General features: G+C 69.8%; 54 protein-coding genes, 5 tRNA genes and 2 pseudogenes (2 of these 61 cut by a window edge). 43 read left to right on the forward strand and 18 right to left on the reverse strand.

Annotated elements, in window-relative coordinates:
- Positions 1–756, forward strand: partial view of a DNA topoisomerase IV subunit A gene (parC, locus tag HNQ70_RS01255; protein ID WP_183963504.1) — the 3' portion only. 1,590 nt of this gene lie to the left of the window's left edge; 756 of the gene's 2,346 nt are visible here — the last part of the coding sequence; the start codon falls outside the window, past its left edge; its stop codon occupies positions 754–756.
- Positions 757–796: 40 nt separating this feature from the next.
- The gene (locus tag HNQ70_RS01260) at positions 797–1,891 is read left to right on the forward strand and encodes an enoyl-CoA hydratase/isomerase family protein (RefSeq protein ID WP_183963506.1); all 1,095 of its coding nucleotides are present in this window, start codon (positions 797–799) and stop codon (positions 1,889–1,891) included.
- Between the two features lie 27 nt (positions 1,892–1,918).
- Here HNQ70_RS01260 and HNQ70_RS01265 read toward each other — a convergent pair whose 3' ends face one another.
- Positions 1,919–3,184, reverse strand: a complete 1,266-nt coding sequence (locus tag HNQ70_RS01265) for an MFS transporter (protein WP_183963508.1) — start codon at positions 3,182–3,184, stop codon at positions 1,919–1,921.
- 178 nt (positions 3,185–3,362) lie between these two features.
- On the opposite strand from HNQ70_RS01265, the gene htpG reads away from it, so the two are divergent.
- Genes htpG through HNQ70_RS01280 form a run of 3 tightly spaced genes read left to right on the forward strand, consistent with a single transcriptional unit; the run spans position 3,363 to position 6,651 of the window.
- On the forward strand, positions 3,363–5,288 hold the full coding sequence (gene htpG / locus HNQ70_RS01270; protein ID WP_183963510.1) for a molecular chaperone HtpG: 1,926 nt from the start codon (positions 3,363–3,365) through the stop codon (positions 5,286–5,288).
- Between the two features lie 13 nt (positions 5,289–5,301).
- Complete coding sequence (locus HNQ70_RS01275; protein WP_425504323.1) at positions 5,302–5,877, forward strand: DNA-deoxyinosine glycosylase; 576 nt, start codon at positions 5,302–5,304, stop codon at positions 5,875–5,877.
- Positions 5,878–6,651: a spermine/spermidine synthase domain-containing protein gene (locus tag HNQ70_RS01280; protein ID WP_183963514.1), complete on the forward strand. Its 774-nt coding sequence runs from the start codon at positions 5,878–5,880 to the stop codon at positions 6,649–6,651.
- A 39-nt stretch (positions 6,652–6,690) separates the two neighbouring features.
- Here the strand turns inward: HNQ70_RS01280 and HNQ70_RS01285 are convergent, their stop codons facing one another.
- The 3 genes from HNQ70_RS01285 to HNQ70_RS01295 are packed head-to-tail and all read right to left on the reverse strand — an operon-like array spanning position 6,691 to position 9,354.
- Complete coding sequence (locus HNQ70_RS01285) at positions 6,691–7,866, reverse strand: vWA domain-containing protein (protein WP_183963516.1); 1,176 nt, start codon at positions 7,864–7,866, stop codon at positions 6,691–6,693.
- Between the two features lie 11 nt (positions 7,867–7,877).
- Positions 7,878–8,492: a GNAT family N-acetyltransferase gene (locus HNQ70_RS01290; RefSeq protein WP_183963517.1), complete on the reverse strand. Its 615-nt coding sequence runs from the start codon at positions 8,490–8,492 to the stop codon at positions 7,878–7,880.
- A gap of 19 nt (positions 8,493–8,511) precedes the next feature.
- Positions 8,512–9,354, reverse strand: a complete 843-nt coding sequence (locus HNQ70_RS01295) for an AAA family ATPase (RefSeq protein WP_183963520.1) — start codon at positions 9,352–9,354, stop codon at positions 8,512–8,514.
- A gap of 230 nt (positions 9,355–9,584) precedes the next feature.
- On the opposite strand from HNQ70_RS01295, the gene HNQ70_RS01300 reads away from it, so the two are divergent.
- The 3 genes from HNQ70_RS01300 (at position 9,585) to rraA (ending at position 10,886) form a co-directional block, all read left to right on the forward strand.
- Complete coding sequence (locus HNQ70_RS01300) at positions 9,585–9,896, forward strand: c-type cytochrome (RefSeq protein WP_183963521.1); 312 nt, start codon at positions 9,585–9,587, stop codon at positions 9,894–9,896.
- Positions 9,897–9,898: 2 nt separating this feature from the next.
- The gene (locus HNQ70_RS01305) at positions 9,899–10,246 is read left to right on the forward strand and encodes a c-type cytochrome (protein ID WP_183963522.1); all 348 of its coding nucleotides are present in this window, start codon (positions 9,899–9,901) and stop codon (positions 10,244–10,246) included.
- Positions 10,247–10,388: 142 nt separating this feature from the next.
- Positions 10,389–10,886, forward strand: coding sequence for a ribonuclease E activity regulator RraA (gene rraA, locus HNQ70_RS01310; protein WP_183963523.1), 498 nt, complete (start codon positions 10,389–10,391; stop codon positions 10,884–10,886).
- Between the two features lie 70 nt (positions 10,887–10,956).
- Here rraA and moeA read toward each other — a convergent pair whose 3' ends face one another.
- The 5 genes from moeA to HNQ70_RS01335 all read right to left on the reverse strand — a co-directional run bounded on the left by moeA (position 10,957) and on the right by HNQ70_RS01335 (position 18,284).
- Positions 10,957–12,228 (reverse strand): molybdopterin molybdotransferase MoeA, encoded by a 1,272-nt coding sequence (gene moeA, locus HNQ70_RS01315; protein ID WP_183963524.1) that lies wholly within the window; start codon positions 12,226–12,228, stop codon positions 10,957–10,959.
- A complete protein-coding gene (gene mobA, locus HNQ70_RS01320) occupies positions 12,225–12,836 on the reverse strand; it encodes a molybdenum cofactor guanylyltransferase MobA (protein WP_183963525.1) in 612 nt (203 codons plus the stop codon). The genes moeA and mobA overlap by 4 nt, the downstream gene beginning before the upstream one ends.
- Positions 12,837–13,718, reverse strand: a complete 882-nt coding sequence (locus HNQ70_RS01325) for a formate dehydrogenase accessory sulfurtransferase FdhD (protein ID WP_183963526.1) — start codon at positions 13,716–13,718, stop codon at positions 12,837–12,839.
- Positions 13,719–13,752: 34 nt separating this feature from the next.
- Positions 13,753–14,856: a GTP 3',8-cyclase MoaA gene (moaA, locus tag HNQ70_RS01330; protein WP_183963527.1), complete on the reverse strand. Its 1,104-nt coding sequence runs from the start codon at positions 14,854–14,856 to the stop codon at positions 13,753–13,755.
- A gap of 158 nt (positions 14,857–15,014) precedes the next feature.
- The gene (locus HNQ70_RS01335; RefSeq protein ID WP_183963529.1) at positions 15,015–18,284 is read right to left on the reverse strand and encodes an Rne/Rng family ribonuclease; all 3,270 of its coding nucleotides are present in this window, start codon (positions 18,282–18,284) and stop codon (positions 15,015–15,017) included.
- Between the two features lie 571 nt (positions 18,285–18,855).
- Here HNQ70_RS01335 and HNQ70_RS01340 point away from each other — a divergent pair.
- Genes HNQ70_RS01340 through HNQ70_RS01355 form a run of 4 tightly spaced genes read left to right on the forward strand, consistent with a single transcriptional unit; the run spans position 18,856 to position 21,969 of the window.
- Positions 18,856–19,827, forward strand: coding sequence for an RluA family pseudouridine synthase (locus HNQ70_RS01340; protein WP_246434529.1), 972 nt, complete (start codon positions 18,856–18,858; stop codon positions 19,825–19,827).
- Positions 19,824–20,564, forward strand: coding sequence for an HAD-IA family hydrolase (locus tag HNQ70_RS01345; RefSeq protein WP_183963533.1), 741 nt, complete (start codon positions 19,824–19,826; stop codon positions 20,562–20,564). The genes HNQ70_RS01340 and HNQ70_RS01345 overlap by 4 nt, the downstream gene beginning before the upstream one ends.
- Positions 20,561–20,983, forward strand: coding sequence for a Rieske (2Fe-2S) protein (locus HNQ70_RS01350; RefSeq protein ID WP_183963535.1), 423 nt, complete (start codon positions 20,561–20,563; stop codon positions 20,981–20,983). Before HNQ70_RS01345 ends, HNQ70_RS01350 begins: the two co-directional genes overlap by 4 nt.
- Positions 20,983–21,969, forward strand: coding sequence for a S49 family peptidase (locus HNQ70_RS01355; RefSeq protein WP_246434530.1), 987 nt, complete (start codon positions 20,983–20,985; stop codon positions 21,967–21,969). Before HNQ70_RS01350 ends, HNQ70_RS01355 begins: the two co-directional genes overlap by 1 nt.
- Before the next feature lie 117 nt (positions 21,970–22,086).
- On the opposite strand, the pseudogene HNQ70_RS01360 reads toward HNQ70_RS01355, so the two are convergent.
- Together HNQ70_RS01360 and HNQ70_RS01365 are read right to left on the reverse strand one after the other, a co-directional pair.
- A pseudogene (locus HNQ70_RS01360) lies at positions 22,087–22,785 on the reverse strand (SAM-dependent methyltransferase); the annotation flags it as partial.
- Positions 22,786–22,838: 53 nt separating this feature from the next.
- Positions 22,839–23,465, reverse strand: a complete 627-nt coding sequence (locus HNQ70_RS01365; RefSeq protein WP_246434534.1) for a Maf family protein — start codon at positions 23,463–23,465, stop codon at positions 22,839–22,841.
- Positions 23,466–23,539: 74 nt separating this feature from the next.
- Between HNQ70_RS01365 and HNQ70_RS01370 the strand changes: the two genes are divergently transcribed.
- The 26 genes and pseudogenes from HNQ70_RS01370 (at position 23,540) to HNQ70_RS01495 (ending at position 44,310) form a co-directional block, all read left to right on the forward strand.
- Positions 23,540–24,130, forward strand: a complete 591-nt coding sequence (locus HNQ70_RS01370) for a YceD family protein (RefSeq protein ID WP_183963541.1) — start codon at positions 23,540–23,542, stop codon at positions 24,128–24,130.
- Between the two features lie 80 nt (positions 24,131–24,210).
- Positions 24,211–24,393, forward strand: coding sequence for a 50S ribosomal protein L32 (gene rpmF / locus HNQ70_RS01375; RefSeq protein ID WP_183963543.1), 183 nt, complete (start codon positions 24,211–24,213; stop codon positions 24,391–24,393).
- A 48-nt stretch (positions 24,394–24,441) separates the two neighbouring features.
- Positions 24,442–25,515 carry a phosphate acyltransferase PlsX gene (gene plsX / locus HNQ70_RS01380; RefSeq protein ID WP_183963545.1) on the forward strand — a complete coding sequence of 358 codons (1,074 nt, stop codon included), beginning with the start codon at positions 24,442–24,444 and terminating at the stop codon, positions 25,513–25,515.
- Between the two features lie 34 nt (positions 25,516–25,549).
- Positions 25,550–26,527 carry a beta-ketoacyl-ACP synthase III gene (locus HNQ70_RS01385; RefSeq protein ID WP_183963547.1) on the forward strand — a complete coding sequence of 326 codons (978 nt, stop codon included), beginning with the start codon at positions 25,550–25,552 and terminating at the stop codon, positions 26,525–26,527.
- 24 nt (positions 26,528–26,551) lie between these two features.
- The gene (fabD, locus tag HNQ70_RS01390; RefSeq protein ID WP_183963549.1) at positions 26,552–27,493 is read left to right on the forward strand and encodes an ACP S-malonyltransferase; all 942 of its coding nucleotides are present in this window, start codon (positions 26,552–26,554) and stop codon (positions 27,491–27,493) included.
- Positions 27,490–28,263, forward strand: a complete 774-nt coding sequence (gene fabG, locus HNQ70_RS01395) for a 3-oxoacyl-ACP reductase FabG (RefSeq protein WP_183963551.1) — start codon at positions 27,490–27,492, stop codon at positions 28,261–28,263. The genes fabD and fabG overlap by 4 nt, the downstream gene beginning before the upstream one ends.
- A gap of 182 nt (positions 28,264–28,445) precedes the next feature.
- On the forward strand, positions 28,446–28,685 hold the full coding sequence (gene acpP / locus HNQ70_RS01400; protein ID WP_183963553.1) for an acyl carrier protein: 240 nt from the start codon (positions 28,446–28,448) through the stop codon (positions 28,683–28,685).
- 31 nt (positions 28,686–28,716) lie between these two features.
- Entirely contained in the window at positions 28,717–29,949 is a 1,233-nt protein-coding gene (fabF, locus tag HNQ70_RS01405; RefSeq protein ID WP_183963555.1) for a beta-ketoacyl-ACP synthase II, read from the forward strand.
- A gap of 29 nt (positions 29,950–29,978) precedes the next feature.
- Positions 29,979–30,425 carry a protein YgfX gene (locus HNQ70_RS01410; protein WP_183963557.1) on the forward strand — a complete coding sequence of 149 codons (447 nt, stop codon included), beginning with the start codon at positions 29,979–29,981 and terminating at the stop codon, positions 30,423–30,425.
- A gap of 152 nt (positions 30,426–30,577) precedes the next feature.
- Positions 30,578–32,017: a DegQ family serine endoprotease gene (locus HNQ70_RS01415; protein ID WP_183963559.1), complete on the forward strand. Its 1,440-nt coding sequence runs from the start codon at positions 30,578–30,580 to the stop codon at positions 32,015–32,017.
- Between the two features lie 152 nt (positions 32,018–32,169).
- Positions 32,170–33,963: a translation elongation factor 4 gene (gene lepA / locus HNQ70_RS01420; protein WP_183963561.1), complete on the forward strand. Its 1,794-nt coding sequence runs from the start codon at positions 32,170–32,172 to the stop codon at positions 33,961–33,963.
- Positions 33,964–34,039: 76 nt separating this feature from the next.
- Positions 34,040–34,933 carry a signal peptidase I gene (gene lepB, locus HNQ70_RS01425; protein ID WP_183963563.1) on the forward strand — a complete coding sequence of 298 codons (894 nt, stop codon included), beginning with the start codon at positions 34,040–34,042 and terminating at the stop codon, positions 34,931–34,933.
- A complete protein-coding gene (locus HNQ70_RS01430) occupies positions 34,933–35,304 on the forward strand; it encodes a DUF4845 domain-containing protein (protein ID WP_183963565.1) in 372 nt (123 codons plus the stop codon). Before lepB ends, HNQ70_RS01430 begins: the two co-directional genes overlap by 1 nt.
- 7 nt (positions 35,305–35,311) lie before the next feature.
- Positions 35,312–36,040, forward strand: a pseudogene (gene rnc, locus HNQ70_RS01435) (ribonuclease III); the annotation flags it as partial.
- A 212-nt stretch (positions 36,041–36,252) separates the two neighbouring features.
- Positions 36,253–37,164: a GTPase Era gene (gene era, locus HNQ70_RS01440; RefSeq protein ID WP_183963569.1), complete on the forward strand. Its 912-nt coding sequence runs from the start codon at positions 36,253–36,255 to the stop codon at positions 37,162–37,164.
- Between the two features lie 18 nt (positions 37,165–37,182).
- Positions 37,183–37,896 (forward strand): DNA repair protein RecO, encoded by a 714-nt coding sequence (gene recO / locus HNQ70_RS01445; protein ID WP_183963571.1) that lies wholly within the window; start codon positions 37,183–37,185, stop codon positions 37,894–37,896.
- Positions 37,893–38,657, forward strand: a complete 765-nt coding sequence (locus tag HNQ70_RS01450; RefSeq protein WP_183963574.1) for a pyridoxine 5'-phosphate synthase — start codon at positions 37,893–37,895, stop codon at positions 38,655–38,657. The genes recO and HNQ70_RS01450 overlap by 4 nt, the downstream gene beginning before the upstream one ends.
- Positions 38,658–38,674: 17 nt before the next feature.
- A complete protein-coding gene (acpS, locus tag HNQ70_RS01455) occupies positions 38,675–39,097 on the forward strand; it encodes a holo-ACP synthase (RefSeq protein ID WP_183964264.1) in 423 nt (140 codons plus the stop codon).
- Positions 39,094–40,047 carry a beta-N-acetylhexosaminidase gene (gene nagZ, locus HNQ70_RS01460; protein ID WP_221302588.1) on the forward strand — a complete coding sequence of 318 codons (954 nt, stop codon included), beginning with the start codon at positions 39,094–39,096 and terminating at the stop codon, positions 40,045–40,047. The genes acpS and nagZ overlap by 4 nt, the downstream gene beginning before the upstream one ends.
- A gap of 64 nt (positions 40,048–40,111) precedes the next feature.
- Positions 40,112–42,133: an excinuclease ABC subunit UvrC gene (gene uvrC, locus HNQ70_RS01465; RefSeq protein WP_343060581.1), complete on the forward strand. Its 2,022-nt coding sequence runs from the start codon at positions 40,112–40,114 to the stop codon at positions 42,131–42,133.
- 51 nt (positions 42,134–42,184) lie between these two features.
- A complete protein-coding gene (gene pgsA / locus HNQ70_RS01470; RefSeq protein WP_183963578.1) occupies positions 42,185–42,742 on the forward strand; it encodes a CDP-diacylglycerol--glycerol-3-phosphate 3-phosphatidyltransferase in 558 nt (185 codons plus the stop codon).
- Positions 42,743–42,829: 87 nt separating this feature from the next.
- Positions 42,830–42,905: transfer RNA gene (locus HNQ70_RS01475), tRNA-Gly, on the forward strand.
- 125 nt (positions 42,906–43,030) lie between these two features.
- A tRNA-Cys gene (locus HNQ70_RS01480) sits at positions 43,031–43,104 on the forward strand.
- Between the two features lie 15 nt (positions 43,105–43,119).
- Entirely contained in the window at positions 43,120–43,995 is an 876-nt protein-coding gene (locus tag HNQ70_RS01485; protein ID WP_183963580.1) for a peptidoglycan DD-metalloendopeptidase family protein, read from the forward strand.
- A gap of 99 nt (positions 43,996–44,094) precedes the next feature.
- A tRNA-Gly gene (locus tag HNQ70_RS01490) sits at positions 44,095–44,170 on the forward strand.
- A 66-nt stretch (positions 44,171–44,236) separates the two neighbouring features.
- Positions 44,237–44,310: transfer RNA gene (locus tag HNQ70_RS01495), tRNA-Cys, on the forward strand.
- A gap of 121 nt (positions 44,311–44,431) precedes the next feature.
- Here the strand turns inward: HNQ70_RS01495 and HNQ70_RS01500 are convergent.
- The gene (locus HNQ70_RS01500) at positions 44,432–44,995 is read right to left on the reverse strand and encodes a DUF2062 domain-containing protein (protein ID WP_221302589.1); all 564 of its coding nucleotides are present in this window, start codon (positions 44,993–44,995) and stop codon (positions 44,432–44,434) included.
- A 150-nt stretch (positions 44,996–45,145) separates the two neighbouring features.
- Between HNQ70_RS01500 and HNQ70_RS01505 the strand changes: the two genes are divergently transcribed.
- Genes HNQ70_RS01505 through HNQ70_RS01520 form a run of 4 tightly spaced genes read left to right on the forward strand, consistent with a single transcriptional unit; the run spans position 45,146 to position 49,054 of the window.
- Positions 45,146–46,693, forward strand: coding sequence for a long-chain-fatty-acid--CoA ligase (locus tag HNQ70_RS01505; protein ID WP_183963584.1), 1,548 nt, complete (start codon positions 45,146–45,148; stop codon positions 46,691–46,693).
- Between the two features lie 46 nt (positions 46,694–46,739).
- Positions 46,740–47,615, forward strand: coding sequence for an enoyl-CoA hydratase-related protein (locus HNQ70_RS01510; RefSeq protein WP_246434537.1), 876 nt, complete (start codon positions 46,740–46,742; stop codon positions 47,613–47,615).
- Positions 47,616–47,643: 28 nt separating this feature from the next.
- Positions 47,644–48,648, forward strand: a complete 1,005-nt coding sequence (locus HNQ70_RS01515) for a phosphotransferase family protein (RefSeq protein WP_183963588.1) — start codon at positions 47,644–47,646, stop codon at positions 48,646–48,648.
- Positions 48,649–48,652: 4 nt separating this feature from the next.
- Positions 48,653–49,054: a DUF6285 domain-containing protein gene (locus HNQ70_RS01520; protein WP_246434539.1), complete on the forward strand. Its 402-nt coding sequence runs from the start codon at positions 48,653–48,655 to the stop codon at positions 49,052–49,054.
- Positions 49,055–49,419: 365 nt separating this feature from the next.
- On the opposite strand, the gene HNQ70_RS01525 is transcribed toward HNQ70_RS01520, so the two are convergent.
- Together HNQ70_RS01525 and HNQ70_RS01530 are read right to left on the reverse strand one after the other, a co-directional pair.
- Complete coding sequence (locus tag HNQ70_RS01525; protein WP_183963591.1) at positions 49,420–50,328, reverse strand: recombination-associated protein RdgC; 909 nt, start codon at positions 50,326–50,328, stop codon at positions 49,420–49,422.
- Positions 50,329–50,519: 191 nt separating this feature from the next.
- Entirely contained in the window at positions 50,520–51,476 is a 957-nt protein-coding gene (locus tag HNQ70_RS01530; protein WP_343060582.1) for a cyclase family protein, read from the reverse strand.
- Positions 51,477–51,691: 215 nt separating this feature from the next.
- Here HNQ70_RS01530 and HNQ70_RS01535 point away from each other — a divergent pair.
- Positions 51,692–51,779, forward strand: a tRNA-Leu gene (locus HNQ70_RS01535).
- Between the two features lie 82 nt (positions 51,780–51,861).
- Here the strand turns inward: HNQ70_RS01535 and HNQ70_RS01540 are convergent.
- From HNQ70_RS01540 to HNQ70_RS01555, 4 genes are all read right to left on the reverse strand, one after another.
- Positions 51,862–52,260: a hypothetical protein gene (locus HNQ70_RS01540; protein ID WP_183963595.1), complete on the reverse strand. Its 399-nt coding sequence runs from the start codon at positions 52,258–52,260 to the stop codon at positions 51,862–51,864.
- A 908-nt stretch (positions 52,261–53,168) separates the two neighbouring features.
- Positions 53,169–53,417 carry a hypothetical protein gene (locus tag HNQ70_RS01545; RefSeq protein WP_183963596.1) on the reverse strand — a complete coding sequence of 83 codons (249 nt, stop codon included), beginning with the start codon at positions 53,415–53,417 and terminating at the stop codon, positions 53,169–53,171.
- Between the two features lie 379 nt (positions 53,418–53,796).
- Positions 53,797–54,903: a phage major capsid protein gene (locus tag HNQ70_RS01550; protein ID WP_183963597.1), complete on the reverse strand. Its 1,107-nt coding sequence runs from the start codon at positions 54,901–54,903 to the stop codon at positions 53,797–53,799.
- A gap of 21 nt (positions 54,904–54,924) precedes the next feature.
- Positions 54,925–55,172: the 3' portion of a hypothetical protein gene (locus HNQ70_RS01555; RefSeq protein ID WP_183963598.1), read on the reverse strand. 277 nt of this gene lie beyond the right edge of the window; 248 of the gene's 525 nt are visible here — the last part of the coding sequence; its start codon lies off the right edge, out of view; its stop codon occupies positions 54,925–54,927.

Below are 55,172 nucleotides of genomic sequence, written 5' to 3' on the forward strand. Positions count from 1 at the left end.
ATCGCCGAGGAGCCGGTGACGGTGATCGTCTCCGAGCGCGGCTGGGTGCGGGCGCGCCAGGGGCATGGCCACGATCCCGCGCAGTTCTCGTTCAAGGCCGGCGATGCGCTCTACGGCGCCTTCGAGGTGCTCACCACCGACCAGCTGTTCGCGGTGGCGGGCAACGGCCGCGTCTATTCGGTGCCGGTGTCGCTGCTGCCCTCGGCGCGCGGCGACGGCGCACCGATCACCACTTTCGTCGAACTCGAGCCCGGCACGCGGGCCGAGCACCTGTTCGCTGCACCGGCGGACCGCGGCGTGCTGCTGGCGACGAAGCGGGGCAACGGCCTGGTCTGCCAGGCCGCGGATCTGATCGGCCGCAACCGCCAGGGCAAGAGCTTCCTCACGCTGGAGGAGGGCGACGAGCCGCTGCGGCCGGCGCTGTTCGCTGGGGCTGCGGGACAGGTGCTGTGCGTGTCCGCCAACGGCCGCGCGCTGGTGTTCCCGGCGAGCGAAGTGAAGGCGCTGCGCAATGGCGGCCGCGGCGTGACGCTGATGGCGCTGGAGCCGGACGAGACGCTGTGCCAGGCGATCGTGTTCGGCGAGGGCGGCGCGATCGTCGAGGGCATGGGCCGAGGCGGCAAGGCGCTGCGCCGCGAGATGTCGGCGCGCGAGTTGGCGGGCTACGCGGCCGCGCGTGCGCGCAAAGGAAAGCTGATCGAACCGAGGGTCCGTGAGGCGCGGCTGTCGCTGCCGCCGCGCGCATCCGGCAACTGACACGAAGCGCGACGCACGCGAAGCGACAGGAGGACTGGGAATGAACGATGAATCGCCCGTGCTGTTCGAGGAACGCGAGGCGGCCGGCGGCCGTCGCGTCGGCTTCGCCACGCTGAACCGGCCGCGCCAGCTGAACGCGCTTAACCTGCAGATGTGCCAGCTGATGCTGGAGCGCCTGCGCCGCTGGGCCTCGGACGAGTCGATCGCCGCAGTGGTGCTCGACGGCGCGGGCGACAAGGGCTTTTCGGCCGGCGGCGATGTCGCCGAAGTGATCCGGCAGGTGCGCGCCGGCGGCCCGCAGCGCTTCGTCTATGGCGACGCCTTCTTCGAGGTCGAGTACCAGCTCGACCTGCTGATCCACACCTTTCCGAAGCCGGTCCTGTCCTATTCGCACGGCGTATGCATGGGCGGCGGGGTCGGCCTCACCGTGGGCGCGAGCCACCGCGTGGTCTCTGACAACTCCCGGATCGCCATGCCCGAGATCACCATCGGCCTGTTCCCGGACGTGGGCGGCGGCTGGTTCCTGAACCGGGTGCCGGGCGGCGCCGGCAGCCTGATGGCGCTGACCGGGCTGACCCTCAACGAGGCCGACGCGCTGTTCGCGGGGCTGTCCGACTACTTCGTTCCGCTCGAGGCACGCGCCGAGCTCTACGAGAAGCTGCTGCGCACCGCGTGGACCGGCGACCCCGGCAGCGACCGGGAGGCGCTGAGCCGGCTGCTGCTGTCCGAGCACCGGCGCTTCAGGGCCGGACTGCCGGTGTCATTGCTGCTTATGTACCAGGACGCGATCCGTTTCATCGCGATGCAGCCGTCGGTGATCGCGATGCGCGACGCGCTGCTGGCGGCCGCAGCGGAGGACGAATGGTTCGGCGCGCCCGCGCAGAACCTCGCCAAGGGCTCGCCGACCGCTGCGCACGTCACCTGGGAGTACCTGCGGCGCACGCGCCGGATGTCGCTGGCCGAGGTGCTCGCGCTGGACCTGACGCTGGCCCGGCAGTACCAGCGCCACCCGGACTTCCCGGAGGGCGTGCGGGCGCTGCTGATCGACAAGGACCGCGCGCCGAAGTGGTCACCGGCCAGCTTCGAAGGTGTCAACCGGGAGCTGGTGGCGGGCCACTTCAGCTGGCCGGGCTGAGCTGCGTGGGGCCTGGCCCCGTCTGCATCACCAGGGACGCCTGGCCAGCAGGAAGGCCAGCGAACCGCTGGCGGCGACCAGGGCGAGCAGCGTGAAACCGGTCCGGTAGTCGCCGGTCAGGTCGGCCATACCGCCGGCGACCATCGGGCCCGCCACCTGGCCGATTGCGATGAAGATCGCCGAGATGCCAAGGATCATGCCGATCGAACGGCGCCCGAAGTAGTCCGCGCGCAGCGCCTGCATGAACGGTCCGCGCAGGCCCCAGGCCACGCCGTGCAGCAGTGCGAAGGCGACCAGCCACGCGGAGCCTTTCGCGTAGGTCAGCATCAGCAGGCCGCCCGCGTGCATCAGCATGCAGGCAGCCGAGATCCAGCGCTTGTCGAAGCGGTCGCCGATCGCCCAGCCCAGCATCACCCCGCCGGCCTGCGCCACGGTCATCAGCGTCACGAACAGCGAGGCCTGCGCGAGCGAATAGCCCAGACCCACGTTCATGTGCGCGATCGCGTGCACGTTCACCGCGCTCACCACCAGCAGCGCGAAGCCGTGGCCGATGGTGAGCAGCCAGAAGGCTGCGGTGCGCATCGCCTCGCGGGCGGTGAACTCGCGGGCGACGCCCGCAGCCGTGTGCGCCGCTGCGCCGGCCTGCGTCCTGGCTGCGCGGCCTGCCGCGCAGGCTGCGTCGGGCCGGGGCTGCGGCACCGGCAGTCCGTCGATCGTCTCGCCGACGTCCTCGGGGCGGCGCCGGAAGACCTTCGCCAGCGGCCAGCCGATCGCCACCGACAGCACCGCCGAGGCAAGAGCGGTGGTGCGCCAGCCGAAGGTCTGCATCGTCCAGGCGACCGCAGGCACGAACACGCCGCCCAGCGCCAGGCCCAGGCTCATCGTCGACAGCGCCCTGGCGCGCTTCTTCTCGAACCACTGCACCACGGCCACCGTCAGCGGGAAGTAGCCGCACAGGCTCGAGCCGATCGCGATCGTGAACACCGCTGCGTAGAAGCCGGTCAGCGAGTCGATGCTGGCGAGCAGGACGAAACCAGCGCCGAACACCAGGATGCCCGCCCGGATCATGTGCTGGGCGCCAAACCGGTCGACGATCCAGCCGAGCGCGGGGCCCAGCACCGCGGCTTCGACCGACTGGAGCGCCGCGCCCGCCGACAGTGCGGTCTTGCTCCAGCCGAACTCGCGTTCGAAGGTGGCCACGTAGGCGCCGAACGCATGGTGCAGCAAGGCCGCCTGCAGGAACTGCAGACCCAGCGCCGCGCCGACCATCTTCCAGCCGTAGAAGATCTTCATTGGCGGCGAGCTTACGTCCCCGGCGCGGCGGCGGCGGCTGCGGTCTTCCGAAATCGCCCTTGGGGCAGGGCTTGAAATCCCCGCGCCGTGCCCCAAGCTGTGGCCGATGCGAGCCGGCGCTGCGTACCCGGAGCTGCCCGCCGCGCGCGCCACGAACCGAACAAGGATGAGGACACAGATGGGTGCAATGAAGGAAACACTGGGATTCCAGACCGAGGTCAGCCAGCTGCTGCAGCTGATGATCCACTCGCTCTACAGCAATCGCGAGATCTTCCTGCGCGAGCTGGTCTCCAACGCATCGGACGCCTGCGACAAGCTGCGCTTCGAGGCGATCGACCAACCCGGGCTCTTCGAGGGCGATGCCGAGCTGGGCATCCGCATCGAGGTGGACCAGGCCGCGCGCACGATCACCATCTCCGACAACGGCATCGGGATGTCGCGCGACGAGGTGATCGCCAACCTGGGCACCATCGCTCGATCCGGCACCCGCGAGTTCTTCAGCAAGCTCTCCGGCGACCAGGCCAGGGACGCTCAGCTGATCGGCCAGTTCGGCGTGGGCTTCTACTCTTCCTTCATCGTGGCCGACCGGGTCACGGTGCTCACCCGCCGCGCTGGCGCGCCCGCCGCCGAGGGGGTGCGCTGGGAGTCCGAAGGCACTGGCGAATTCACCGTGGAGCAGCTGGAGCGTCCGGCCCGCGGTACCGAGGTCATCCTGCACCTGCGCCCGGCGGCCGAGGGCGAGGACGCAGCGTCGGCCGACGATCTGCTGTCGGCGTGGCGGCTGAAGTCCATCGTGCGCCGCTACTCCGACCACATCTCGCTGCCGATCCTGATGCGCAAGGAGCAGTGGAACCAGGAGAAGGGCGAGCAGGAGACGCTCGACGAGTGGGAGACGGTGAATCAGGCGAGCGCGCTGTGGGCGCGGCCGAAGTCCGAGATCACCGAGGAGCAGTACGCCGCCTTCTACCAGCACATCGCCCATGACGGCGGCGAGCCGCTGGCGTACACGCACAACCGCGTCGAAGGCCGCAGCGAGTACACGCAGCTGCTGTTCGTCCCGTCGAAGGCGCCCTTCGACCTCTACGACCGCCAGCATCGCCACGGCATCAAGCTCTATGTGCGCCGCGTGTTCATCATGGACGACGCCGAACAGCTGCTGCCGTCCTACCTGCGCTTCGTGCGCGGCGTGGTCGACTCCGCGGACCTGCCGCTGAACGTATCGCGCGAGATCCTCCAGGAGAGCCGCGACGTCAAGGCGATCCGCGAGGGCTGCACGCGCCGGGTGCTCGGCATGCTCGAGGACCTCGCCGAGAACCAGGCTGACAAGTACGCCACCTTCTGGAAGGAGTTCGGCCAGGTGCTCAAGGAGGGCCTCGGCGAGGACATGGGCAATGCCGAGCGCATCTCGAAGCTGCTGCGCTTCGCCTCCAGCGCCTCCGACGACGATGCGCAGTCGGTGTCGCTGGCCGACTACGCGGCGCGGATGAAGGAGGGGCAGGCCGCGATCTACTACGTGACCGGCGACACTCCGGCCGCGGCGCGCAACAGCCCGCATCTCGAGGTGTTCCGCAAGAAGGGCGTGGAAGTGCTGCTGCTGACCGACCGCGTCGACGAGTGGATGCTGTCCTTCCTGCACGAGTTCGACGGCAAGCCGCTGGTGTCGGTGGCGCGCGGCGGGCTGGACCTCGGCGCCCTCGAGGACGAGGCCGAGAAGGAGGAGGCCGCCCGGGTGGCCGACGAATTCAAGGACCTCGTGGAGCGGGTCAGGGGCGCGCTCGGCGACCGGGTCAAGGAGGTGCGCATCACCAGCCGGCTGACCGACTCGCCGGCCTGCCTGGTCTCGGACGAGGGCGACATCAGCGGCCATCTGGAGCGGATGCTGCGCCAGGCCGGCCACAAGGCGCCGGACCGCCGCCCCATCCTGGAGGTGAATCCCAGGCACCCGCTGGTGGCCCGCCTGCGGACCGAGGAGACGCGCTTCGACGACTGGTCGCAGCTGCTGTTCGACCAGGCCCTGCTGGCCGAGGGCGGACAGCTGCAGGATGCGCCGGGCTTCGTGCGCCGGCTCAACGCGATGCTGCTCGCGATGTCCTCCGGGGCCTGAGGCCCCGGCGCGGGTGCGACCGATTCCTGGGCAGGCTCCGCGGCCGGAGGTGGGCGGCGCTGCGCTGCGCGGCTTCGGCCCGGTGCTCGACTCGGGCTGCGAGCTGCTGGTGCTGGGCAGCTTCCCGAGCGAGGCCTCGCTGGCGGCCGGCCACTACTACGCGCATCCGCGCAACCAGTTCTGGCCAATCCTCGGCGAGGTGCTCGGCGAGCCGCTCTCCGGGCTGCCATTCGAAGAGCGCTACCGCAGGGTGCTGGCACACCGCGTGGGCATCTGGGACGTGCTGGGCGCCTGCCGCCGGCAGGGCAGCCTGGACGCCGACATCCGCGATGCCGCTGCCAACGACTTCGAGCTGCTCGCGCGTCTTGCGCCGGGGCTCGTTCGGGTGCTGTTCAACGGCCGCACCGCGGGCCGCTTCGAGCCGGCGTTTCGGCGCCAGGGCTACGAAACCGCCGTGCTCCCGTCCACCAGCCCGGCCTTCGCCGGCATGCGCTTCGAGGACAAGCTGCGCGCATGGCGCACCGCGCTGGAAGGCCCGGCGCAGGTTCCATGCGAGGATGCGCGCTTTCCGACCTTCCCGGAGTCCTGAATGAGCACCCGTTGTCGTGCGATTGCCGAGGCCCTTCCCATCACGCTGTCCGAGGCCGACGGTGCGCGCTACCTGCACTTCGGCACTGAGTGGATCCAGGGGGCGATGGACGTGCGCCGCCCGGACCGGCTGCTGCTGGCCTATGTCGAGCAGATGATGGCCTGGCTGGTGTTCCTCGAGCCGCCTGCGCGCATCTTGCAGCTGGGGCTGGGCGCGGGGTCGCTGACGCGCTTCTGCCTGCGGCACTGCCCGGACTCCGAGATCACCGTGGTCGACAACAGCGTCGAAGTGATCGAGACCGCGCACCAGTGGTTCGCGCTGCCGCGCACGCATCCGCGCCTGAAGGTGGTCTGCCGAGATGCGCAGGACTTCCTCGAGCCCGCGGCCCGGCGTGGCCGCTACGGAGTCGTCCAGGTCGACGTCTACGACATGCACGCGCGCGGCCCGGCGATCGAGTCGGCGGACTTCTACCGGCTGTGCGCCGAGGCGCTGTCGGATCCGGGGATCGCGGTATTCAACCTGTTCGGCGAGCATGCGTCGACCGAGCGCAACCTGCGCAGGATCCGCCGGGTGTTCGGCGACCGGGTGCTGGCGATGCCGGTCAGCGAAGCCGGCAACCTGGTGGTGCTCGGCTTCAAGGGGCCGCCGCTGGCGGTGGAATGGAAGGCGGTGGAGCGGCGCGCTGCGCGCCTGCGCAGCCGCCTGCGCCTGCCGGCGCCGCACTGGGTGGAAGCGCTGCGCCGCGACCGCGCGGCGCCGATGCTGGAGGTCTGAAGCTGGAGGTCTGGAGCGCGCACTGCCCGCGCCGACGCGCTATTTCGCGAGCTCGCGCATCGCCCGCTCCAGCCCCTGCAGGGTGACCGGGTACATGCGGTTCTGCAGCACCTGCTTGATCACCGAGACCGACTGCCGATACTCCCAGACGCCTTCCGGCTCAGGGTTGAGCCAGGCGAACTTCGGGAAGCGCTCGACCAGGCGGCGCAGCCAGATCGCGCCCGCCTCCTCGTTGTTGTACTCCACCGAACCGCCGGGCTGCAGGATCTCGTAGGGACTCATGGTCGCGTCGCCCACGAAGATCAGCCGGTAGTCGGCGTTGTACTTGCGGATGATGTCCCAGGTGGCGAAGCGCTCGGCGTGGCGGCGCCGGTTGTTCTTCCACAGGTGGTCGTAGACGCAGTTGTGGAAGTAGTAGAACTCCAGGTGCTTGAACTCGGTCTTGGCCGCCGAGAAGAACTCCTCGACCATCTTGATGTGGTCGTCCATCGTGCCGCCGACGTCGAGCAGCATCAGCACCTTGATCGTGTTGTGCCGTTCCGGGCGCATCTTGATGTCGAGGTAGCCCGCGTTGCGCGCGGTGTTCTCGATGGTGGAGTCGAGGTCCAGCTCGTCCTCGGCGCCTTCGCGCGCGAACTTGCGCAACCTGCGCAGCGCCACCTTGATGTTGCGGGTGCCGAGCTCGACCTGATCGTCGTAATCGCGGTAGGCGCGCTGCTCCCAGACCTTGACCGCAGTGCGGTTGCCCGACGAGGGGCCGCCGATGCGCACCCCTTCCGGATTGAAGCCGCCGTTGCCGAAGGGCGAAGTGCCGTTGGTGCCGATCCACTTGTTGCCGCCCTCGTGGCGCTTCTTCTGCTCCTCGAGCAGCTCCTTGAGCCGCTCCATCAGCTTCTCGAGCCCGCCCATGGCCTCGATCGCCGCCTTCTCCTCGGCAGTGAACTCGCGCTGCGTCAGCCGCTTGAGCCAGTCCATCGGAACGTCGAAGGCGTCGGTGGGCAGCTCGATGACGCCCTTGAAGTAGAGGCCGAAGGCCTTGTCGAACTTGTCGAAATTGCGCTCGTCCTTGACCAGCGCAGCACGCGACAGGAAGTAGAACTCGTCGATCGACGGGCCGATCACGTGCTGCTTCATCGCCTCGAGCAGCATCAGGTATTCCTTGATGGATACCGAAAGCTTCGAGTTGCGCAGGTGGAGGAAGAAATCGATCAGCATGTTGGGTCTCCTCAGGCCGCGGCGCCCTGGGCGCTTCGCGGCCGGCGCAGTTGCCATTCGAGGTTGGTGCGCACCGCGGGCCACTCGGCCGCGATGACGCTGTAGACGGCGGTGTCGCGCAGCGAGCCGTCGGCCATCCGCGCGTGACTGCGCAGGATGCCGTCGAGCTTGGCGCCGAGCCGCTCGATGGCCTGGCGGCTGCGCCGGTTCATGAAGTGGGTCCGGAACTCCACCGCGATGCAGTCGAGCCGCTCGAACGCGTGCTGCAGCAGCATCAGCTTGCAGTTGGTGTTGAGCGGGGTGCGCTGCACGCTGGCGGCATACCAGGTGGAGCCGATCTCGACGCGGCGATGGGTCGAATCAACGTTCATGTAGGTGCTCATGCCGACGAGGCGTCCGCTGGCGTTGTCACGCACAGAGAAGGGCAGCATGCTCCCCGCGCGTTGCAGGCCGAGCCTGCGCTCGATCTCGTCGCCCATGGCCTGCGGCCGGGGAACGTGCGTGAACCAGAGGGTCCAGAGCTCGCCGTCGGCGACTGCCGAGGCCAGCTCCGCCTCGTGCGCAGGCGACAGCGGCTCGAGCGTCGCATGCGCTCCGCGGAGCGTGACGGGCTCGAGCCAGCTCATGTCGCCACCGGGCCCGGGGTCAGCGGTTGTGCCGCGCCATGAAGATGAGCCGCTCGAACAGATGCACGTCCTGCTCGTTCTTGAGCAGCGCGCCGTGCAGCGGCGGGATCACCTGCTTGGCGTCCTGGGAGCGCAGCGCCTCGGGCGGGATGTCCTCGGCCATCAGCAGCTTGAGCCAATCGAGCAGCTCGGACGTGGACGGCTTCTTCTTCAGGCCCGGCATTTCGCGGATCTGGTAAAAGGCGTCCATCGCTTCCTTGAGCAGCTGCTGCTTGAGCTTCGGGTAGTGGACGTCGACGATCTGCTGCATCGTGTCCCGGTCCGGGAACTTGATGTAGTGGAAGAAGCAGCGGCGCAGGAATGCGTCGGGCAGTTCCTTCTCGTTGTTCGAGGTGATGATCACGACGGGGCGGTGCCGCGCGCGCACCATCTGGTGCGTCTCGTAGACGTAGAACTCCATCCGGTCGAGTTCGCGAAGCAGGTCGTTCGGGAACTCGATGTCGGCCTTGTCGATCTCGTCGATCAGCAGCACGTGCGGCTGCTCGGCATCGAAGGCCTGCCAGAGCACGCCCTTGACGATGTAGTTGTGGATGTCCTTGACGCGCTCCTCGCCGAGCTGCGAGTCGCGCAGGCGCGAGACCGCGTCGTATTCGTACAGGCCCTGCTGCGCCTTGGTCGTGGACTTGATGTGCCACTGCAGCAGCGGCATGCCCAGGCCCTTGGCGACCTCCTCGGCCAGCATGGTCTTGCCGGTGCCGGGCTCGCCCTTGATGAGCAGCGGACGCTGCAGGGTCATCGCGGCGTTGACCGCGAGCTTGAGGTCGTCGGTTGCGACGTAACTGGAGGTGCCTTCGAAGCGCATGTCGGATGGACCAGGGTTGGATTGCCGGGGAGCACGGGCCTTGGCGCCGTGTCTTGGTGTCGAAGCAGTATAAGGGAACGGAACGCGGGCCGTGCGCGAGTGGACGTCCATTTCCTGGCTCAAGTAGAATCGGCGTTTCTCATCAAAAACAAGCACTTCGCGCCAGTCTTCGCGGATGTCGGTCGACCGGCGGAGCGGGGGACGCAGCGATGCATCATTGCCAGGTGGATATGTTCAAGAGAACGCTTCTGGCCGCGCTCGTCGCGGCCTCGCCCCTGATGGCCGCGGCCCAGGGCAACGCGGAGGCCGCGAAGACCAAGATCGCGATGTGCGTGGGCTGCCACGAGATCGCCGGCTACAAGGCGTCCTTCCCCAGCGTCTATTCGGTGCCGCGCATCGCCGGCCAGTCGGCCAGGTACATCGAGAGCGCGCTCCAGGCCTACCGCAAGGGCGACCGTAGCCATCCCACCATGCGTGGCATCGCCGCCGGCCTGTCCGACCAGGACATCGCCGATCTCGCCGCCTACTACGGAGCCCAGTGAACATGGCCATTTCCCCGAGCATCCGTCTGCTGGGCGCGGCCGCGCTGGCCGCTGCACTGCTGCCTGCGCATGCGCTTGCCGCCGATATCGCCAAGGGCCGCGAGAAGGCCGATCAGGTCTGCGCAGCCTGTCACGGCAAGGACGGCAACACCCCGATCGACCCCACCTATCCCAGGCTCGCCGGCCAGTCCGCCGACTACCTGTTCCAGTCGCTGGTCGACTACAAGAACGAGTCGCGCAAGAACGCCATCATGGGCGGGCAGGCCAAGTCGCTGACGCGCGCCGAGATGGCCGATCTCGCCGCGTTCTACGCAAGCCTTCCGGGCCAGCTGAAGTACAAGCCGAAGTGAGCCGGGCCCGCCGCGCGCGGGCTGCATCGCTGAGCCACGGCCGGTCCTCGCGACCGGCCGTTTCAATTGGAGCGCCCATCGTCCATGGCCCGGCGTTCCGCTTTCGCTATCATCGCCGCTTCGATCAATCCGGAGCGCCCCCATGCAAGCCACCACCGATCTCTGCGACGCCAACGAGAACCTGCTCGCCGACGGAAGCCTGCGCGTGCTGGCGCCGCTGTTCCAGTCCTGGGGCGCGAAGCCTGCGTTCGCCGGGCCGGTGAGTACGCTGCGCTGCTTCGAGGACAACAGCCTGGTTCGCACCGCGCTCGAGGAGCCGGGCGAGGGCCGGGTGCTGGTGGTCGATGGAGGCGGCAGCCTGCGCTGCGCACTGCTGGGCGGCAACCTTGCGCAGCTCGCCGACCGCAACGGCTGGGCGGGCGTGATCGTCAACGGCTGCGTGCGCGATGCCGACGAGATCGATGCCTGCGCGATCGGCATCCGTGCGCTCGCCGCCCACCCGCGCAAGAGCGACAAGCGCGGCATCGGCCAGCGCGACGTGGTGGTGGAGTTCGCCGGCAGCCGGATCGCCCCCGGCCACTGGTGCTATGCCGACCGCGACGGCGTGCTGGTCGCGGATCGGCCGCTGGCGCAGTCCTGAACCGGGCGCCTGCCGGGCGCCGCCGCGGGCTCGGCACGCGCCTGGCTGCGCATGCAGCAGCCGACGGACTTCAGCACAGCCCGTCGAAGGCCAGGCAGTCCACCGTTTCGCCAGGGGCCACGTCGCCGCGGTCGTGCTCGAGCACCACGATGCAGTTGGCTTCCGACATCGAGCGCAGCACGCCCGAGCCCTGGCTGCCGGTGAGGCGCACCTCCATGCCGCCGCCTGGTGCCGCGCAGAGGATGCCGCGCTGGTACTCGGTGCGTCCGGGCCGCTTGCGGATTCCGTCGGGCGCGATGGCGCGCACCGTCGGCAGCCGGAGCGGCGCCGCGCCCATCATCCGCAGCAGCGCGTCGCGCGCGAAGAAGTAGAAGCTGATCATCACCGCCACCGGATTGCCGGGCAGGCCGAAGTAGGCGGCGTTGCCAATGCGTCCGAAGGCCAGCGGGCGGCCGGGGCGCATCGCGATCTTCCAGAAGGCGACGTCGCCAAGGCGGCCCAGCACCTCGCGGGTGAAGTCGGCCTCGCCGACCGATACCCCGCCCGAGGAGACGATGGCGTCGGCGCTCGCGCTCGCGATGCGCATCGCATCTTCCAGCGCCTGCGGATCGTCACGGACCACGCCCAGGTCGATCGGGTCGACGCCGAGCCGGGTGAGCATGGCGTGGATCGTGTAGCGGTTGCTGTCGTAGACGTGGCCGGGCGGCAGCGCTTCGCCGATCGAGCGAAGCTCGTCGCCGGTGGAGAAGAAGGCGACCCGCAGGCGGCGCCTGACCGGCGCCTCTGCCACGCCGAGCGACGCGAGCACGCCGAGGTCTGCCGGCGACAGCCGCCGGCCCTGCAGCAGGGCGGGGCGGCCGGCGGCGTGATCCTCGCCGCGCAGCCGCCGGTGCTGGCCGGGTCGCTGGCCGGCGGGCACCGTCAGGCGGCCGTCCTGCGCGAGCGCGTGTTCCTGCGCGAGCACGGTGTCGCAGCCCTCCGGCATCACTGCCCCGGTCATGATTCTTATCGCCTCGCCCCTGCCCACCGCGCCGCCGAACGGGCGGCCGGCGAAGGCGCTGCCGACGATCCGCAGCACGGTCCGGTCGCCGTCGGCCAGGTCGGCGGAACGGAAGGCGAATCCGTCCATCGCCGAATTGTCGTCTGCCGGCACGTCGATCGGAGAAAGCAGGTCGGTGGCGAGCACGCGGTCCAGCGCGCAGCGCAGCGGCACCCGCTCGATCGCCTCGACGGGCGAGACGAAGCGCTCGATCGCGCTGCGGGCCGAGGCGACCGGCAGCGCGTCGGGGTCGTAGTCGGAGAGGCAGCCGATCGCTGCGGCCAGCGTCGAGTCCTGGGTCATTGCGGCTCGAAGGCCCGGAGGTCGTCGGGCGTGTTGATGTTGCGGAACGCGTCCTCGTCGGGGAACTCCACCTCGACGTGCGGCAGCCTGCCGTACCAGGCATCGATCCGGCGCCGCCCGGTCTCCAGGAAGGTCTCGAGGTGGGCGAGCACGCTCCGATCGACCATCAGGAACACCGGGTGCGTACGGGCGGGCGTGCGGGCCACCGCCACTGGCGAGCCGGTGGCGTCCATCGCCCCGGCCAGGCGCGCGACCAGGTCGTTCGGCAGGAAGGGCGAGTCGCAGGGAACGGTGACCACGCGGGGCGTGGCTGCGGCGCGCAGCCCCGCGTGCAGCCCGGCAAGCGGGCCGGCGTGGTCCGGGAGCAGGTCGGTGAGCACCGGATGGCCGAAGGCCCGCCAGCACTCCAGGTTGGCGTTCGCGCTGACCAGCACGGCGTCCACCTGCGGGCGCATGCGCTCCAGGACATGCGCGGCCATCGGCCGGCCGCGGAAGGGCTGGAGCCCCTTGTCGACGCCCTGGCCGTCAGCGCTCATCCGGCGCCCGAGGCCTCCGGCAAGCAGCAGGCCGGTGACGGCGCCACCGGAGGGAACGAGAAGTGTGACCATTCAGGCGAACGCGCTGGTGGCCGGCGCGCCCAGGAAGCGCGCGGCGCCGGTGAACAGCAGGTAGTGCTTCCCCTGGCAGCGGCCGACCATGGTGATGCCCACCCGCTGAGCGATCTCGAAGCCCATCTGCGTGAGCCCGGAGCGCGACAGCAGGAAGGGGATGCCCATCTGCGCGCACTTGATAACCATCTCGGAGGTGAGCCGGCCGGTGGTGTAGAAGATCTTGTCGTGTCCGCCGGCGCCCTCGAGCCACATCCGCCCGGCGATCGCGTCGACCGCGTTGTGGCGCCCGACGTCCTCGACGAAGGCGAGGATCTCGCCGCGCGAATCGCCCGCGTTGGAGCAGAGGGCGCAGCCATGCACCGCGCCCGCGACCTTGTAGATCGACTCATGCCGGCGCACGCGGTCCATCACCGTGTAGAGTACCTCCTGCGTCAGCCGGGCCTGGGTGGGCAGGCGGATGCCGTCGAGCTCGCCCATCAGGTCGCCGAACACGGTGCCCTGGCCGCAGCCCGTGGTGACCGTGCGCCGGCCGGTGCGCTCTTCGAGCCGCTCGCCGATGCCGGGTTGCTGCCACAGCGGCGTGCCGGTGTCCTTGAGCAGCCGTGAGGTCACCGCCACCGAGCCCGTGTCCCAGTCGACCTGCACCGAAGCGAGATCGCAGACGGCGTCCACGATGCGCTGGTTGCGCAGGTAACCCAGCGCGAGGTGTTCCGGCGCGGCCCCGAGGGTCATCAGCGTGACCAGCTCGCGGCGGTCCAGGTAGAGGGTCAGCGGGTGCTCGCCGGCGATTGCGGTGGGCACTGTGCGCCCCTCCTCGTCGATGGCGTCGACCGTGTAAGTCAGCGGGCGGGCGTTGTCGGTGAGCTCCAGGAGGGGCATGGTCTGGTCTGTCCTCGCTCTGGGGAGGGGCGGCTCAGCCGCCGATGTAGGACATCTCGATGCGCCGCAGTGTCGCGGTGTCCGCCGAGCGGAGTTCCGAGTACCGGTCGGCGCGCCTGCCCCAGAGCTGGGCGATCGCACCGGCGATCTCTTCGTCGCTGCGTCCGCCGCGCAACAGGGCGCGCAGGTCGTGCCCGCGCTCGGCGAACAGGCAGGTGTAGAGACGGCCTTCAGTGGACAGCCGGGCCCGCGTGCAGCCACTGCAGAAGGGCTGGGTGACCGAGGAGATCACGCCGATTTCGCCCGCGCCGTCCAGGTAGCGCCAGCGCTCGGCGACCTCGCCAGCGTAGTTCGGGTCGGCGGGTTCCAGCGGGAAGTGCTCGCCGATCCGGCGGACCACCTCGGCGCTGGGCAGCACCTCGTCCATCCGCCAGCCGTTGGAGACGCCCACGTCCATGAACTCGATGAAGCGCAGGATGTGCCCTGTGCCGCGGAAGTGACGCGCCATCGGCAGGATCTGCGCGTCGTTGACGCCGCGGCGAACCACCATGTTGACCTTGACTGGGGCGAAACCCGCGCGGGCGGCCGCCTCGACGCCCTCGAGAACGTCGCCGACCGGGAAGTCCACGTCGTTCATCGCCCGGAAGACGGCGTCGTCCAGCGCATCCAGGCTGACGGTCACCCGCCTGAGCCCTGCATCGCGCAGCGCGCTCGCCTTGCGCGCGAGCAGCGAGCCGTTGGTGGTCAGGGTGAGGTCGAGCGGCTCGCCGCGCAGCGTGCGCTGCGAAGCCAGCATGCCCACCAGGCGCTCGACGTCCTTGCGCAGCAGCGGCTCGCCGCCGGTCAGCCGGACCTTCTCGACCCCGTGCGCGATGAAGATCCCGACCAGGCGCAGGATTTCCTCGAAGCTCAGCAGCGAGGACTGCGGAAGGAAGGCGTAGTCCTTGCCGAACATCGACTTCGGCATGCAGTAGGTGCAGCGGAAATTGCAGCGGTCGGTGACCGAGATCCGCAGGTCGTGCAGCAGCCGGCCGCGCGTATCGCGCAACTCGCCGGTGGGCGGCTGCAGGAGGGTCGGAACTGACGGAACCGAGGCCGCGTAGCGGCCATCGGCGATGGAAGTGTTGCGCTCGGTCATGGCAGGCCCTTGCTGCGTGGCAGTCTAGCAAAGGGCTCGAACCCTTGGCGCATCAGGGTCTGCGGGCGCATCGGGTACGCCGGGCGCAAGGGATGCGCCCGGCGTCCGGGGGCCGCCGGGGCCGGCCGTGGCCGGGCACCGGCGGTGACCCTGGCGGGTCAGGCTGCCGGAGGCTGCGTGCCGTCCGTGCCGTCGGTCTCCACCTGCATCAGCGGCTCCTGCACGACCACCGCACGCGGCTTGCGCTTGCGCACAGGCCGCTGCACCGGGGCGGGTGCGGCGTCCTCGAAGCTCAGCTGCCGCGACTTGGTCTCGACCCACTCCAGGCCGGCTTGCGCGACGATCGAATCGAGTTCGACCTCGGTGGCCGGAGCCGCAGGAGCCTCCGCGCTCGCGACGGCGGGCTCACTCCGGGGGGCTGGCGGCTGCGCGGGCGCTTGAGGCTGCGGCGCAAGCGCCTCGGCCTGCTGCGCGGGCGCCAGGGCCTCCTGTGCAAGCGTCTCGGCCTGCTGGGCGGGCAGCTCGACCGGCGCCTGGGCGACGGCCTCCGGCAGGGCCGGTGCCGGCTCGACGTCAGCGGGTTCCCTGGGAAGGGACACTGCGACCGACGGGACCGCAGGCAGCTCGGGCTGGGTGCGCACGGCGCGGCGGGGCTGCTCGACTTCAGCAGGAGCCTGGGGCTCGGCTGCGGGTTGCGCAGCCTGGGGCACGGCGGCCTCCGGCTCGGGCAGCGCCGGCTCCGTCACCGCGGGTTCGACGGGGGCGTAAGCCGCCACCGCATCGGGCGTCACCGGCTCGGCCGCTTCGCGGGGGGCGGAGGCTTGCGCCATCGCCGGCTGGGCGGGCTCTGCGGCGCCGTCCTGGGCGGTCGCATCACCGTCGGCCTGGGCCTCGTCCTCGCCGTTCATGCCTTCGCCAGCGCCTGCACCGCGTTCGCCGCCACGACGACCGCGACGACGGCGGCTGCGCGGGCGGCGCGCTTCGTCTTCAGGACGTGCGTCCAGATCCAAGTCGGCGGTTTCGAGCGCATCGCCGGTGTCCGTCTTCAGGCTGCGCTCGGCGGCCTGGGCCTCCGGGGCGACCTGGGCCTGCTCGGGCATGCCGGTTGCGGCATCCGTTGCGAGGCCGCCAGCGATGGCGATGGCGGCAGCGTCCACGGCGGCGGCGTTGTCGCCGGCGGTCTGGGCGCCGCGGCGGCCACCCTGGCGCCGGCCTTCGCCGGTGCGGCGCTGCTGACCGTCTTCGCGGGTCTCGGCGCCCTCGACGCCTTCGGTGCCCTCGATGCGCGGTTCGCGCTCACGGCGGCGCTGCCGGCCGTTGCCGCCCTCGGCTGCCTGTCCGTCGGGACGTGTTGCGCCCTCGGGCGCCGGGCTGCGCGGTTCGCGTTGCGGACGCTCTTCGCCACTCTTCGCCTCGCGCGGACCGCGATCGTCGCGTCCACCGCGGCCGCCGCGGCCGCGGCCCTCACGGCCTTCGCTGCCTTCACGACCTTCACGACCTTCACGACCTTCACGACCTTCACCGCCTTCACGGCTGCGGCCGTCGCGTCCGCGTCCGCCGCGGCGCCTGTCGTCGCGGCCCGCCGTGCGGGCCGGTTCGCTGGACGCCGGGGGCACCAGCGCCGGCTCGGCCTGCGGCACAGGCTGGGCCTGGCCGGCAGTGCCAACGCTCTCGTTGGCGGCGATGCCTCGGAACAGCCGCAGGATGCGGCCGAACAGCCCCTCTGCGGCCGCTTCCTGCCGGTACGGAGCCGGGCTGGCCGCGGGAGCCGGGGCGGCTTCGGGCGGCGGGGCGACCGGCGCCGGGGCGACGACCGGAGCGGGCTGGTCGCGGGGCACGCCCGAGACCATCGCTTCCTGGCGCGATTTCGGCGGGGCGAACTTGGAGTCGAGGTAGCTGCTGTCCTCGGACGGGCCCTCGGCGATCGAGTAGCTGGCGCGGTAGGTGTTGAGCCGCTCGTCGTCGTGGCGCAGGCGGTCCAGGCGGTAGTGCGGGGTCTCGATGTGCTTGTTCGGGATCAGCACGATCTCGACCTTGAGCCGCGCTTCCATCTTGGCGATCTCGGCGCGCTTCTCGTTGAGCAGGTAGGTGGCGACGTCCACCGGCACTTGCGCATGCACGGTGGCGGTGTTCTCCTTCATCGCCTCTTCCTGGATCACGCGCAGCACGTGCAGCGCGGAGGACTCGACGTCGCGGATCACGCCGGTGCCGTTGCAGCGCGGACAGGTGATGTGGGTGCCCTCGTTCAGGGCCGGGCGCAGCCGCTGGCGCGACAGCTCCATCAGGCCGAAGCGGGAGATCTTGCCGGTCTGGACCCGCGCGCGGTCGTAGTGCAGGGCTTCCTTCAGCCGCTGCTCGACCTCGCGCTGGTTCTTCGAGCTCTCCATGTCGATGAAGTCGATGACGATCAGGCCGCCGAGGTCGCGCAGGCGCATCTGACGGGCGGCTTCGTCCGCCGCCTCCAGGTTGGTGCGCAGCGCGGTCTCTTCGATGTCGCCGCCCTTGGTGGCGCGCGCCGAGTTGACGTCGATGGCGACCAGCGCCTCGGAGTGGTCGATGACGATCGCGCCGCCGGAGGGCAGGGGCACCACGCGCGAGTACGCGGTTTCGATCTGGTGTTCGATCTGGAAGCGCGAGAACAGCGGGATGTCGTCGCGGTAGCGCTTCACGCGCACCACGTTGTCGGGCATCACGTGGGCCATGAACTGGCGCGCCTGCTCGTACACGTCCTCGGTGTCGATCAGAATCTCGCCGATGTCCGCGGTGAAGTAGTCGCGGATCGCGCGGATGACCAGGCTCGACTCCTGGTAGATCAGGAACGCGCCCGGCCCGCTGGTGGCCGCCGACTCGACTGCGCGCCAGAGCTGGAGCAGGTAATTCAGGTCCCACTGGAGCTCTTCGGCGGTGCGACCGATGCCCGCGGTGCGCGCGATGATGCTCATGCCCGAGGGGAGCTCGAGCTTGTCCATCGTCTCGCGCAGTTCCTGGCGGTCCTCGCCCTCGATCCTGCGCGACACGCCGCCGCCGCGCGGGTTGTTGGGCATCAGCACCAGGTAGCGGCCGGCCAGCGAGATGAACGTGGTCAGCGCCGCGCCCTTGTTGCCGCGCTCTTCCTTGTCGACCTGGACGATGACCTCCTGGCCCTCGGAGATCGCATCCTGGATGCGGGCGCGGCCCACGTCCGAACCGGTCTTGAAGAAGGCCTTGGAGATCTCCTTGAACGGCAGGAAACCGTGCCGCTCTTCGCCATAGCTGACGAAACAGGCCTCGAGGCTGGGCTCCACCCGGGTGATGACGCCCTTGTAGATGTTGCTCTTGCGGGATTCGTGGCCCGCAGACTCGATGTCGATGTCGATCAGCTTCTGGCCATCGACGATGGCGACCCGCAATTCCTCTGCGTGGGTCGCGTTGAAAAGCATCCGCTTCATTCGTTCAGCTCCAATGCGCAGCAAAGGCACGGCCTGCACAGGCCGGCGGAACGCGCCCGGGATGGGCGTACGGATGCGAGCAGGGCCCGATCAGCGATCGTCAGGCGATCGATCAGGGGCTCTGGAGACTCTGGGAAGCTCTGGAAGGGTGCGGCCGCCTGACCCGAAGCCGACGCGCCGGCGGGCGAACGCACACCCGCGAGGGGTGTCGGCGCGCCGTGGGGGCGGGAGCGTGGCGATGGACCGCATTCTTCTGTCGGCTCCGAAGCCCGCGAGGGCGCCGGCAGTCGTCTTGATCTGACTCGGGATCCGTGTGTTCCGCGCTCCCAGGTAGTGGGAGCCGCGTTCAATGTTCTCGTGTTGCCTGCGGTCCGCCGTTCTCGGGCCGACGCCGACTCGCCTTCGCGCACTACGCGGGAAAAGGCGCCCGACGCACATTGCGCTCCGGCACAGGCCGGCGGCACTCCACTACGGGCAACCTGTAAAGTATAGCAAGATGAATGCTTCGATCACAAAATCTTCCAGCGCAGCCCCTGCGGGCGGCCCTCCCGCAGCGCGGCCGGCGGTGCGCATGCTCACAGTCGACGACGATGCCGGCGGTGGCCAGCGGCTGGACAATTTCCTGCTCCGTCATTGCCGCGGGGTGCCCAAGTCCCACATCTACCGGCTGATCCGCAGCGGCCAGGTGCGGGTCAACGGCGGGCGCTGCCGTCCGGACGACCGCCTCGACCCGGGCGACGTCGTTCGGGTGCCGCCGGTCTCGGTGCCAGAGCCGCAGGCGGCCGCGGCCGGACCGGCGCCGGCGGTCGAGTTCCCGGTGCTGCACGAGGATGCGCTCCTGCTGGCGGTCGACAAGCCGGCGGGCGTGGCGGTGCATGGCGGCAGCGGCGTGGCGCACGGCGTGATCGAGCAGCTGCGCGCTGCGCGCCCGCAGGCGGTCTTCCTCGAGCTCGCCCACCGGCTGGACCGCGAAACCTCCGGCGTGCTGCTGCTGGGCAAGAAGCGCCGCGCGCTGCTCGATCTGCATGCGCAGCTGCGCGAGCGCCGCACCGACAAGCGCTACCAGGCCATCGTGGTCGGGCGCTGGCCACTGCGCACCAAGACGATCGAGTTCGCCTTGCACCGCTACCTGACGGCCGAGGGCGAGCGCCGGGTGCGGGTGCAGGACGGCGGTCAGTCCGCGCTGACGCGGGTGACCGGCCTGCGCCAGTTCGAGCTGGCGGGGCTCGGCATCTTCACGCTGGTGGAGGCGAAGATCGAGACCGGCCGGACGCACCAGATCAGGGTCCATCTCGCGCATAGCGGGTTTCCGATCGCCGGCGACGAGAAGTATGGCAACTTCGAGCTCAACAAGGCACTCCAGAAGGCAGGGCACCGACGCATGTATCTGCACGCGCACTCCATCACGATCCGGCATCCCGAGGACGGCAGGCCGCTGCGGCTGGTCGCGCCGGTCCCGGAATCCTTCGACCGCCTGGTCGCTGCCGGCCGCCCGCTGGCGCGTCCGGCCGGGGAGCCCGGCGAGGCAGGCGGCCAGGGATGAGCGCGGGACTTGCACAGGATCGGGGAAGCGGGGCTGCCGACCGCTTCGAGCTGGTCGTCTTCGACTGGGACGGCACGCTGATCGACTCCACCCACGCCATTGCCGATGCGATCCAGGCCTCGGCGGCCGATCTCGGGCTGCCCGTGCCGACGCGCGAGCGCGCCAGCCACGTGATCGGGCTCGGGCTGTTCGAGGCGATCCACTACGCGGTGCCGGAGATCCGCAGGGAGGAGCTGCCGGCGTTCGTCGAACGCTACCGGCGCCACTTCCTGCGCGCGGACGAGCAGCTGCGCGCCTTCGATGGCATCGACGCGCTGCTGGCCGAGCTCGGCCAGGCCGGCACGGTGCTCGCGGTCGCGACCGGGAAGTCCAGGGCCGGGCTGAACCGTTCGCTGCTGCAGACCGGCTGGGCGCGTCATTTCGCGACCACGCGCTGCGCGGACGAGGGGGTCCCGAAGCCTGATCCCTGGATGCTCCAGGACATCTGCGAGGAGCTCGGCATCGAGGCCGGGCGTGCAGTGATGATCGGCGACACCTCGCACGACCTGCGGATGGCCCGCGCAGCGGGCGCAAGCGCGGTCGCGGTCACCTATGGCGCGCATCCTGTCGAGGAGCTGCTGGCCTGCGAACCCTCGGCCTGCCTGGACAGCGTGGCGCAGTTGCGGGCATGGCTGCTGCCCCGGCTTGCCGCGCCGGGCGTGCAGGGCGTGCAGCGCGGTTCCGGGAGCGACGCATGACGTCCCCGCAGTTGCCTGACGCGCCCGGCGGGGTCGAGGCTCCGCCAGGACCCGGTCCCGGCTGGGGCTGGCAGGAGGTCTGCGTGTCGGAGGCCCTGCGCGACGGGGGCGACGGCGTGCGCTTCACGGTTCCGGTGCCCGGCGCCGAGCCGGCGTCGGCCTTCGCGGTGCGCTTCGAAGGACTGCCGCGGGTCTACCTGAATCGCTGCAGTCACGTGCCGGTCGAACTGGACTGGCAGGAGGGCAGGTTCTTCGACGACACCGGCCTATACTTGGTCTGCTCGACCCACGGTGCCCACTATCGTGCCGGCGACGGAGCCTGCGCCGGCGGCCCATGCCGTGGCCGCCCGCTGGTGGTCCTCCATGCCCGCGAGGCTGGCGGCAGGGTCTGGGTTGCGATCAGAACCGGAGAGGCTTGATGGACGATCAGGGGATGCAGGCGGGGCGGGACGGCGCAGGCGCGCGTGACGGCTGGGAGCGCAAGCTCATCGAGGAACTTGCCCTGTCTTCGATCCGGGAGAAGCGCGCCGCCCGCCGCTGGAGCATCTTCTTCCGCCTCGTCGGTCTTGCGATGTTCGTGCTGGTGGTCCTGCTCTGGACGGGCGTCTGGGATCCCATCGAGAAGGTGGCCGGCGGCAGGCATACCGCGCTGGTCGACGTCGAAGGCGTCATCCAGTCCAAGGGCGAATCCTCCGCCGAAGCGATCGCTGCGGGACTCCAGGCCGCGTTCTCGGATGCGAACACCGCGGGCGTGGTGCTGCGCATCAACAGTCCCGGTGGCAGCCCGGTGCAGGCAGGCATCGTGTTCGACGAGATCCGCAGGCTGCGGGCCCAGTATCCGGACATCCCGGTTTACGCGGTGGTCGAGGAAATCTGCGCGTCCGGCGGTTACTACGTCGCTGCCGCCGCTGACCGCATCTACGTCGACAAGGCCAGCCTCGTCGGGTCCATAGGGGTTCTGATCGACAGCTTCGGCTTCGTCGGAACGATGGAGAAGCTCGGCGTCGAGCGGCGGCTGATCACCGCCGGCAGCAGCAAGGGCTTCCTGGACAGTTTTTCGCCGCTTGCCGAACGGGACCGCGAGCACGTCCAGTCGATGCTCGACGAGATCCATGCCCAGTTCGTCGCAGCGGTGCGCACCGGCCGCGGCGATCGCCTGAAGGAGGACGGCACCACGTTCTCCGGACTGGTCTGGACCGGCGCGCGCAGCGTCGAGATGGGATTGGCCGACGGCATCGGCAGCATCGACAGCGTGGCTCGCGACGTGATCAAGGCCGAGCGGATCGTCGATTTTTCGCGCAAGCAGAACCTGGCCGAGCGGCTCGCCACGCGCGTCGGGGCGGGCGGTGCGCAGGCGGTGCTCGGCCGGATCGGGCTGGGCGCGGGGGCGGCGCAGCCGCGCTGAGCGGCCCGTTCAGCGGCCCCGGCGGGGGCGCGGCGGCCTCGCGCCCGCGGGGCGTGGCGCCGCCTCCCGCGCGCCCTTCGGTCGCGCACGGGTCGGCGATCCGGCGCGCTCGCCCTGCAACGAGAGCACGGTCGGCGTGCGCTCCAGTTCGGGGCGCAGGGCGCGCCATTCCGCCACCGTTCGCGACTGCGTCGTCTCGCCGGCCATCGTCAGCCGCGCAGCGACGCCGATGCGGGTGGCCGGCGCAAGCGCCGCGAGCATCGCGTCGAACAGCGCCTGGGTCCGGTAGGGTGTCTCGATCATCAGCACCGTCTCGCCGGTCGATGCGGAGCGGCGCTCGAGTTCGCGCAGGCGCTCGGTGCGCTCCGCCGCATCGACCGGGACATAGCCCGCGAAGCTGAACGCCTGGCCGTTCATTCCGGAGGCCATCAGCGCCAGCAGCAGCGAGCTCGGGCCCACCAGCGGCACCACGCGGATTCCCCTGCGATGGGCCAGCGCCACCAGTGCCGCGCCGGGGTCGGCGATGGCCGGACAGCCGGCCTCGGAGAGCAGGCCTGCGTCGCGTCCCGCCAGCAGCGGTTCGAGCAGCGCGGGGAGGCGGTCCTCGGGGGTGTTCCGGTTCAGCTCGACGATCGTGATTTCCTGCAGCGGGCGGCGCATCGGCAGCCTGGCGAGCACCGCGCGTGCGCTGCGCGCATGCTCCGCGATGAAGCAGTCCAGTCCGACCGTCGCCTCGACGGTGGCCGGGGGCAGCACCCGCAGCGGGTCCTCGTCCGGGCCGAGCGGCACCGGGACCAGATAGAGCGTACCGGTCACGGAGCCGGTGGGGGTGTCGTCCAAGAGGCGCTCGCTCCGCAGGGGTGAATCGGTCACAGGACCGGCCTGCCGGCGGCTTCGAGGAAGCTGGTCAGCAGGATGAGCGGCAGGCCGATCAGCGCGGTCGGATCCGGTCCCTCGATCGATTCGAGCAGCGCGATGCCGAGCGCCTCGACGCGCGCCGAGCCGGCGCAGTCGTAGGCGGGCTCCCGGCCCAGGTAGGACTCGATCCGCGCGTCGTCCAGCCTGCGAAAGCGCACCCGGGTCTCGACCACGCCGCTGCGCAGGAAGCCGGCTTCCGGGCAGGCCAGCGCCACTCCGGTATGAAAGGAGAGGGTGCGCCCGGAGGCCATCCGCAGCTGCTCCACGGCTGCCCGGTGGGTGCCGGGCTTGCCGATCGCGTGCCGGCCGTCGATGCTTGCCGCCTGGTCCGAGCCGATCGCCAGCGCGCCGGGGCGCAGCGCCGCGGTGGCCTGCGCCTTCGCGATCGACAGCCGCAGCGCCAGCGCATGCGGCGGCTCGCCGGGCAGCGCGGTTTCGTCGGTGCCCGGCGCGATCGTCTCGAACGGCAGGCCGAGCCGCTCGAGGAGTTCCCGGCGGTAGCGGGAGGTCGAGCCGAGGACCAGCGGGCGGGCGTCGATCTTCGCCTGGGCGGGGTCGGGGTGCTGCAGCGGGGTCATCTCTGGAGCCGGGTGAAGCGCTTCGGGGCGACGCGGCATCCATGGCCCGCCGATGAGGCCGGTATCATAGCGTCATGACATCCAAGCCACCCGTTGGAAGGGGCGCCGCGCGGCCCTGGATCGACACCCTCGAGTTCGCCAGGTCTGGCGGAGCGCTCGGGTCGTCACAGCAGCCGGCGGATCTGCCCCGCCTGCTCGATCTGCTCGCCGGTCCCGAGGGGAGCATCGACTGGGCGCTGACCGGCGAGCGCCGGCCCCGGCCCGAGGGCGGGGCGGACACCTTCCTCCGGCTCGAGTTGAAGGGCAGCGTCTCGCTCGAGTGCAACCGCTGCCTGCGGTCGGTGCAGACGGAGATCGGCGACAGTCGCCTGTTCAAGATCACTGCGACCGAATCCCAGGCCGAACGCGAGGACGCGCAGACCGACGATTACGATGCGCTGGTCGCAAGCCCGCACTTCGACGTGCTGGAGTTCGTCGAGGACGAGGCGATCCTGGCCTTGCCGATCGCGCCGAGGCACCCGGACTGCAGCCTGCCGGGTGCGCCAGCCGATCCCGCCGAAGCCGCGCCGGAACGACCAAACCCGTTCGCTGCGCTCGCGGCGCTGAAGGGGCGCGCTGCGCGCAACGACAGCGACGAAGACGGGGATGACGGCGGGAACCCCTGAATTGCGTTGGCCGGGCATCAACTACGACGGCCAATTCGTTGATATACTTGCAGATTGACCATTTTCCCGGAGCTGCCGACATGGCCGTCCAGCAGAACAAGAAATCCCCCTCCAAGCGCGGCATGCACCGTTCGCACGACTTCCTCGTCACCGCGCCGATGGCCGTTGAGCCCACTACTGGCGAGACGCACCTGCGCCATCACGTGAGCCCCAACGGTTTCTATCGTGGCCGCAAGGTCGTCAAGACCAAGAACGACGAGTAATCTGCCGCTCGGGTCACCCTTGCCTTTCCGGACCTCGCGCCAGTGTCGATGAGCGTCCGGATTGCCATCGACTGCATGGGCGGCGACCACGGCCTTGCGGTCACCGTGCCGGCGGCCGTTTCGTTCCTGTCGCATGTTCCGGATGTGCGTCTGCTGCTGGTAGGGCGCGAGGCAGAGGTACGCGCCGCGCTTGCCGGATTCGGCGGCGCCGACCTGTCCCGCATCGAGGTTCGTGATGCCCCCGAGGTGGTGGCCATGGACGAGCCCCCCGCTTCGGCGCTGCGCAGCAAGCGCAAGTCGTCCATGCGACTTGCGATCGAGGCCGTCAAGTCGGGCGAGGCGCAGGCCTGCGTCAGCGCCGGCAATACCGGGGCACTGATGGCGATCTCGCGCTTCGTGCTGCGCATGCTCGACGGCATCGACCGTCCGGCCATCGCTGCGCCGCTGCCCAACCAGCGGGGCGGTGTCACGACCATGCTCGATCTCGGCGCCAATGTCGACTGCGAGCCGGAGCACTACCTCCAGTTCGCGATCATGGGCGCAGCGCTCGTGTCGGTGCTCGAGGGGCGCGATCGACCCTCGGTCGGGCTGCTCAACATCGGCGAAGAGGCGATCAAGGGCAACGACTCGGTCAAGCAGGCGGCGGAGCTGCTGCGGGCCAGCAGCCTGAACTTCCACGGCAACGTGGAGGGCAACGACATCTACGAGGGCACCACCGACGTCGTCGTCTGCGACGGCTTCGTCGGCAACGTCGCGCTCAAGACCTCCGAAGGACTCGCGCGGATGCTCAATGGCATCATCCGCGAGGAGTTTTCGCGCAATCTCCTTACCAAGGGCGCCGCGCTCCTCTCGATGGCCGTCCTCAAGCGGCTCAAGGATCGCGTCGACCACCGCAGATACAACGGCGCCAGCCTGGTCGGGCTGCGCGGCATCGTCATCAAGAGCCACGGTTCCGCCGATGCGTTCGCGTTCGAGTTCGCGCTGCGCCGTGCCTACGACGCCGCCCGCAATGGCCTGCTCGAGCGCATCGCCCAGACGCTGCCGCAACTGACCGCGGAAGCGCATGCCGGTGCGACGGGGATGCCGCCGCAGCCGTCTGAACCACCGGGGGCCGTGCGCTGAGCGCACCCGCCCGCGTCAGCCCAGAGCGAGTGCAATGAACATTCATTCCCGAATCATCGGCACCGGCAGCGCGCTGCCGGAACGCGTCGTCACCAACGAACAGCTCTCGCGCGAGCTCGCCGAGCGCGGCCTGGAGACCTCCGACGAGTGGATCGTCGGGCGTACCGGGATCCGCCAGCGCCACATCGCGTCGCCCGAGACTTCCAGCAGCATGCTCGCGACCCAGGCGGCCCGCGAGGCGCTGTCGGCCGCCGGGGTGTCGGCGGAATCGGTCGACCTGATCATCGTCGCCACCTCCACCCCCGACTACGTGTTCCCGAGCGCCGCCTGCCTGGTGCAGAAGTCCCTCGGCATCTCCGGTGGCGCGGCTTTCGACGTGCAGGCGGTGTGCAGCGGTTTCGTCTATGGGCTGGCCACGGCGGACGCAATGATCCGCACCGGCATGGCCAAACGCGCACTGGTGATCGGCGCCGAGGTCTTCTCGCGCATTCTCGACTGGAACGATCGCGGCACCTGCGTGCTGTTCGGCGACGGCGCCGGTGCGGTGCTGCTGAGCGCCGACTCCCGCCCCGGCATCCTGGCGTCGAAGCTGCATGCCGACGGCCGCTACGAGAACATCCTGCGCACTGCCGGCAACGTAAGCGGCGGCGGCATCACCGGCCATCCCTTCCTGACCATGGACGGGCCGGCGGTCTTCAAGCTGGCGGTCTCGGTGCTCGACTCGGTCGCGCGCGAGACCGTCGCGGCGGCCGGCCTGACGCTCGACGACGTCGACTGGCTGATCCCCCACCAGGCGAATCTGCGCATCCTGCAGGCCACCGGGCGCAAGCTCGGCCTGCCCGCGGAGCGCGTGATCGTCACCGTCGACCGCCATGCGAACACCTCGGCGGCGTCGATTCCGCTCGCGCTCGACGTCGCGGTCCGCGACGGCCGCATCAAGGCCGGCGATCGCGTGCTGATGGAAGGGGTGGGCGGCGGCTTCACCTGGGGCGCAGTGTTCGTTCAGATGTGACCAATCGGAGAGGAACTCCCGCTCATGAGTCTCGCTTTCGTATTTCCCGGCCAGGGCTCCCAGGCCGTCGGCATGCTCGATGCGTTCGCAGCCGATGCGGCGGTCCAGGCAGTGCTGCGCGATGCCGACGCGGCGCTCGGCGAGCCGCTGTCGGCCACCATCGCCCAGGGTCCGGCCGACCAGCTCAACCTGACGGTCAACACGCAGCCGGCGATGCTGGTGGCGTCCTACGCCTGCCACGCGGCGTGGCGGGCAGCGGGCGGCCCGCAGGCGGCCGTCGTCGCAGGGCACAGCCTTGGCGAGTACACGGCGCTGACCGTCGCTGGCGCGCTGGCGTTCGCCGACGCGGTGCCGCTGGTCCGCCTGCGCGCGCAGGCGATGCAGGATGCCGTGCCGGTGGGCGTGGGCGGCATGGCCGCGATCCTCGGGCTGGACGACGCCGCAGTGGCGCAGGCCTGCGCCCGCGCCGTCGAAGGGCACCCGGGCGAAGCCGTCGAGCCGGTTAACTTCAATGCGCCGGCGCAGGTGGTCATCGCCGGCCACAAGGCTGCGGTCGAGCGCGCCTGCGCCGAGGCCAAGGCGCTCGGCGCCAAGCGCGCGCTGCCGCTGGCCGTGTCCGCACCGTTCCATTCGTCGCTGCTGCGGCCGGCAGGCGAGCGCCTGGCGGCGGCGCTGGCGAACATCCGGCTGGGCAGCCCCGCGATTCCCCTGGTCAACAACGTCGACGTGGCGGTCGAGTCCGATCCTGCGCGCATCGCCGATGCGCTGGTACGCCAGGCCTACGGCCCGGTGCGCTGGGTCGAGGTGGTCCAGAAGCTCGCCTCGATGGGCGTGGACCGGGTCATCGAGTTCGGGCCGGGCAAGGTGCTCGCCGGGTTGGTCGGGCGGATCGACAAGTCGCTCAAGGTGCATGCGGTGTACGACCCCGCAAGCCTGGATGCGGCGCTCGCGGAGGTGAGGCAATGAGCGGCCAGATCGACACGGGTTCGGCGGGGGCCCTCGCGGGCCGTCTGGCCCTGGTCACCGGCGCCTCGCGCGGCATCGGCCGGGCAATCGCGCTCGAGCTCGGGCGGCAGGGCGCCACCGTGATCGGCACCGCCACCACGCCCGAGGGCGCGGCAGCGATCGGCGCGGCATTCGCCGAGGCGGGGCTGACCGGCCGCGGCGAGGCGCTCGACGTCACCGACGCGGCCGCCTGCGAGCGACTGATCGATGCGCTGCAGAAGGAGTCCGGCAGCGTGGCCATCCTGGTCAACAACGCCGGCATCACGCGCGACAACCTCGCGATCCGGATGAAGGACGACGAGTGGCAGGCGGTGCTCGACACCAACCTGAGCGCCGTGTTCCGGATGTCCAGGCTGGTGATGCGCGGGATGATGAAGGCCCGCTCCGGACGCATCGTGAACGTGACCTCGGTGGTGGGCTCCAGCGGCAACGCCGGGCAGGCCAACTACGCCGCCGCAAAGGCCGGGGTCGCGGGAATGAGCCGCGCGCTGGCGCGCGAGCTGGGCAGCCGCAACGTCACGGTCAACTGCGTCGCGCCGGGCTTCATCGACACCGACATGACGCGCGGGCTCGGCGAGGCGCAGACGGCCGCGCTGATGCAGGGCATCCCGATGGGGCGCTTCGGACAGCCGGAAGACATCGCGGCCGCGGTGGCTTTCCTGGCGTCGCCGGCCGCCGCCTACATCACCGGCGTCACACTGCACGTGAACGGCGGCATGTACATGGAATGAGTCGAGTAGGGCGACGAAGCCCGGCGTTTGGCGCGAATTGGCTAGGCCATCCGCGCCCCGCGCTGCCGGAGTCGCCCAACTGCTAGAATTCGACCCCGTTGACCGGCCGTACCGGCCGATGGTCACAAACTACAACCTGGGTGCCCGCGATGCGCGGCCGCCCGACCTGAGGAGCCCGAGGAATGGAAAACTTCGAACAACGCGTCAAGAAGATCGTCGCCGAGCAGCTTGGCGTGAACGAGGCCGACATCAAGATCGAATCCTCCTTCGTCGACGATCTCGGCGCCGACTCGCTCGACACCGTCGAGCTCGTGATGGCGCTCGAGGACGAGTTCGAGACCGAGATTCCCGACGAGGAAGCCGAGAAGATCACCACGGTCCAGCAGGCGATCGATTACGTGAAGACGCACAGCAAGGGCTGATGCGTTTCATCGGGCTTCCCAGGAGAGCACAGTGAGCCGACGGCGAGTTGTAGTGACCGGGCTGGGGGCAGTGTCCCCCGTCGGGAACGACGTCCAGACCACCTGGCAGAACATCGTCGCGGGCCGGTCCGGCATCGGCCCGATCACGCGGTTCGATGCCAGCGCCTTCACCTGCCGCATCGCCGGCGAGGTCAAGGACTTCGACATCGAAGCGTACCTGTCGGCCAAGGAAGCCCGGCATTTCGACACCTTCATCCACTACGGGCTGGCGGCAGGCTCTCAGGCGCTCGCCGACAGCGGGCTGGAGGTGACGGACACCAACCGGACCCAGGTCGGCGTGATGATCGGCTCGGGCATCGGCGGTCTGCCGATGATCGAGGACAACCACACGGAGTACGTGAACCGCGGCCCCCGCCGAATTTCGCCGTTCTTCGTGCCTGGCTCGATCATCAACATGATCTCCGGCCAGTTCTCGATCATGCATGGGCTTCAGGGCCCCAACCTGGCCATCGTCACGGCCTGCACCACGGGTCTGCACTGCATCGGCCAGGCGGGCCGCATCATCGAGTACGGCGATGCGGACGTGATGGTTGCCGGCGGCGCCGAGTCCACCGTGTCGCCTCTGGGCGTGGGGGGCTTCTGCTCGGCCAAGGCGATGTCCACGCGCAACGACGATCCGACCACCGCGAGTCGTCCCTGGGACAAGGACCGCGACGGCTTCGTCCTCGGCGAAGGGGCGGGCGTCATGGTGCTCGAGGAGTACGAGCACGCGAAGCGGCGCGGTGCGCGCATCTACGCCGAGCTCGCGGGCTTCGGGATGAGCGCCGACGCCAACCACATCACCGCCCCGAGCACCGACGGCCCGCGCCGCTGCATGCTCTCGGCGCTGCGCAACGCAGGCGCCGCGATCGAGGAAATCTCCTACCTGAACGCACACGGCACCTCCACGCCGCTCGGCGACCGGAACGAGACCGAGGCCATCAAGCTCGCGCTCGGTGACCATGCACGCAAGATCGTCGTCAACTCGACGAAGTCCATGACCGGTCACCTGCTCGGTGGCGCCGGCGGCCTCGAGTCGGTGCTCACGGTGCTGGCGCTGCACCATCAGGTTTCGCCGCCCACCATCAACATCTTCAACCAGGACCCGGAGTGCGATCTCGACTACTGCGCCAACGAGGCTCGGCAGATGAAGATCGACGTCGCGCTGAAGAACTCCTTCGGCTTCGGCGGCACGAACGGCACGCTGGTCCTGCGCCGGGCCTGAGCCCGGACTGCTGAGCGGGGAGGGGGCCGGTGTCGCTGGCTTTCTCGCTCGCGCTTGGCGCCTCCCGGCGGGTGGCGCTCCTCGTCTGTCTTTCGCACGCCTGCGCCGGGCTCGGCGTTCTCGCGGCGGCGCTGCGCCTCGCGGCTGCGGGCGAGTCGGGCGCTTCCGCGCTGCTGCTGGCTGTGCTGGTGCCGGTGATCCTTTCCTGGCGGCGCGCGCTGGCGCGCTGCGGGGCGGGCGGCTGCCTGACGGTGGACGAGAGCGGCGCGGCGAGCTGGTCGTTCCGGCCCGGCCCCGGCAGCCCCGGGGAGCCGGTCGAGCCACTGCGCTGGCACGTGTTCGCGGGCGTGGCCTGGCTCGAGCTCGGCGCCGCCGGCGGGCGTCGCCTGAGCCTTCTGTCAGGGGTGGATCGCGCGTCCGACCGAGAATGGCGCGAATTCAGGCGGTGGTTGCGCTGGCTGGACCGGGGCGCCTGAGAGGCGCACTGCGCGCTGGAACTGCCGCTCCCCTTGAAACGCGCGGCAGGGCCCCCATCTGCAAGGGCGGACGTTGACTGTGCGGAACGCACCCAGCGTAGCCGCCCAGCTGCCGCGGCGCCTGCGTCGAACCTCTGACGGATACCGGACCCATGAGAAAACTGCTCTTCATCCTGCCCCTCGTCGTTGCGGTGCTGACCGGCGGCGGCCTGCCTGCGGCGAATGCACAGGGCCGCGACGTGTCGGGCTTCGCGGATCTCGTCGAGAAGGCCAGCCCCACGGTCGTGAACATCCGCACCACCGCGCGCGGCCCGTCGGGGCAGGCGGGAATGCTTCCCCAGCTGCCGGAGGGCCTGCAGGACAACGAGCAGCTTCAGGAGTTCCTGCGCCGCTTCTTCCCGCCGCGCCAGCCGGGGCAGGGTCCCAGGGGCGAGGGCCAGGAGATCCCGCGCGGCGTGGGGTCGGGTTTCATCATCTCGGCGAATGGCTTCGTGGTCACCAACCACCACGTGATCAACGGGGCCGACGAGATCTACGTGACGCTGGCCGACAAGCGCGAGTTCAAGGGCAAGCTGATCGGCTCGGACCTGCGCACCGACATCGCGCTCGTGCGAATCGAGGGGACCGGCCTGCCGCACGCCACGATCGGCGATTCGACGCGGCTGCGGGTCGGCGAATGGGTCGTGGCGATCGGCTCGCCCTTCGGGCTCGACAACACGGTGACCGCAGGCATCGTCTCCGCCAAGGGGCGGGACACCGGCGACTACCTGCCGTTCATCCAGACGGACGCGGCGGTGAACCCGGGCAACTCCGGCGGGCCCCTGCTGAACACCCGCGGCGAGGTGGTCGGCGTCAATTCGCAGATCTACAGCCGCACCGGCGGCTTCATGGGAATCTCCTTCTCGATCCCGATCGACGAGGCGATGCGCGTGGTGGAGCAGCTCAAGACGAACGGACGCGTGGTGCGCGGGCGCATCGGCGTGGGCATCGCGGACGTCACGCGCGAGGTTGCCGAGCCGCTGGGCCTGCCGCGCGCGGGTGGCGCGCTGGTGCGCAGCGTCGAGAGCGGCGGGCCGGCAGAGCGGGCCGGCCTGGAGGTCGGCGACATCATCCAGCGCTTCGACGGCAAGCCGATCGACAAGGCCAGCGACCTGCCCCGGATGGTTGGCGATACGCGTCCGGGCAGCAAGGTGGCGCTGCAGGTCTGGCGCAAGGGCAGCATCCGTGATCTGCAGTTGACGGTGGCCGAGCTGCAGCCCGATCAGAGCCCGCGGGCGCGCGCCCAGCAGGAGTCCCAGCCGGGGGCGGCCGCGCGCGCCAACGCGCTCGGTCTTGCCGTGACCGACATTCCCGCGGAGCGGCGTGCCCAGCTGGGCATCCGCAACGGAGTGCTGGTCGAGGCGGCCGACGGACCCGCGGCGCGCGCCGGCCTGCGCCAGGGCGACATCGTGCTTTCGCTCGACAACCAGGACGTGGGCAGCGCCGCGCAGTTCAACGAGCTCAGCGGCAAGCTGGACCGCTCGCGCACCCATGTGCTGCTGGTGCGCCGCGGCGACAGTGCGGCCTTCGTGCCGATCAAGCCCAGCGAGTGAACGTCCCGCGCCTGGGCGGGGGTGCGGCGCCGGGGGCGAAGGAAGCGTTCCGGTAGAATGGAGGGTTGCCGCTCGCCGCCCCCTCGACCCGATCCCGGGGTGCCGGGGCGGGAGATCCCCTCACGGTCATCCGTACGGACGCCCCGGTTTCTATGCAGCACATCCGCAATTTTTCCATCATCGCGCATATCGATCACGGCAAGTCGACCCTGGCCGACCGCCTGATCCAGCGCTGCGGCGGGCTTTCCGACCGCGAGATGGAGGCGCAGGTGCTCGACTCCATGGATCTCGAGCGCGAGCGCGGCATCACCATCAAGGCACAGACCGCGGCGCTGAAGTACACGGCAGCCGACGGCCAGGTCTACGCGCTTAACCTCATCGACACGCCAGGCCACGTCGACTTCTCCTACGAGGTCAGCCGTTCGCTGTCCGCCTGCGAGGGTGCGCTGCTGGTGGTCGACGCATCGCAGGGCGTCGAGGCCCAGACCGTGGCCAACTGCTACACCGCGATCGAGCTCGGCGTCGAGGTGGTGCCGGTGCTGAACAAGATGGACCTGCCGCAGGCGGATCCCGACAACGCTGCTGCGGAAATCGAGGACGTGATCGGCATCGACGCCACCGACGCGATCCGCGCCAGCGCCAAGACCGGCATGGGCATCGACGAGATCCTGGAGGCGGTGGTCGCCCGGATTCCGCCGCCGAAGGGCGATCGGGCCGCGCCGCTTCAGGCGCTGATCATCGATTCCTGGTTCGACAACTACGTCGGCGTCGTGATGCTGGTGCGCGTGTTCAACGGCGTGCTGCGCCCGAGGGACCGCATCCGCCTGATGGCCAGCGGCGCGGTCCATGTCTGCGAACAGGTCGGCTCGTTCACGCCGAAGGCGATGCAGCGCGACGAGCTGGCCGCGGGGATGGTCGGCTACGTCATCAGCGGCATCAAGGAGCTCAAGTCCGCGAAGGTCGGTGACACGATCACGCTGGTCAATCCGTCGGCCGCGGCGCCGCTGCCCGGCTTCCGCGAAGTCAAGCCGCAGGTCTTCGCCGGCCTGTACCCGGTGGAAGCCAACCAGTTCGAGGCGATGCGCGAGGCGCTGGAGAAGCTCCAGCTGAACGACTCGGCGCTGCAGTTCGAGCCCGAGGTGTCGCAGGCGCTGGGCTTCGGCTTCCGCTGCGGCTTCCTGGGGCTGCTGCACATGGACATCGTGCAGGAGCGGCTGGAGCGCGAATTCGACATGGAACTGATCACGACGGCGCCCACCGTGATCTACGAGGTGTTGCTGCGCGACGGCACCCTGCTCCAGGTCGAGAACCCCTCGAAGATGCCCGACCCGGCCAAGACCGAGGAGATCCGCGAGCCGATCGTCACGGTGACGATCTTCACGCCGCAGGAGTACGTGGGCAACGTGATCACCCTCTGCACGAACAAGCGCGGCGTGCAGACCAACATGAGCTACCACGGCAAGCAGGTGCACCTCACCTACGAACTGCCGATGAACGAAATCGTGCTCGATTTCTTCGACAAGCTGAAGTCGACCTCGCGCGGCTACGCCTCGATGGACTACGAGTTCAAGGAGTACCGCGCCGCCGACGTCGTGAAGATGGACATCCTGGTCAACGCCGCGAAGGTCGATGCGCTGTCGCTGATCGTGCACCGCTCGGTGTCGCAGAGCCGGGGCCGCGACCTCGTGTCCAAGATGCGCGAGCTGATCCCGCGCCAGATGTACGACGTCGCCATCCAGGCCGCCATCGGCGCGAACATCATCTCCCGCGAGAACGTCAAGGCGCTGCGCAAGAACGTGCTGGCCAAGTGCTACGGCGGCGACATCTCCCGCAAGAAGAAGCTGCTCGAGAAGCAGAAGGCCGGCAAGAAGCGCATGAAGCAGGTCGGCTCGGTGGAGATCCCGCAGGAAGCCTTCCTGGCGGTGCTGCAGGTGGACGACCGCTGAGGCAGCCACGTGCGCCGGGCCATGGCTGCGGCGCGCGCGGCGCCCGGCCCGATCGACGACGAACGAGAACCCACCCTTGAATTTTGCGCTGATCCTCTTCCTGCTGGTCCTGGTCACCTTCGTGGCCTGGCTGGCCGAGAAACTCTTCTTCCTGCCGCGCAGGCGCAGGCGCGCCACCGAGCGCGTCGCCCGGTTCGAGCGCGAGCAGGCGGCGCTGCCCGCGCCGATGCGCGTCGGCGACCCTGCGGCAGCCAGCGTCGCGCTCGCCGATTCCGCGCTGCGCCAGCCGCTCTGGCTGGAGTACACCGCGGGGCTGTTCCCGGTGATCGTGGTTGTGTTCCTGTTGCGCTCCTTCGTGGCCGAGCCCTTCAAGATCCCCTCGGGCTCGATGATCCCCACCCTGCTGGTGGGCGACCTGATCCTCGTCAACAAGTACACCTACGGGGTGCGCCTGCCGGTGGTCAACACCAAGGTGATCGAAGTGGGCAGCCCGCAGCGCGGCGACGTGATGGTGTTCCGCTATCCGCGCGACACCTCGATGGACTACATCAAGCGAGTGGTGGCCCTGCCGGGCGACAAGATCGCCTATTTGAACAAGCGTCTCTGGATCAACGACCAGGAGGTCCCGCTGGCCAGCGCCGGCGAGTTCTTCGACGGCGAGCGGCTGACCTACACGCCGCAGTATTCGGAGAAGCTCGGCGCGATCGAGCACAAGATATTGACAGAGCTGAACAAACCGTCGTACATCACTGCGGTGGAGGCCTTCCCCCATCGTGAGCGGTGCCAGTACGTGGAGGCGGGGCTTTCCTGCGTGGTTCCGCCCGGGCACTACTTCGTGATGGGCGACAACCGCGAGAACAGCCTCGACAGCCGGTTCTGGGGCTTCGTTCCCGAGCAGAACATCGTCGGCAAGGCCTTCTTCATCTGGATGAACTTCAGCGACCTGAAACGAATCGGACGGTTCCACTGATGATCCCGACCCTTGCCGCTGCGCGGCGCCAGCGCGGCCTCAGCCTGCTCGGATTGCTCTTCTTCGGCGTCATCGCCGTGATGCTCGTGGTGCTGGGCATGCGCGTGATGCCCTCGGCGCTCGAATACTTCGCGATCAAGCGCGCCCTCGCCACCATCGCGAGTTCCGGCGCCAGTTCCCCGGTGGAGGTGCAGCGCGCCTTCGACCGGCAGGCGGCGATCGACGACTTCAACTCGGTGAGCGGGCGCGACCTGCTGATCGAGCGTGACGGCCAGCAGCTCAACATCTCGTTCAGCTACGAGAAGCGCGTGCCGCTGTTCGGCCCGGCGACCCTCCTGATTCAGTACGAGGGCAGCACTGCCTCGAAGTGAGCTGCCCGTGAGCCTGGAAAGCCTTCAGCAGCGCCTGGGATACAGCTTCAGCGATCCGGCCCTGCTGGAACAGGCGCTGACGCACCGCAGCTACGGCAGGCACAACAACGAACGCCTGGAGTTCCTGGGCGACAGCGTGCTGAACTTCGTGGTGTCCTCGCTGCTGTACGACGGCTTCGGGCGCATCGACGAGGGCGATCTCTCGCGGATGCGCGCCAACCTGGTCAACCAGCACGCGCTGCACGAGATCGCGCAGCGTCTCGAACTCAGCGAGCACCTGCTGCTCGGGCAGGGCGACCTCAAGAGCGGCAGCTTCCGGCGGCCCTCCGTCCTGGCGGATGCCGCCGAGGCGGTGTTCGGCGCGGTCTATCTCGACGGCGGCTTCGAGGCGGCCCGCAGGGTGATCGGCGCGCTGTACGCGCCGGTGCTCAAGTCGGTGGATCCGCTCACCGTGGGCAAGGATGCCAAGACGCTGCTGCAGGAGTACCTGCAGGGACGCCGGATGCCGCTGCCGGTCTACGCGGTGGTCGCCACCCACGGCGCCGCGCACAACCAGCTGTTCGAGGTGGAGTGCGCGATCCCCAAGCTCGGCATCGGCGTGCTCGGCAGCGGCGCCAGCCGCAGGGTCGCCGAGCAGGCGGCGGCGCGTCTGGCGCTGGCCCAGGCCCAGTCGCTCGCGCCTGGGCCCGGCAAGCGCCGCACACGCAGCGCGTCCGCCGGCGCCGCTGCACCAGACACGGCGGCGACGGGCGGGGAGGGCGCAGGCCAGCCCGCCGGCGCGAAGCCAGCGGGCTCGGTGCATGAGCCCGCCGCCCAGGACCTCGAAGCCCAGGGCCCCGATGGCGACCTTGCGCACGTTCCTGCCGCACTCGAGCCCGATTCGGGCGGTGCGGCTGCCCTCGACGACCGCCGCGGCGAGCCCGCGCGCGTCAACATCCAGGCCCCCCGATGACAGACACCCCTGATGCGCCCGGCGCGCAGCCACACCGCTGTGGCTACGTCGCCATCGTCGGCCGCCCCAACGTCGGCAAATCGACGCTGCTCAACCGCCTGCTCGGACAGAAGCTCTCGATCACCTCGAAGCGGCCGCAGACCACCCGCCACCGGATCCTCGGCGTGCTCACGCGGCCGGATGCGCAGCTGCTGTTCTTCGACAGCCCGGGCTACCAGACGCGCAGCGGCGGCGCGCTCAATCGCGTCCTGAACCGTACCTCCCAGCAGGTGGCGCAGGATGCCGACGTCGTCGTGCTGGTCTGCGACGCCGCCGGCTGGACCGCGGCCGACGAGCAGCTGGCCAAGATGCTGCCGACAGATCGGCCGGTGCTGCTGGCAGTCAACAAGGTCGATGCGGTCGCCGACAAGGCGCGCCTGCTGCCGCTGGTCCAGCGTGCGACGAATGTGAGGACCTTCGACGAGGTGGTGCCGATCAGCGCCCGCACCGGTCGCCAGGTCGAACTGCTGGTGGATCTCTGTGCAGCGCGGCTGCCCGAGGGAGAACGCATGTTCGAGGAGGACGAGCTCACCGACCGGGGAGAGCGCTTCCAGGCGGCCGAGCTGATCCGCGAGAAGATGTTCCGTCTGCTCGGCGACGAGCTCCCCTACGCGAGCACGGTGGTGATCGAGCAGTACGAGGAGCTGCCGCGTCTGCGCCGCATCCATGCCACCGTGCTGGTCGAGCGCGATGCGCAGAAAGCCATCGTGCTGGGCGCTGGCGGCGAGCGCATCAAGCGGATCGCCACCGAGGCGCGGCAGGACCTGGAGCGCCTGGTGGGCGTCAAGGTCTACCTGGAGGTCTTCGTCAAGGTGCGCAGCGGCTGGGCGGACAGCGAGCAGAGCCTGCGCTCGTACGGCTACGAGTAATACGGCGCCGTCGCATCGATGAGCGCGCGGACCGAGGAATCGGCGTTCCTGCTGCATTGCACGCCCTACCGGGAGACCAGCCTGGTGGTGGATCTGTTCACCCGCGGCCACGGCCGGGTGGCGGCGGTGGCCAAGGGCGCCAAGCGGCCGCGCTCGGCGCTGCGCGCGGTGCTGCTGCAGTTCCAGCCGCTGTCGATCTCCTTCTCGGGCCGGGGCGAGCTTCGCACGCTGACCGGCGCCGAGTGGGAGGGCGGGTTGCTCGCACCGCGCGGCGACGCGCTGCTGTGCGCCTTCTACCTGAACGAGCTGCTGCTGCGGCTGCTGCCGCGCGAGGATGCGCATCCGGCGCTGTACGACGGCTACGCGCGGGCGATCGCTTCGCTGGCCGAAGGCGAGCCGATCGACGAGACGCTGCGGCGCTTCGAATGGCTGCTGCTGCGCGAAACCGGCTACGCGCCGGACCTGGGTCATGACGCCCGCAACCTGCCGATCGACGCCGCCCGCAGCTACGCGTGGCAGCCGTCGGCGGGCTTCGTGGCCGCCGATGCCGGGGGGGAGGGCAGTGCCCGCCTGTTCAGCGGGGCCATGCTGCACGAACTCGCGGCCGGCCGCTTCGAGTCCGCCTCCTCCCGAACGCAGGCAAAATACCTGACCCGCGCGATCCTCGCGCACCATCTGGACGGCGTCGTTCTCAACACCCGCCAGATCCTGATCGACCTGCAGAAACTATGATCGAACTCGGCGTCAACATCGACCACGTCGCCACCATCCGCCAGGCGCGCCGCACCTGGGAGCCGGACCCCGTCTGGGCCGCGGTGGAGGCGCACCTGGGCGGCGCCGACGGCATCACCGTGCACCTGCGCGAAGACCGCCGCCACATCCAGGACGACGACGTTCGCCGCCTGCGCGAGCTCACCCACATCAAGCTCAACCTCGAGATGGCGGCCACCGACGAGATGGTCGGCATCGCCGCTTCGCTGCGTCCCGAGATGGCGATGCTGGTGCCGGAGGGACGGCACGAGGTCACCACCGAGGGCGGGCTGGACATCGTTTCGCAGGAGGCGCGGCTGCGCGAGATCGTCGCGCGGCTGGCTGGCGCCGGCATCCTCACCAGCGTGTTCATCGACGCAGATCTCGCCCAGGTGGAGGCGGCGGCGCGCATCGGCGCGCGCGTCTGCGAGATCCACACCGGCCCGTATGCGCACGTCTTTCACGCGCAGGGACGCGACGCCGAGGCGCCCTCGGTGCTCGCCGAGCTCGGGCGCATCCGCGGCGCAGGCGAGGCCATCCGTGCGCTGGGCATGCGCTTCAATGCCGGCCACGCGCTGAACTACTACAACGTGCAAGCCATCGCCGCGCTGCCCGGCGTGCGCGAGCTGCACATCGGTCACGCGATCGTCTCGCGCGCGGTCTTCTCGGGGCTGCGCGGTGCGGTCGGCGAGATGAAGCGGCTGATCCGCGAAGGCCAGTCGCACGGCGCAGCGAGGGGCTGAGCTTCATGGCCGGCGCCATGATCTACGGGATCGGCACCGACATCGTCATGGTGCGGCGGGTGGACGACCTGCTCGCCCGCTACGGCGAGCGCTTCGCGCGCCGGGTGCTGGGCCCCGAGGAACTCGACGAGTACCGCCGCCGTCATGGCCGTGGGGCGCACGGTCCCGCCTACGCGGCGCGCTACCTGGCCAAGCGCTTCGCGGCCAAGGAGGCGTTCTCCAAGGCCATCGGCCTGGGGCTGCGCGGCCCGATGACGCTGCTCTCGCTGCAGATCCTCAACGACGCCCGCGGCAAGCCGGTCGCGCATCCGCGCAAGGCCCTCGAGCCCTGGCTGCGCGAGCGCGGCCTGGTCGCCCACGTCTCGGTCACCGACGAGCAGGAGGCGGTGGTCGCCTTCGTGGTCGTCGAACGCGTCACCCCCCAGGAAACCTCTCCATGACCCTCGCTTCCGGTCCGGTCGTCCTCGACGTCGCCGGCCTGGAGCTCACGGCCGCAGACCGCGAGCTCCTGATCCACCCGCTCACGGGCGGCGTGATCCTCTTCGCCCGCAACTTCGCGTCGCGCGACCAGGTCGCTGCGCTGTGCGCCGATATCCGCGCATTGCGCCCCGGCCTGCTGATCTGCGTCGACCACGAGGGCGGACGGGTGCAGCGCTTCCGCGAGGGCTTCACCGCGATCGAGCCGATGCGCGCGCTCGGCGAGCTCTGGGACCGGGACGTGCTCGCCGCCTGCAGGCGCGCCACCGAGATCGGCCAGATCATCGGCGCCGAGCTGCGCGCAGTGGGCGTCGACCTCAGCTTCACGCCGGTGCTCGACCTGGATCACGGGCTGTCCAGGGTGATCGGCGACCGCGCCTTCCACGGCGACCCGCGGGTGGTGACGCTGCTGGCCAAGAGCCTCAACCACGGCCTGCTGCTGTCCGGGATGGCCAACTGCGGCAAGCATTTCCCGGGGCACGGCTTCGCGCATGCTGACTCGCACTTCGAGCTGCCGATCGACGAGCGCAGCCTCGGGACGATCCTGGCCCAGGATGCCGCGCCCTACGGCTGGCTGGGGGACGCGCTGAGCGCGGTGATGCCTGCGCACGTCATCTACCCGGAGGTCGACGCGCTGCCGGGCGGGTTCTCGCGCATCTGGCTGCAGAAGATCCTGCGCCGCAAGCTCGATTTCCGCGGACTGATCTTCTCCGACGACCTCACGATGGAAGCGGCCACCGTCGTCGGCGACATCGTCGAGCGCGGCCATGCGGCGCTGGCGGCGGGCTGCGACATGGTGCTGGTGTGCAACCGCCCCGACCTCGCCGCGGAACTGCTCGAGGGTTTGCGCTGGAAGCGCAGCCGCGCGTTCACCGAGCGCCTGGCGCGGCTGCGGCCCGCAGATCCCGCCTGAGGCGAGGCCGGTGGCCGGCGCCGCGCCGCGCCGCGCCGCGCCGCGCCGACCCGGAGCCGACCACGTGAACGATCTCCCCCAGAGCGACACTCCGCCGCCCTTCGATCCGAAGCCGGTGCTGGCGCGCCTGCCCAACCGGCCCGGCGTCTACCGGATGGTGGACGAGGGCGACACGGTGCTGTACGTCGGCAAGGCGCGCGACCTCAAGAAGCGGGTCTCGTCCTATTTTCAGAAGACGCTGGCCAGCCCGCGGATCGCGCACATGGTGGAGCGCATCCGGCGCATCGACACCACCGTCACACGCTCCGAGGCCGAGGCGCTGCTGCTCGAGAGCAACCTCATCAAGAGCCTGCAGCCGCGCTACAACATCCTGTTCCGGGACGACAAGTCCTACCCCTACCTGAAGATCAGCGGACATGGCTTCCCGCGGGTGTCCTACTACCGGGGGGCGGTGGACCGGCGCAGCCAGTACTTCGGTCCTTATCCCAGCGCCTGGGCGGTGCGCGAGGGCATCCAGGTGCTGCAGAAGGTGTTCCGGCTGCGCACCTGCGAGGACACGGTGTTCTCCAACCGGTCGCGGCCCTGCCTGCTCCACCAGATCCGGCGCTGCAGTGCTCCCTGCGTCGGCGCGATCGACGCCGAAGCCTATGCGCGCGACGTCGCCGACGCGGTCCGCTTCCTGCGCGGCGGACAGGCCGAGATCCTCCAGGACGTCGAGGCCCAGATGCACGCCGCGGCGCAGGAGCTGCGCTTCGAGGAAGCCGCGGTGCTGCGCGACCGGATGAGCTCGCTGTCGCGCGTGCTGCATCAGCAGGCGATGGATACTCACAGCGACGTGGATGCCGACATCGTGGCGGTGGTGATCCGCGGCGGCCGGGTCTGCGTGAACCTGGCGATGGTGCGCGGCGGACGCCACCTCGGCGACAAGGCGCACTTCCCGCTGCATGCCGGCGACGCGCTGGGCGCGCTGCAGGAGGAGGCGCCGGACGACGAGGCGGCGGAGCGCCGGGCGGCGGAACACCAGGTGCCAGGGGGCGAGGCGCCTGAAGAGGACGCACATCGGGACGGAGCAGAGCAAGGCGGCACGGGCGATGCGGTGCCGATGGCGGCAGTGCTGGAGGCCTTCGCCGCCCAGCATTACGCGTCGGCCTTCATTCCGCCGGTGATCGTGGCCAGCGCCGAGGCGCCGTCCCGGGCGCTGCTCGAGATGCTCGAGCAGCAGGCCGGCCGGCCGGTGAACTGGGTGGGGCGCTCCATCGGGCAGCGCAGGCGCTGGCTGGAGATGGCCGAGCAGAACGCGGAGCTCGCGCTGGCGCGCGTGCTGGCCGAGGAAGGCTCGCAGACCCAGCGCACCCGTGCGCTCGCGACGCTGCTGGGTATCGACGGCGATGCCGACCTGGACCGGCTGCGCATCGAGTGCTTCGACATCAGCCACACGATGGGCGAGGCGACCCAGGCTTCCTGCGTGGTCTATGCGCACCATGCGATGCAGTCCGCCCAGTACCGGCGCTTCAACATCGAGGACATCACCGGAGGCGACGACTACGCAGCGATGCGCCAGGTGCTCACCCGCCGGTATTCGCGGCTCGCCGCGCAGGCCGAGGAGGCGCAGCAGGGCGAAGCCGTCGGCGAGGAGGCGCGCCTGCCCGACGTGGTGCTGATCGACGGCGGACGAGGGCAGGTCGAGATCGCCCGCCAGGTGTTCGAGGAACTGGGCCTGGATGCGCGGCTGCTGGTGGGCGTGGCCAAGGGCGAGGGACGGCGCGTGGGCCTGGAAACCCTGGTGTTCGCCGACGGGCGCGAGCCGCTGGCGCTGGGGCGCGATTCCGCGGCGCTGATGCTGGTCGCCCAGATTCGCGACGAAGCGCACCGGTTCGCGATCACCGGCATGCGTTCGCGCCGCGCCAAGGCCCGCAATACTTCGCGTCTCGAGGAGATCGACGGGGTGGGGCCGCGCAAGCGCCAGCGGCTGCTGGCTCGGTTCGGCGGCTTGCGTGGCATCATGGCGGCCAGTGTCGAGGATCTCGCCTCGGTGGAGGGCATCTCGCGTGCGCTGGCCGACGAGATCTACCGCCGACTGCACTGACCCCCGTCCCAACCGCCAGGCGAACCCTCCGGCCATCCCGTCCCGCTTCCGATGAATCTCCCGAACCTGCTCACCTGGCTGCGCGTGCTTGCGATCCCGCTGTTCGTGGCGCTCTTCTATCTGCCGCTGGCGGCCGGGACGGTGAACCTGGTGGCGACCGTGCTGTTCGTCGCCGCGGCGGTGACCGACTGGGTCGACGGCTACCTCGCCCGCCGGCTCGGGCAGACCTCGGCCTTCGGCGCCTTCCTCGATCCCGTGGCCGACAAGCTGCTGGTCAGCGCGGCGCTGATCATGCTGGTGGAGTTCGGCAGGGTCGAGGGGCTGGTCGCGCTGATCATCATCGGCCGCGAGATCACGATCTCGGCGCTGCGCGAGTGGATGGCGCAGATCGGCGCGCGCGCGAGCGTTGCGGTGCACTCCATCGGCAAGCTGAAGACGGTGGCCCAACTGGTCGCAATTCCGCTGCTGCTGCTCGACCGGACCGTGTTCGGCTTCCTCGACACGCGGGCGATTGGCACCTGGCTGCTGTACGCCGCTGCCGTGCTCACCGTCTGGTCGATGTTCTACTACCTGCGCCGGGCCTGGCCCTATCTGAAGGAATCGCTCTGAAAGCGCTCTGGAAGCGGTTTCGCAGCCCTGGTTTGACAGGCTCGAAAAGCGCGCTATAATTTCGGTCTGCATCGCAATGATTGCAACGCGGGAATAGCTCAGTTGGTAGAGCGCAACCTTGCCAAGGTTGAGGTCGCGAGTTCGAGACTCGTTTCCCGCTCCAGAATTCAAGAAAAGGGAAGCCACGCTTCCCTTTTCTTTTTTGTAGCGCCCTGGCGGTGGACTGGCAGCAGTCTGGTCCTTTCTCGGCGGTTCTTCGACGGATGCCGGTTGCGGCGTCCGGCCTCTGGCGGGGTGGCAGAGTGGTCATGCAGCGGCCTGCAAAGCCGTGTACGCCGGTTCGATTCCGACCCCCGCCTCCAGTCAGACTACCCCCCGTGACCCGAAACCTCCTGAATCGCACCCTGCGAATCGTCGCTGCTCGTGCCGCCGCCGCCTGCCTCGCGCTCGCCGTCGCGGCCCCAGTCTATGCGTTCGACCTGCCCCGGCATCGCAGCGTGCCCGGCGGGGTGGCGATCGTCGATCTCGGGCCGGCGCAGGCGCGCCCGCAGGTCGCCCTCGACGGCGAGCCGATCCTGGTGGTCGGCAACCCGGCTGGATGGAAGGCGGTGGTGGGCATTCGTCTCGACACCGACCCTGGCACGCGCGAGCTCGTCGTGCGGCGCGATGGCGACGCCGGGCAGCGCCTGCCGCTGGCGGTGGCGCCGGTGCGCTACGCCGAGCAGAGCCTGCGGGTGGCACCAGGCAAGGTCGATCTCTCGCCGGAGGATCTTGCGCGCTACGAGCGCGAGCGCGCGCACCTTGCGGACGTGGCGGCCACCCGCACCGAAGCGGCGCCCGCATCGCTGCAGCTGCTGCAGCCGGCGCCGGGGCGGCGCTCAGGCACCTTCGGCCTGCGCCGCGTCTTCAACGGTCAGTCGCGCAATCCGCATAGCGGCATGGACATCGCCGCGCCGACCGGGACCGCGGTGGTCGCGGCGGCGGCAGGGCGGGTGATTGACACCGGCGAATATTTCTTCAATGGCCGCACGGTCTGGCTGGACCACGGCAGTGGCCTGCTGACGATGTACTGCCACCTCGACTCGGTCTCGGTGCGCGCCGGCGACACCGTCGAGGCCGGCGAGCGCATCGGCGCGGTCGGCGCCACGGGCCGGGTCACCGGCCCGCACCTGCACTGGTCGGTGAGCCTGAACCGCGCGATGGTCGATCCCGCGCTGTTTCTCGACGCATCTGGGGCCGGCGCGGCGAAGTGAGGGCCACCCCGGCGCTGTTCCCATGCGGCGCTCCCCGGCGAACGCAGGACCTGTCCGCCGATGCGGTATACTCCTGCCTCGCAACAAATCGTTTGCAGCGCGGGAATAGCTCAGTTGGTAGAGCGCAACCTTGCCAAGGTTGAGGTCGCGAGTTCGAGACTCGTTTCCCGCTCCAGCTTTCTGAAGGGAAGCCTTGCTTCCCTTTTTCGTTGATGGCGCCGCTCGGCGCCATCGCACCCCTGGCGGGGTGGCAGAGTGGTCATGCAGCGGCCTGCAAAGCCGTGTACGCCGGTTCGATTCCGACCCCCGCCTCCAGTGACTCCCCGGTCGTCCCTTGCGCGTGCTGCGCATCCCCGCGCGGCAATGACGCGCCGCAGACGCGCCGCGCCCGCGCTCATGCTCGCCGCGCCCGCGCTCATGCTCGCCGCGCCCGCGCTCAGGCCCGCCGCCGGCGTCTCCGTTGCCAGACGACCCGCGCCCTCCATGCGAGCATGATCAGCCCATAGGCGAGCAGGCCCGCGCAGATCGCCAGGATCGAGAGGCCCAGCAGCAGCGGCTTGCCGAGTGCGAGGATGCCCTGCCAGACGCCGCGCCACCAGGCGGCCTCCACCGGGCTGGCCTCCGACGACGGCGCGTTCGACACGGCCGGCGCTGTCGGTACCTGGCCCGCGGCGGTCTCCGGTTCGCCGAGGAGGGCGGAACCGAGGCGGTGCGCCGCGAGGTAGATCGGGGCGAAGGTGACCGGGTTGGTGACCAGCGTGCTCGCCACTGCCGCCGGCACGTTGGCGCGCAACAGCACGGCGGCGCCCGCTGCGAACGGAATCTGCGCGATCGGGATCAGCAGCCCGAAGAACACGCCCAGCGAGACCCCCACCGCAACGCCGCGGCGACTGAAGTGCCAGAGCCTGGGATGCATCAGGCCCGGGCCGAGCCAGCGCAGCCAGCGGTTGGACTGGATGCGCTCTCGGTCGGGCAGGAATCTGCGGAATCTCGCGTTCATGGTGGACATCGGTTACTGGGTCGCTGCCGCGCGGCGGCGCTTTCAGCGCGATCATGCAGCGTCCAGCGAATTTCGTCCGTTCGGACGATTGGCAGCCCGCGACGCGCCCCTGAGGATCGCTTCGTCCCCAAGGGAAGGAGCAAGACGTCCATGCTGGTCAGCGACATCCCGGCGGTGGCGGCGCATCGCGCCACCGCCGCCTCCCGCCTGCATTTCGAGGAGCGCTCGGTCTCCTATGCCGAGTTGCGCGACCGTTGCGCGCGGCTGGCCGGCGCGCTGTCGGAACTGTTCGAGCGCGGCGAGCGGATCGCGCTGCTGTCGCAGAACCGCATCGAGTACCTGGAGTGCTACTACGGCGTGCCGGCCGCCGGCATGCTGCTCACCCTGCTCAACACGCGGCTGTCGATCCGCGAGCTGGCCTACATCCTGAACGACGCCGAGCCGGCGCTGCTGATCGTGGAGGCGCAGTTCCTCGGGCACGCCGAGCAGTTGTCCGCGCTCGTGCCCTCGCTGCGGCGCATCGTGGTGATCGGTGAGGCGCAGGCCGGGCAGCTGGCCTACGAGACCCTGCTCGAGGGCGGCCGGGGGGCGCCGGCGCCTGCGCGTCCGCACGAGGACGACCCCGCCTGGCTGCTCTACACCAGCGGCACCACCGGCCACCCAAAGGGCGTGCCGCTGACCCACCGCAACCTGATTGCGGGGCTGCTGAACACCATGTGCGCCTTCGAGCAGCGCGAGCTCGAGGTGGCGTTGTTCATGTTCCCGGCCTTCCACATCGCCGGCTACGTGCTGGGCAACTACCTGCTGCGCGGCTATCCGATCGTTCTGATGCGCGGCTTCGAGGCCGGCGCCTACTTCGATGCGGTGGAGCGCCACGGGGTCACGACGCATGCGATCGCGCCGACCATGCTGGCGATGCTGCTCGACGATCCGCGCGTCGCGACCGCCGACGTCTCCAGCCTCTGGCAGATGGGCTATGGCTCGTCGGCGATGCCGCCGGAGACCATGAGACGCGCGTTCGAGCGCTGGCCTGCGCTCGGCTTCTCCACCGCCTTCGGGATGACCGAGCTGTCGGGCAACGTCGCCTACTACTCGCGCGCGGACCACGTTCACGCGCTGGAGCATGACCATGCGCTGCTGTCAGCCTGCGGGCGGGAGATGCCGCTGGCCAGCATCCGGATCGTCGACTCCGACCGGCGCGACCTGCCGGTCGGCGAGGCCGGCGAAATTCTCGTCAAGGGCGACCAGGTCTTCACCGGCTACTGGCGCAACGAACAGGCCAACCGCGAGGCCTTCACCGACGGCTGGTTCCACACCGGCGACGTGGGCCGCTTCGACGAGCAGCGCAGGCTGTTCCTGGTCGACCGCAAGAAGGACATGATCATCAGCGGCGGCGAGAACGTCTATTCCCGCGAGGTGGAGGACGTGCTGTGCACCCATCCCTCGGTGGCTGAAGTGGCCGTGGTGGGAGCGCCGGACGCGAAGTGGGGCGAGACGGTGGTGGGGGTGATCCGCCTGCGCGAGGGCGCGCCGGCCGACGAGGCGGCGCTGGACGCCTGGTGCCGTGAGCGGCTGGCCGGCTACAAGCGGCCGCGGCGCTACCTCTTCGTCGAAGAGCTGCCCAAGACAGCATCGGGGAAGGTGCAGAAGGCGCGCCTGCGCCAGGGACTCAAGGCCGGCGCCGATGGCGGCGGTTGAATCACGACAGCTGCGCCGCGCGCGCAACGATCAAAGGAGAAATCGCTTGAACTACGAACAGATCACCGCGGTCAACGAGGACGGCGTGCTCGTCCTCACCCTGAACCGGCCCGACAAGCTCAACGCCTACACGGCACAGATGGGCCGCGAACTCTCTCATGCGTTCAACAGCGCCAGCGATGACGACTCGGTGCGCGCGATCGTCGTCACCGGGGCCGGCCGCGGCTTCTGTGCCGGCGCCGACATCTCGGGCGGCACCGGGGCCTTCGGCGACGACGGCGGCGCCAAGCTGTTCGGCGACCGCGGCGCGGCGGCCCCCGAGGGCGGCCGCAAGGACGCCAGCTTCATCGAGGCGATGTTCAACTGCACCAAACCGTCGATCGCGGCGATCAACGGCGCTGCGGTGGGCGTGGGCATCACCCTCGCGCTGCCGATGGACATCCGCATCGCGTCTGCCGACGCGAAGTTCGGATTCGTGTTCGCGCGCCGCGGGCTCACGCCCGAGGCGGGCAGCGCCTGGTTCCTGCCGCGCATCGTCGGGCTGCCGCAGGCGCTGCGCTGGTGCTATTCGGGCAAGGTCTTCGGTGCGGAGGAAGCTCTGCGCGGCGGACTGGTCTCGGAGGTGGTGCCGCCCGAGCAGCTGCTCGCCAAGGCAATGGAGATCGCCCGCGAGATCGCCGACGAGTGCGCGCCGGTGTCTATCGCGCTCACCCGCCAGCTGCTGTGGCGCTTCACCGGCGACCCCACCCCGATGGGGCTGGTCGAGGTCGATTCCACGCTGAACCGCCAGCTCGGCGCCGGCCCCGACGTGCGCGAGGGGGTGGCGTCCTTCTTCGAGAAGCGCAAGCCCAGGTTCCCGGGCAGGGTCTCCACCGACATGCCGGCGGCCTATCCCTGGTGGAACGATGGCAGGGACGCATGAGCCCGGCCGGCGAGACGAGGAGGGTGCGATGACGACCGACTCAGCTCAGCTGCGCTTTCGAGACGCGCTGCAGGCCCTGGCGCTGGCACTGGTGCCCGGGGCTGCCCGCATCGAGGCCCTGCGCCGGCTGTCGGCCGGCGCGACTCTGGAGACCTGGTCCTTCGACGTGGCGGGCGCCGGCGAGACGGTCGGGATGATCCTGCGCCGTGCGCCGGGCGGGCTGCGCGCCGAAGGCACGCTGCCCCTGTCGACCGAGGCGGAGGTGATCCGGGCGGTCGCGGCCGCCGGCGTTCCCGCGCCGGAAGTGCGCTGGGTGCTCGCTCCCGCCGATGGCCTGGGCGACGGCTTCCTGATGACCCGGATTCCCGGCGAGACCATCGCGCGCAAGGTGCTGCGCGACGCGGAGTTCGCGCAGGTGCGGCCGCGGCTTGCGCATCAGCTCGGCGCGATTGCCGGCGCGGTGCATGGGGTGGACGTCAGCCGGCTGCCGCAGCTGGCCCTGCGCGACGCGCCACGGACGCTCGAAGGCCTGGAGCGGCGCCACCTGGGCATGAGCCGGCCGCGGCCGGTATTCGACCTTGCCCTGCGCTGGCTGCGCGAGCGGATGCCCGCGCCGCTGGAGAAGCCGCAGCTGATCCACGGCGACTACCGGAATGGCAACGTGATCTTCGGGCCGGAAGGGGTGCGCGCGGTGCTGGACTGGGAGATCGCGCACCTGGGCGACCCGATGGAAGACCTCGCCTACCTGTGCATCCCGCCCTGGCGCTTCGGCCAGATCGACCTGCCGGCGGGCGGGCTGGGCACGCGCGAGCAGCTCTTCGAGGGCTACGAATCGGCGACCGGCGTGAAGGTGGACCGCGAGCGGGTCCGTTTCTGGGAGGTGCTCTCCAGCCTGCGCTGGGGCGTGGGCTGCGCGAGCATGGTGGAGTGGTTCCGAAGCGGGCGCGACACCTCGGTGGAGCGCGCGATGATCGCGCGCCGTGCCTCCGAGAACGAGCTCGACCTGTTGCGCGCGATGAGCGGGAGGGATTGACATGATGGATGAACCGACCGGCGCCGAGCTGCTCGGCACCGTGGCCAGATACCTGCGCGAGACGCTGCTGCCGAAGCTGCCGCCCGAGGCGGTGTTCCACACCCGGGTGGCGGCCAACGCAGTCGACCTGGTGCGCCGGCAGCTGGAGCTGGGCGCAGGACTGGAAACCGAGGAACTCGCGCGGCTGCGCGCGCTGCTGGGCCGCGAAGGCTCGCTGGACGAACTGAACCGGGCGCTGTCCGAGAGGATCTCGGCGGGCGAGCTCGGCGAGCGGACCCCGGGCCTGATGGAGCACCTGTGGGCGACCACGCTGGCGAAGATGGCGGTCGACCAGCCCGCTTACGCGTCCTATCGCCGCGAGCTCGAACTGCGGCAAGGCGAGGGCGCGGAACCGTCGGGAGGCTGATTCCCGAACGGCAAGGGCTGCACGGGCCGGATCTGCAGCGACAGGACCCGGAAAAGACAAAGCCCCGCAATCGATCTGCGGGGCTTTGCGTGCTTGCCACACGTGGTGGTTCGCGTAGTCGCCTCAAGGCGACCGGTACCGGCCTTCGTTCACCGGCTTGAGCTCTGGGGTCGTGCAGGCTTCATCGATAATTTCGCCCTCCACTCTCGCCGTCGCTTGCGACGAGGGGCCGGGCTTTCAGCCCCACCCGACTGCCGTGCGACGATTCAAGTGAACCGCGTCCGGCGCCCCAGGTCAAGCACTGGATGTCGCGGATGCGGCGCATTCGTGATTTTCATCAGCAAAGGCCGACGGCCGGCCCCGGTTCAGGGCTGGGCGGGGGGCTCGCCGCCCAGCGCGTCGACCAGGTCGTCGAGGAGCTTCGCGAGCTCGCCGGTCATCAGCATCATGTCGGAATCGAAGCGCTCCTCGGCGCCCGAGTCGCCGGCATCGCCAGCGCCTTCCTTGAGCACGTCCAGGGGGCGCACCCGACGGATCTCGAGCCGGTCGGTGAGCAGGAAGCTGATCCGGCCGGCCCAGGTGAGGGCGAGCTTGGTGCAGTCCTTGCCCGCCTTGACGTGGCGCGCGATCTCCTCCTGCTCCAGCGACTGGTTCGCATAGCGGACCGTGGCCTTGCCGCCGCGCGCCTTCAGTTCGACGTCCTGGTCGACCGTGAAGCCGGGGGGAGGATCTTCGGCCTGGATCCAGGCGGTCATCGCCCCGGCGACCGAACCAGTCACCTTGAGCGGGCGCGCGGGAAAGCCCTCGATGCAGCGCCCCATCAGCTCGTAAACCTCCTCGGCCCGGCCCGCGGACGCGGCGTCCACCGCCAGCCAGCCGTTGGCGCGGTCGATCCAGGCGCGGGTGTCGTTCGACAGGCTGAAGGCCCGCGGCAGCAGTTCGTCGCGTACCTGCTCCTTGAGTTCCTTCATGCGCTTGCGGCCAGGCTTGAAGCCTTCGGCCGCCTCGATCTGCTCGGCGCGCTGGCGCACCACCTGGGTGACGACCTTGGCGGGAAGCAGCTTCTTCTCCTCGCGCAGCGCGACCAGCAGCTGTCCCTGCACCGAATGCACGAGGGTCGAGGCGCCTTCGCGCGGCGGCACCCAGCCGACACTGCGCTCCTCGATGCTGGTGGCCTGTGCGAACGCGCGCTCGCGCAGGCGCTCGTCAAGGGATTCCGGGGACACATCCCAGCCGCGGGGGATGCGATAGACGATCAGGTTCTTGAACCACATGGGCGGGCGAGTCTCGGGGGGTCGGGAGGGGCGTGAGTATGCCTTATGGGGTGAAGGGTGAAGGGTGAAGGGTGAAGGGTGAAGGGTGAAGGGGGAAGGGGGAAGGGGGAAGGGGGAAGTGGGAAGGGGGAAGGGGGAAGGGGGAAGGGGGTGGCGCGCCCGGCGGCCTTGGCGGCCGGGCGCGCTGGCGATCAGCGGATCGCGACGGGGTTGATCATCGACTGCACCGCGCCCTTGTACTTGGCGTGGCCGAGCACGAACATGAACTCGTAGGCCTTGTCCTTGGCGAGCGCGGCGGTGCCCATGCCCTCCAGGATGAAGGTGCCGGTCTGCGCCAGCAGGATCTGATGCACTTCGAACAGCCCCGAGTCCTTCTCGAAGGGGATCGCCTCCAGTGCCGCGGTGTCAGCGCCGATCGCGACGACGCCTTTGGAGGTCAGGTAGCGAGCACCGCCCACGCCGAGACCGGGCTGCATGGCGACGAACTTCTTCGGGTCCTTCTCTGCCATCGACGCCCATCCGGTATGGAACAGCACCACGTCGCCCTCGCGGATCTCGACGCCCTGCTTCTTCGCGGCGCCGTCGATCTCGGCCTGGTTGAAGGGAGTTCCCTCCTTCACGACGTCCACTCCGAGGTAGGCGGCCATGTCGAGCAGCACGCCGCGCGTGACGATCGGGGGCACCTTGTCGATGCCGAGCTTGGTCAGCCCGCCGATCTGCGCGAAGTCCTTCGCGTGATTGCCGTTGTAGTAGACGTTGTCGATGCCGACGTGGCCCAGGCCGTCGAGCTGGCTGCCCATGCCGATCCAGCAGTTCAGGATGTCATCGTTGTAGCTCATCTTCTTCGGGCCCAGCGTGGTGCTCTGGGCCTGGCCCGGCTGGACGATGTAGATCTTGCATCCGCGCGGATCGTAGGCCGGGGTGGTCGACGACACCACCTGTCCGAGTTCGTACACCTTGCCGGTCTTGATCAGGCGGGCCGCATCGAGCACCAGCTTGGGCTTCAGGTAGTTCGCGGCGCCGATCTCGTCGTTCGGGCCCCACTTGGACTTGGTCCAGTCCGCCTGCTGGGCGCCGGCGAGGGAGGACGCGAGCGCAAGCGAGGCGGCGATCGTCGAGAGCAGGGCGGTGCGGGTCGGTTTCTTCACGGTGTCTCCTCTATTTTCTAGTTGGATGTTCCCGGCCGCAGCGTCGAGCGCCTGCGGACCGGGCGGGCTCATCTTCGACGCCGCTTGGGGCCGCGTCAATCGCCGGGAACGCTGCGCCCATGCCGAAGCGTGGCTGCGGTGCCCGGCGTGGCGTGCATCGGGCTGTCGAATCGAGACGACGCCGGTCCCTATAATGCGCACGCGCTCCTGCACGGGCCCCGATGGCGGAATTGGCAGACGCACCGGACTTAAAATCCGGAGCCCGAAAAGGGCGTGCGGGTTCGAAACCCGCTCGGGGCACCATTCTTCAAGGGGTGCGTGAAAAATAGGCAGGCAAAAAACGGGCTCGGTCTACACAAGGTCTACACTTCTCCGGCCGCCGCGCTCAACAGCCGCCACCAGCTCGGGGGCGCCGTGGTCGAGGACTTCGCGGGCGCGCTCGGTTCTTGCGCTTCGTCTCTTCGATGTCGGCGCGCATTGATTCGTTGTCGGCGGCGAGCTTCGCCAGATGCCGAAGCTGATCCTTTCCTGCTGCGACGGCAGCGGCCTGAACGTCCTTCGGTGCGCGCGCTGCATTCGCCGCCGCGCTCACGCTCACCTCGCCACGCTCAACAGCCGCCACCAGCTCGGGGGCTCCGTGGTCGAGGACTTCGCGGGCGCGCTGGACGGATCGACGGCCGACATTCAGCAGCTCGGCGGCAGCGTCCTGGCTTACCGCGGGTGCGCCAATTGGCGCATGCTGATTCGCACCCTTGCGCAGCTTCGCCAGCTTCCCCGCCACCATCGCCCGCTGGCTCTCGTCCAGGTGCCGGCGGTGCAGGTTGAGCGAGACGACGATGCGGCCCGCCGTAGCGGCCCCACAAGGCGACAAAAAGCCCGGCGGGCACCGAAGCACCGGCCGGGCTGTTTCGACGCACTGTGGCGCGTTCTATGGGCCAGTCATTCCTCGCCGTCGCCCAGGTGGCCACGGACGTGGCGGTAGAGGGTCTGGCGATTCTGTTCCTGCTCCGCTGCAGACGGTTCGGTATCCAGCGCGGCCCCGTAGATGATGAACAGCAGGTCTCGCGCTCGAATGCTCAGGCCCCGGAGGGCGTACAGGCTTTCGGCGTCGATCCGCGAGCAGTGCCTCGGCTGCTTCCCCGAGCATCCGCACGCGGTCCTCTCGCGTGAACGCGGCGGGCATTCGGCTGCGGTTGAAGGGATCGAAGGGGACCGGCATTCGGCAGGGCTCGCCACGTGCGCAGGAGAAGGCCGGCTCGCGCTTCGTCGGACACGCGAGACGGTGCGCGCAGCGTACAGCACTCCGGGCTCATTTCGTGAGCCCGCCTAGATTCGCCAATTGGCGAAGCTTCCGGCACTCCGCACGCGCGCGGGCTGGAGGCTTGGCGTTGCGTAAGTGCATCAATTGAGGCACTTCCCCCACCCCGCACGCGCGCGGGTAGGAGGCAGGTGCATCAATTGATGCAGCTCGATTCGCGCCCCCACCCCTCACGCGCGCGGGTAGGAGTGGCGCTGCGTCAAGGCATCAATTGATGCCTTGCCCCCACCCCTCACGCGCGCGGGTAGGAGGCACGCGAGGGTTCTCCCTCGCGCTGCTCGCACCAGGAGAAGGCCGGGCGTGTCGGGTCAACCTGGCCGAGCCACGGTCAACCGGACAGGCAACCTTTCCGGCCGGCAACAGAAGATGTTGTCCTAGCGCGGACGCCAGGGCTCCCACTGCTCCCAAATCCAGTAGTTCGCTCGCCCGCTGTCCAGGCGATGCACCAGGCGCACGCGCAGGCGCCATACCCGGTCTGGCTTGTCGAGTACGATCTTCAGCCGGCCGCCGTCGTCCAGTGCGGCCTGGACGCGAGCGAACGCCACCGGATCACGCAGGGCGAGCCGCCACAGAATGTTCCGCTGCAGCGCCTCGGCGTCCTGCGGCCAGGTGTCAGGATGCATCTTCAGGTCGGGCGAGAATGGGGGCGCCCTTGCTCCGGTCTCCCAGGCCGCAGGCGCGGTGCCTGCCGAGTCGCAAGGTCATCTCGGCAGGCGCGGTGCCAGGCATCAGAACTGCGGACGGCCAGCAGCGAACGTCTTGCAGCTCCAGTCGCGCGCCCATGCCTGGCCTGGTCAGCACGCCCAGGCGCCGGCCGGCGCCGACATCGCCCCCACCGCATCCAGAGAGGAATCGGGTGCGCTTCGCGTACGCGATGGAGCACGCGGCCCACAGAAGCGCGGCGGCCGAAGCCGCGTGGTGCCCAGCCATAGGCGAGCGCTCCTTTCGGATTCGCCGGCCTATGGCGGGACACGTCTCGGCCGGCGGCGCCCCGATGCACCGTTACGCGCCGTCGCCGCGGTACAGACCGCGGTAGTCGACGGCCTTCGCTGCGAAGTCCAGCGAGCACTTCATCTCGACGGCATCGGTCGCGAACGACGTCCTCGACTCGATCCGCGGACCCTCGGCGCCCGCCAGGTACGCATACTCGACCGTATCGCAGGCACCAGGCGCCGCGGCCAGGTACCACGCCGATGCGCTCAGGCCCGAGAGCAGCGGCTCGACCACCGGCTCCAGCGACGTGCGGCCGCCGGCGCGGAACTCGTTGACGTCGCCCGGCTTGGCCGGCACGTAGTTGTGCGATGTGAGCTGGTAGGCGGTCTGCTCCAGCTCGCCCGGCACGATGAGGAAAGCGGGCGCGATGTTCAGCACCTCGCCCTGAAGTCCCTTCTGGGCTCGCATCGCCGCCCGGCCGGCGGCCAGCGCGCTGGCCTGCAAAGCAGAGCCAGAGCCGGTGCCCAGGTTGCCGCGGGATGTGTGGAACAGCGGCACGCCGTCGGCCATGTTCGGGTTCGCGGTGAGCTGCGCGTACACCGTGCGGTTCTCCAGCCTGGCGGCCGCCCCAGCGAAGGCCGAGATGAGCCGGTCGAAAGCGCGAAGATCGTCGTTGACGATCGCCTGCCGCGTCAGCGAGACGATGCGTCCGAAGGTCGTCAGCGCGTAGGTCTCGCCGCTGTCGGTCATCGTGCCGTACCGGATCTCGCCGTGCTCGTTGACCTGCAGCAGCTCGGGCGCGGCCGAGAGCTGCACCACGTTCACCGGGCGGAAGTCCTGCAGGTCGGGTGCTCGCCGTGCCCACAGTCGATAGGTGCGCGGTGCACCGGCGTACGCGTCGGACAGACGCTTGTTCGCCACGTTCGCCAGCAGCGACGGGAAGTCGGCCCCGCCCTGGGATCGGACGTTCATCATCAAGCCCAGCACTTCGCCGGCGGTCTTGCCGCGGGTCTCGATCCCGTTCAGGGCCAGCAGGTCGCGCCCGGCGCCGACCAGCGTGGTCCCGGCCTTCTGGCGACCCAGGTCGTCCAGGCGAACGCGCGGGTCGAGGCGGTGGAGCAGGGCGCTTTCGAGCGCTCGGAAGGCGTGGGGCCGCGCAGCGGTTGCGGTGTTCATCATCAAGTCCTCCGTGTTCGGTCAGTCGAGAGTGATTCCGGCCGCATCCGCGTTTCGAACCAGCTCATCGCGGGCGGACGTCAGCTTGTCGAGTTCGGCGTCGATGCGGGTCAGCTCGGCGGCGCGCTGCTCGGCGGTCATCGCGTTGGGCGGCCAGTCCTGCATCGCGTCGATCGTCGCGGCAACGGCCTTTTCTGCCTGGTCCCGAAGCAGGAAGCACAGCGCCTGGTCGAGCGCACGCGGGTCGACGTCCGTCGCCGGAAACAGGG

The sequence above is a fragment of the Quisquiliibacterium transsilvanicum genome, from assembly GCF_014202215.1.
In the GTDB taxonomy this organism is placed as follows: domain Bacteria; phylum Pseudomonadota; class Gammaproteobacteria; order Burkholderiales; family Burkholderiaceae_E; genus Quisquiliibacterium; species Quisquiliibacterium transsilvanicum.

Bases quoted from the DNA above. Each gene is read 5' to 3' on its own strand.
- fabG (WP_183963551.1), top strand. From the start codon at position 27,490: ATGAGCGGCCAGATCGACACGGGTTCGGCGGGGGCCCTCGCGGGCCGT.
- HNQ70_RS01370 (WP_183963541.1), top strand. From the start codon at position 23,540: ATGACATCCAAGCCACCCGTTGGAAGGGGCGCCGCGCGGCCCTGGATC.
- HNQ70_RS01415 (WP_183963559.1), top strand. From the start codon at position 30,578: ATGAGAAAACTGCTCTTCATCCTGCCCCTCGTCGTTGCGGTGCTGACC.
- HNQ70_RS01295 (WP_183963520.1), bottom strand. From the start codon at position 9,354: ATGCGCTTCGAAGGCACCTCCAGTTACGTCGCAACCGACGACCTCAAG.
- HNQ70_RS01545 (WP_183963596.1), bottom strand. From the start codon at position 53,417: ATGCATCCTGACACCTGGCCGCAGGACGCCGAGGCGCTGCAGCGGAAC.
- htpG (WP_183963510.1), top strand. From the start codon at position 3,363: ATGGGTGCAATGAAGGAAACACTGGGATTCCAGACCGAGGTCAGCCAG.
- lepA (WP_183963561.1), top strand. From the start codon at position 32,170: ATGCAGCACATCCGCAATTTTTCCATCATCGCGCATATCGATCACGGC.
- pgsA (WP_183963578.1), top strand. From the start codon at position 42,185: ATGAATCTCCCGAACCTGCTCACCTGGCTGCGCGTGCTTGCGATCCCG.
- rpmF (WP_183963543.1), top strand. From the start codon at position 24,211: ATGGCCGTCCAGCAGAACAAGAAATCCCCCTCCAAGCGCGGCATGCAC.
- acpP (WP_183963553.1), top strand. From the start codon at position 28,446: ATGGAAAACTTCGAACAACGCGTCAAGAAGATCGTCGCCGAGCAGCTT.
- HNQ70_RS01305 (WP_183963522.1), top strand. From the start codon at position 9,899: ATGGCCATTTCCCCGAGCATCCGTCTGCTGGGCGCGGCCGCGCTGGCC.
- HNQ70_RS01540 (WP_183963595.1), bottom strand. From the start codon at position 52,260: ATGGTGGCGGGGAAGCTGGCGAAGCTGCGCAAGGGTGCGAATCAGCAT.
- HNQ70_RS01525 (WP_183963591.1), bottom strand. From the start codon at position 50,328: ATGTGGTTCAAGAACCTGATCGTCTATCGCATCCCCCGCGGCTGGGAT.
- moeA (WP_183963524.1), bottom strand. From the start codon at position 12,228: ATGACCCAGGACTCGACGCTGGCCGCAGCGATCGGCTGCCTCTCCGAC.
- HNQ70_RS01385 (WP_183963547.1), top strand. From the start codon at position 25,550: ATGAACATTCATTCCCGAATCATCGGCACCGGCAGCGCGCTGCCGGAA.
- HNQ70_RS01290 (WP_183963517.1), bottom strand. From the start codon at position 8,492: ATGAGCTGGCTCGAGCCCGTCACGCTCCGCGGAGCGCATGCGACGCTC.
- fabD (WP_183963549.1), top strand. From the start codon at position 26,552: ATGAGTCTCGCTTTCGTATTTCCCGGCCAGGGCTCCCAGGCCGTCGGC.
- HNQ70_RS01280 (WP_183963514.1), top strand. From the start codon at position 5,878: ATGAGCACCCGTTGTCGTGCGATTGCCGAGGCCCTTCCCATCACGCTG.
- HNQ70_RS01260 (WP_183963506.1), top strand. From the start codon at position 797: ATGAACGATGAATCGCCCGTGCTGTTCGAGGAACGCGAGGCGGCCGGC.
- mobA (WP_183963525.1), bottom strand. From the start codon at position 12,836: ATGGTCACACTTCTCGTTCCCTCCGGTGGCGCCGTCACCGGCCTGCTG.
- HNQ70_RS01550 (WP_183963597.1), bottom strand. From the start codon at position 54,903: ATGAACACCGCAACCGCTGCGCGGCCCCACGCCTTCCGAGCGCTCGAA.
- HNQ70_RS01345 (WP_183963533.1), top strand. From the start codon at position 19,824: ATGAGCGCGGGACTTGCACAGGATCGGGGAAGCGGGGCTGCCGACCGC.
- HNQ70_RS01340 (WP_246434529.1), top strand. From the start codon at position 18,856: ATGCTCACAGTCGACGACGATGCCGGCGGTGGCCAGCGGCTGGACAAT.
- HNQ70_RS01450 (WP_183963574.1), top strand. From the start codon at position 37,893: ATGATCGAACTCGGCGTCAACATCGACCACGTCGCCACCATCCGCCAG.
- HNQ70_RS01300 (WP_183963521.1), top strand. From the start codon at position 9,585: ATGTTCAAGAGAACGCTTCTGGCCGCGCTCGTCGCGGCCTCGCCCCTG.
- HNQ70_RS01350 (WP_183963535.1), top strand. From the start codon at position 20,561: ATGACGTCCCCGCAGTTGCCTGACGCGCCCGGCGGGGTCGAGGCTCCG.
- acpS (WP_183964264.1), top strand. From the start codon at position 38,675: ATGATCTACGGGATCGGCACCGACATCGTCATGGTGCGGCGGGTGGAC.
- HNQ70_RS01500 (WP_221302589.1), bottom strand. From the start codon at position 44,995: ATGAACGCGAGATTCCGCAGATTCCTGCCCGACCGAGAGCGCATCCAG.
- moaA (WP_183963527.1), bottom strand. From the start codon at position 14,856: ATGACCGAGCGCAACACTTCCATCGCCGATGGCCGCTACGCGGCCTCG.
- HNQ70_RS01355 (WP_246434530.1), top strand. From the start codon at position 20,983: ATGGACGATCAGGGGATGCAGGCGGGGCGGGACGGCGCAGGCGCGCGT.
- HNQ70_RS01520 (WP_246434539.1), top strand. From the start codon at position 48,653: ATGGATGAACCGACCGGCGCCGAGCTGCTCGGCACCGTGGCCAGATAC.
- HNQ70_RS01505 (WP_183963584.1), top strand. From the start codon at position 45,146: ATGCTGGTCAGCGACATCCCGGCGGTGGCGGCGCATCGCGCCACCGCC.
- HNQ70_RS01265 (WP_183963508.1), bottom strand. From the start codon at position 3,184: ATGAAGATCTTCTACGGCTGGAAGATGGTCGGCGCGGCGCTGGGTCTG.
- HNQ70_RS01515 (WP_183963588.1), top strand. From the start codon at position 47,644: ATGACGACCGACTCAGCTCAGCTGCGCTTTCGAGACGCGCTGCAGGCC.
- HNQ70_RS01365 (WP_246434534.1), bottom strand. From the start codon at position 23,465: ATGACCCCGCTGCAGCACCCCGACCCCGCCCAGGCGAAGATCGACGCC.
- plsX (WP_183963545.1), top strand. From the start codon at position 24,442: ATGAGCGTCCGGATTGCCATCGACTGCATGGGCGGCGACCACGGCCTT.
- HNQ70_RS01430 (WP_183963565.1), top strand. From the start codon at position 34,933: ATGATCCCGACCCTTGCCGCTGCGCGGCGCCAGCGCGGCCTCAGCCTG.
- nagZ (WP_221302588.1), top strand. From the start codon at position 39,094: ATGACCCTCGCTTCCGGTCCGGTCGTCCTCGACGTCGCCGGCCTGGAG.
- HNQ70_RS01335 (WP_183963529.1), bottom strand. From the start codon at position 18,284: ATGAAGCGGATGCTTTTCAACGCGACCCACGCAGAGGAATTGCGGGTC.
- era (WP_183963569.1), top strand. From the start codon at position 36,253: ATGACAGACACCCCTGATGCGCCCGGCGCGCAGCCACACCGCTGTGGC.
- HNQ70_RS01325 (WP_183963526.1), bottom strand. From the start codon at position 13,718: ATGCCCCTCCTGGAGCTCACCGACAACGCCCGCCCGCTGACTTACACG.
- recO (WP_183963571.1), top strand. From the start codon at position 37,183: ATGAGCGCGCGGACCGAGGAATCGGCGTTCCTGCTGCATTGCACGCCC.
- HNQ70_RS01285 (WP_183963516.1), bottom strand. From the start codon at position 7,866: ATGCTGATCGATTTCTTCCTCCACCTGCGCAACTCGAAGCTTTCGGTA.
- rraA (WP_183963523.1), top strand. From the start codon at position 10,389: ATGCAAGCCACCACCGATCTCTGCGACGCCAACGAGAACCTGCTCGCC.